General features: G+C 62.3%; 54 protein-coding genes and 1 tRNA gene (1 of these 55 only partly in view). 24 read left to right on the top strand and 31 right to left on the bottom strand.

The window, feature by feature from the left end:
* The 9 genes from phnK to ACEQX1_RS01255 form a co-directional block, all read left to right on the top strand.
* On the top strand, positions 1-625 hold the 3' portion of the coding sequence (gene phnK, locus ACEQX1_RS01295; protein WP_370196440.1) for a phosphonate C-P lyase system protein PhnK. The gene continues 155 nt to the left of window position 1, outside the view; only the last 625 of its 780 coding nucleotides appear in the window; the start codon falls outside the window, past its left edge; its stop codon occupies positions 623-625.
* 3 nt (positions 626-628) lie between these two features.
* Positions 629-1351: a phosphonate C-P lyase system protein PhnL gene (gene phnL / locus ACEQX1_RS01290; RefSeq protein WP_370195834.1), complete on the top strand. Its 723-nt coding sequence runs from the start codon at positions 629-631 to the stop codon at positions 1349-1351.
* Positions 1352-1966, top strand: a complete 615-nt coding sequence (locus ACEQX1_RS01285) for a DapH/DapD/GlmU-related protein (RefSeq protein ID WP_370195833.1) — start codon at positions 1352-1354, stop codon at positions 1964-1966.
* Positions 1967-2082: 116 nt separating this feature from the next.
* Positions 2083-2940 carry a phosphonate ABC transporter ATP-binding protein gene (gene phnC / locus ACEQX1_RS01280; RefSeq protein ID WP_024351262.1) on the top strand — a complete coding sequence of 286 codons (858 nt, stop codon included), beginning with the start codon at positions 2083-2085 and terminating at the stop codon, positions 2938-2940.
* A 39-nt stretch (positions 2941-2979) separates the two neighbouring features.
* Positions 2980-3975, top strand: a complete 996-nt coding sequence (phnD, locus tag ACEQX1_RS01275; RefSeq protein ID WP_370195832.1) for a phosphonate ABC transporter substrate-binding protein — start codon at positions 2980-2982, stop codon at positions 3973-3975.
* Positions 3976-4078: 103 nt separating this feature from the next.
* Entirely contained in the window at positions 4079-4900 is an 822-nt protein-coding gene (gene phnE, locus ACEQX1_RS01270; RefSeq protein ID WP_024351264.1) for a phosphonate ABC transporter, permease protein PhnE, read from the top strand.
* Between the two features lie 81 nt (positions 4901-4981).
* On the top strand, positions 4982-6121 hold the full coding sequence (locus ACEQX1_RS01265) for an alpha-D-ribose 1-methylphosphonate 5-triphosphate diphosphatase (protein WP_370196436.1): 1140 nt from the start codon (positions 4982-4984) through the stop codon (positions 6119-6121).
* Positions 6122-6355: 234 nt separating this feature from the next.
* Complete coding sequence (locus ACEQX1_RS01260) at positions 6356-7063, top strand: class I SAM-dependent methyltransferase (protein WP_370195830.1); 708 nt, start codon at positions 6356-6358, stop codon at positions 7061-7063.
* Positions 7064-7389: 326 nt separating this feature from the next.
* Positions 7390-8679: a sorbosone dehydrogenase family protein gene (locus ACEQX1_RS01255; protein ID WP_370195829.1), complete on the top strand. Its 1290-nt coding sequence runs from the start codon at positions 7390-7392 to the stop codon at positions 8677-8679.
* A 136-nt stretch (positions 8680-8815) separates the two neighbouring features.
* On the opposite strand, the gene ACEQX1_RS01250 is transcribed toward ACEQX1_RS01255, so the two are convergent.
* Positions 8816-11425: an ATP-binding protein gene (locus ACEQX1_RS01250; RefSeq protein WP_370196435.1), complete on the bottom strand. Its 2610-nt coding sequence runs from the start codon at positions 11423-11425 to the stop codon at positions 8816-8818.
* 22 nt (positions 11426-11447) lie between these two features.
* The gene (locus ACEQX1_RS01245; RefSeq protein ID WP_370195827.1) at positions 11448-11897 is read right to left on the bottom strand and encodes a molybdopterin-dependent oxidoreductase; all 450 of its coding nucleotides are present in this window, start codon (positions 11895-11897) and stop codon (positions 11448-11450) included.
* Positions 11898-12427: 530 nt separating this feature from the next.
* On the opposite strand from ACEQX1_RS01245, the gene ACEQX1_RS01240 reads away from it, so the two are divergent.
* The 4 genes from ACEQX1_RS01240 (at position 12428) to ACEQX1_RS01225 (ending at position 15495) form a co-directional block, all read left to right on the top strand.
* Entirely contained in the window at positions 12428-13354 is a 927-nt protein-coding gene (locus ACEQX1_RS01240; protein ID WP_188077236.1) for a CsgG/HfaB family protein, read from the top strand.
* Positions 13344-14105 carry a hypothetical protein gene (locus ACEQX1_RS01235; RefSeq protein WP_230785062.1) on the top strand — a complete coding sequence of 254 codons (762 nt, stop codon included), beginning with the start codon at positions 13344-13346 and terminating at the stop codon, positions 14103-14105. The genes ACEQX1_RS01240 and ACEQX1_RS01235 overlap by 11 nt, the downstream gene beginning before the upstream one ends.
* A 103-nt stretch (positions 14106-14208) precedes the next feature.
* Positions 14209-14640 (top strand): hypothetical protein, encoded by a 432-nt coding sequence (locus ACEQX1_RS01230; protein ID WP_370195826.1) that lies wholly within the window; start codon positions 14209-14211, stop codon positions 14638-14640.
* Positions 14641-14874: 234 nt separating this feature from the next.
* Positions 14875-15495 (top strand): response regulator transcription factor, encoded by a 621-nt coding sequence (locus ACEQX1_RS01225; protein WP_370195825.1) that lies wholly within the window; start codon positions 14875-14877, stop codon positions 15493-15495.
* Between the two features lie 101 nt (positions 15496-15596).
* On the opposite strand, the gene ACEQX1_RS01220 is transcribed toward ACEQX1_RS01225, so the two are convergent.
* Positions 15597-16502, bottom strand: a complete 906-nt coding sequence (locus ACEQX1_RS01220; RefSeq protein ID WP_370195824.1) for an AraC family transcriptional regulator — start codon at positions 16500-16502, stop codon at positions 15597-15599.
* A gap of 98 nt (positions 16503-16600) precedes the next feature.
* Between ACEQX1_RS01220 and ACEQX1_RS01215 the strand changes: the two genes are divergently transcribed.
* From ACEQX1_RS01215 to ACEQX1_RS01205, 3 genes are all read left to right on the top strand, one after another.
* Positions 16601-17356, top strand: coding sequence for an SDR family oxidoreductase (locus ACEQX1_RS01215; RefSeq protein WP_370195823.1), 756 nt, complete (start codon positions 16601-16603; stop codon positions 17354-17356).
* Between the two features lie 735 nt (positions 17357-18091).
* Complete coding sequence (locus ACEQX1_RS01210; RefSeq protein WP_370195845.1) at positions 18092-18880, top strand: alpha/beta fold hydrolase; 789 nt, start codon at positions 18092-18094, stop codon at positions 18878-18880.
* A gap of 10 nt (positions 18881-18890) precedes the next feature.
* Positions 18891-20546, top strand: a complete 1656-nt coding sequence (locus tag ACEQX1_RS01205; RefSeq protein WP_370195822.1) for an ATP-binding protein — start codon at positions 18891-18893, stop codon at positions 20544-20546.
* A gap of 184 nt (positions 20547-20730) precedes the next feature.
* On the opposite strand, the gene ACEQX1_RS01200 is transcribed toward ACEQX1_RS01205, so the two are convergent.
* On the bottom strand, positions 20731-20892 hold the full coding sequence (locus ACEQX1_RS01200) for an exopolysaccharide biosynthesis protein (protein WP_370195844.1): 162 nt from the start codon (positions 20890-20892) through the stop codon (positions 20731-20733).
* Positions 20893-21202: 310 nt separating this feature from the next.
* Between ACEQX1_RS01200 and ACEQX1_RS01195 the strand changes: the two genes are divergently transcribed.
* The 3 genes from ACEQX1_RS01195 (at position 21203) to ACEQX1_RS01185 (ending at position 24263) form a co-directional block, all read left to right on the top strand.
* The gene (locus tag ACEQX1_RS01195) at positions 21203-22312 is read left to right on the top strand and encodes a glycosyltransferase family 4 protein (protein ID WP_370195821.1); all 1110 of its coding nucleotides are present in this window, start codon (positions 21203-21205) and stop codon (positions 22310-22312) included.
* 257 nt (positions 22313-22569) lie between these two features.
* Positions 22570-23121 carry an NUDIX hydrolase gene (locus ACEQX1_RS01190; RefSeq protein ID WP_370195820.1) on the top strand — a complete coding sequence of 184 codons (552 nt, stop codon included), beginning with the start codon at positions 22570-22572 and terminating at the stop codon, positions 23119-23121.
* 839 nt (positions 23122-23960) lie between these two features.
* Positions 23961-24263 carry a hypothetical protein gene (locus tag ACEQX1_RS01185; protein ID WP_370195818.1) on the top strand — a complete coding sequence of 101 codons (303 nt, stop codon included), beginning with the start codon at positions 23961-23963 and terminating at the stop codon, positions 24261-24263.
* 16 nt (positions 24264-24279) lie between these two features.
* Here the strand turns inward: ACEQX1_RS01185 and rfbA are convergent, their stop codons facing one another.
* The 20 genes from rfbA to ACEQX1_RS01085 form a co-directional block, all read right to left on the bottom strand.
* A complete protein-coding gene (gene rfbA, locus ACEQX1_RS01180; protein ID WP_370195817.1) occupies positions 24280-25152 on the bottom strand; it encodes a glucose-1-phosphate thymidylyltransferase RfbA in 873 nt (290 codons plus the stop codon).
* A complete protein-coding gene (gene rfbD / locus ACEQX1_RS01175; protein ID WP_370195816.1) occupies positions 25149-26006 on the bottom strand; it encodes a dTDP-4-dehydrorhamnose reductase in 858 nt (285 codons plus the stop codon). Before rfbD ends, rfbA begins: the two co-directional genes overlap by 4 nt.
* Positions 26003-27046 carry a dTDP-glucose 4,6-dehydratase gene (gene rfbB / locus ACEQX1_RS01170; protein WP_370195815.1) on the bottom strand — a complete coding sequence of 348 codons (1044 nt, stop codon included), beginning with the start codon at positions 27044-27046 and terminating at the stop codon, positions 26003-26005. The genes rfbD and rfbB overlap by 4 nt, the downstream gene beginning before the upstream one ends.
* Positions 27043-27615, bottom strand: coding sequence for a dTDP-4-dehydrorhamnose 3,5-epimerase (gene rfbC, locus ACEQX1_RS01165; protein WP_370195814.1), 573 nt, complete (start codon positions 27613-27615; stop codon positions 27043-27045). Before rfbC ends, rfbB begins: the two co-directional genes overlap by 4 nt.
* Before the next feature lie 9 nt (positions 27616-27624).
* Entirely contained in the window at positions 27625-28719 is a 1095-nt protein-coding gene (locus ACEQX1_RS01160) for an EpsG family protein (RefSeq protein ID WP_370196434.1), read from the bottom strand.
* Complete coding sequence (locus tag ACEQX1_RS01155) at positions 28692-29777, bottom strand: glycosyltransferase family 4 protein (protein ID WP_370195812.1); 1086 nt, start codon at positions 29775-29777, stop codon at positions 28692-28694. Before ACEQX1_RS01155 ends, ACEQX1_RS01160 begins: the two co-directional genes overlap by 28 nt.
* On the bottom strand, positions 29774-30142 hold the full coding sequence (locus ACEQX1_RS01150) for a hypothetical protein (RefSeq protein WP_370195811.1): 369 nt from the start codon (positions 30140-30142) through the stop codon (positions 29774-29776). Before ACEQX1_RS01150 ends, ACEQX1_RS01155 begins: the two co-directional genes overlap by 4 nt.
* A complete protein-coding gene (locus ACEQX1_RS01145; protein WP_370196433.1) occupies positions 30130-31359 on the bottom strand; it encodes a glycosyltransferase in 1230 nt (409 codons plus the stop codon). Before ACEQX1_RS01145 ends, ACEQX1_RS01150 begins: the two co-directional genes overlap by 13 nt.
* On the bottom strand, positions 31356-32210 hold the full coding sequence (locus tag ACEQX1_RS01140; RefSeq protein WP_370195809.1) for an ATP-grasp fold amidoligase family protein: 855 nt from the start codon (positions 32208-32210) through the stop codon (positions 31356-31358). The genes ACEQX1_RS01145 and ACEQX1_RS01140 overlap by 4 nt, the downstream gene beginning before the upstream one ends.
* A complete protein-coding gene (locus tag ACEQX1_RS01135) occupies positions 32197-32862 on the bottom strand; it encodes a DapH/DapD/GlmU-related protein (RefSeq protein WP_370195808.1) in 666 nt (221 codons plus the stop codon). Before ACEQX1_RS01135 ends, ACEQX1_RS01140 begins: the two co-directional genes overlap by 14 nt.
* Positions 32859-33905, bottom strand: a complete 1047-nt coding sequence (locus tag ACEQX1_RS01130) for a glycosyltransferase family 2 protein (protein WP_370195807.1) — start codon at positions 33903-33905, stop codon at positions 32859-32861. Before ACEQX1_RS01130 ends, ACEQX1_RS01135 begins: the two co-directional genes overlap by 4 nt.
* Positions 33902-35419, bottom strand: a complete 1518-nt coding sequence (locus tag ACEQX1_RS01125) for an O-antigen translocase (protein ID WP_370195806.1) — start codon at positions 35417-35419, stop codon at positions 33902-33904. The genes ACEQX1_RS01130 and ACEQX1_RS01125 overlap by 4 nt, the downstream gene beginning before the upstream one ends.
* A complete protein-coding gene (locus ACEQX1_RS01120; protein ID WP_370195805.1) occupies positions 35416-36513 on the bottom strand; it encodes a DegT/DnrJ/EryC1/StrS family aminotransferase in 1098 nt (365 codons plus the stop codon). The genes ACEQX1_RS01125 and ACEQX1_RS01120 overlap by 4 nt, the downstream gene beginning before the upstream one ends.
* Complete coding sequence (locus ACEQX1_RS01115; protein ID WP_370195804.1) at positions 36510-37079, bottom strand: FdtA/QdtA family cupin domain-containing protein; 570 nt, start codon at positions 37077-37079, stop codon at positions 36510-36512. Before ACEQX1_RS01115 ends, ACEQX1_RS01120 begins: the two co-directional genes overlap by 4 nt.
* Positions 37030-38187 carry a formyltransferase family protein gene (locus ACEQX1_RS01110; protein ID WP_372521413.1) on the bottom strand — a complete coding sequence of 386 codons (1158 nt, stop codon included), beginning with the start codon at positions 38185-38187 and terminating at the stop codon, positions 37030-37032. The genes ACEQX1_RS01115 and ACEQX1_RS01110 overlap by 50 nt, the downstream gene beginning before the upstream one ends.
* Before the next feature lie 2 nt (positions 38188-38189).
* Entirely contained in the window at positions 38190-39464 is a 1275-nt protein-coding gene (gene tviB, locus ACEQX1_RS01105) for a Vi polysaccharide biosynthesis UDP-N-acetylglucosamine C-6 dehydrogenase TviB (protein WP_370195802.1), read from the bottom strand.
* A complete protein-coding gene (locus tag ACEQX1_RS01100; protein ID WP_370195801.1) occupies positions 39461-40471 on the bottom strand; it encodes an NAD-dependent epimerase/dehydratase family protein in 1011 nt (336 codons plus the stop codon). Before ACEQX1_RS01100 ends, tviB begins: the two co-directional genes overlap by 4 nt.
* Before the next feature lie 352 nt (positions 40472-40823).
* Positions 40824-41816 carry an N-acetyltransferase family protein gene (locus tag ACEQX1_RS01095; RefSeq protein WP_370195800.1) on the bottom strand — a complete coding sequence of 331 codons (993 nt, stop codon included), beginning with the start codon at positions 41814-41816 and terminating at the stop codon, positions 40824-40826.
* Entirely contained in the window at positions 41813-42760 is a 948-nt protein-coding gene (locus ACEQX1_RS01090; RefSeq protein WP_370195799.1) for a polysaccharide deacetylase family protein, read from the bottom strand. Before ACEQX1_RS01090 ends, ACEQX1_RS01095 begins: the two co-directional genes overlap by 4 nt.
* Before the next feature lie 467 nt (positions 42761-43227).
* Complete coding sequence (locus tag ACEQX1_RS01085; RefSeq protein ID WP_370195798.1) at positions 43228-43623, bottom strand: hypothetical protein; 396 nt, start codon at positions 43621-43623, stop codon at positions 43228-43230.
* Between the two features lie 956 nt (positions 43624-44579).
* Here ACEQX1_RS01085 and ACEQX1_RS01080 point away from each other — a divergent pair.
* Entirely contained in the window at positions 44580-45173 is a 594-nt protein-coding gene (locus ACEQX1_RS01080) for a transglutaminase-like cysteine peptidase (RefSeq protein WP_370196432.1), read from the top strand.
* 150 nt (positions 45174-45323) lie between these two features.
* Here the strand turns inward: ACEQX1_RS01080 and ACEQX1_RS01075 are convergent, their stop codons facing one another.
* Both ACEQX1_RS01075 and ACEQX1_RS01070 read right to left on the bottom strand, forming a co-directional pair.
* Positions 45324-46682: a UDP-glucose/GDP-mannose dehydrogenase family protein gene (locus tag ACEQX1_RS01075; RefSeq protein WP_370196431.1), complete on the bottom strand. Its 1359-nt coding sequence runs from the start codon at positions 46680-46682 to the stop codon at positions 45324-45326.
* Positions 46683-47470: 788 nt separating this feature from the next.
* Positions 47471-47629, bottom strand: a complete 159-nt coding sequence (locus ACEQX1_RS01070; protein WP_370194005.1) for a hypothetical protein — start codon at positions 47627-47629, stop codon at positions 47471-47473.
* A gap of 3 nt (positions 47630-47632) precedes the next feature.
* Between ACEQX1_RS01070 and ACEQX1_RS01065 the strand changes: the two genes are divergently transcribed.
* Positions 47633-48418 (top strand): DUF3800 domain-containing protein, encoded by a 786-nt coding sequence (locus tag ACEQX1_RS01065; protein ID WP_370194003.1) that lies wholly within the window; start codon positions 47633-47635, stop codon positions 48416-48418.
* Between the two features lie 125 nt (positions 48419-48543).
* Here the strand turns inward: ACEQX1_RS01065 and ACEQX1_RS01060 are convergent, their stop codons facing one another.
* Entirely contained in the window at positions 48544-49488 is a 945-nt protein-coding gene (locus tag ACEQX1_RS01060) for an IS1595 family transposase (protein WP_370194002.1), read from the bottom strand.
* 471 nt (positions 49489-49959) lie between these two features.
* On the opposite strand from ACEQX1_RS01060, the gene ACEQX1_RS01055 reads away from it, so the two are divergent.
* Together ACEQX1_RS01055 and ACEQX1_RS01050 are read left to right on the top strand one after the other, a co-directional pair.
* Complete coding sequence (locus ACEQX1_RS01055) at positions 49960-50475, top strand: FecR domain-containing protein (RefSeq protein WP_370194001.1); 516 nt, start codon at positions 49960-49962, stop codon at positions 50473-50475.
* Between the two features lie 85 nt (positions 50476-50560).
* Positions 50561-52342, top strand: coding sequence for a CHASE2 domain-containing protein (locus ACEQX1_RS01050; protein ID WP_370194000.1), 1782 nt, complete (start codon positions 50561-50563; stop codon positions 52340-52342).
* A 132-nt stretch (positions 52343-52474) separates the two neighbouring features.
* On the opposite strand, the gene ACEQX1_RS01045 is transcribed toward ACEQX1_RS01050, so the two are convergent.
* The 3 genes from ACEQX1_RS01045 to ACEQX1_RS01035 are packed head-to-tail and all read right to left on the bottom strand — an operon-like array spanning position 52475 to position 54611.
* Positions 52475-53311: a DUF2182 domain-containing protein gene (locus ACEQX1_RS01045; RefSeq protein WP_370193999.1), complete on the bottom strand. Its 837-nt coding sequence runs from the start codon at positions 53309-53311 to the stop codon at positions 52475-52477.
* A gap of 1 nt (position 53312) precedes the next feature.
* Complete coding sequence (locus tag ACEQX1_RS01040; RefSeq protein ID WP_370193998.1) at positions 53313-53945, bottom strand: DUF1326 domain-containing protein; 633 nt, start codon at positions 53943-53945, stop codon at positions 53313-53315.
* Positions 53946-53975: 30 nt separating this feature from the next.
* Positions 53976-54611 carry a DUF1326 domain-containing protein gene (locus ACEQX1_RS01035; RefSeq protein WP_370193997.1) on the bottom strand — a complete coding sequence of 212 codons (636 nt, stop codon included), beginning with the start codon at positions 54609-54611 and terminating at the stop codon, positions 53976-53978.
* Between the two features lie 347 nt (positions 54612-54958).
* Between ACEQX1_RS01035 and ACEQX1_RS01030 the strand changes: the two genes are divergently transcribed.
* Positions 54959-55525, top strand: a complete 567-nt coding sequence (locus ACEQX1_RS01030; protein ID WP_370193996.1) for a DUF1993 family protein — start codon at positions 54959-54961, stop codon at positions 55523-55525.
* Positions 55526-55687: 162 nt separating this feature from the next.
* Here the strand turns inward: ACEQX1_RS01030 and ACEQX1_RS01025 are convergent.
* Positions 55688-55764, bottom strand: a tRNA-Ile gene (locus ACEQX1_RS01025).
* Between the last annotated feature and the right edge of the window lie 105 nt (positions 55765-55869).

Here is a 55869-nt window from a genome sequence, read left to right as displayed (position 1 = left end):
CATCGCAGCCCGCATGGCCCCGACGTCGGGCAGCGTTTCCTACGCCATGCGCGACGGCACGTTGCGCGATCTCGCCAGCCTCGGCGAGGCCGAACGGCGCCTCCTGATGCGCACCGACTGGGGCTTCGTCCACCAGCATGCGGCCGACGGCCTGCGGATGCGGGTGTCGGCCGGCGCCAATGTCGGCGAACGGCTGATGGCGGTGGGCGAGCGCCATTATGGTGGCATTCGCGAGAGCGCCACCGACTGGCTGGGACGCGTCGAGATCGCCGAGGACCGCATCGACGACCGCCCGGACGCCTTCTCCGGCGGCATGCGCCAGCGCCTGCAGATCGCCCGCAATCTCGTCACCCGGCCGCGCCTCGTCTTCATGGACGAGCCGACCGGCGGGCTCGACGTCTCGGTCCAGGCGCGGCTTCTCGACCTGATCCGCTCGCTGGTCGCCGAGATGGGCCTGTCGGTGGTGATCGTCACCCACGACCTCGCGGTGGCGCGGCTTCTGTCGCAGCGCATGATCGTCATGAAGGCCGGTCGCGTGATCGAACAGGGCCTGACCGACCGGGTCCTCGACGACCCGCACCATGCCTACACCCAGCTCCTTGTTGCCTCGATCCCGGAAAGCTGAGCCATGTCCGTGCCTTCCCAGCCGATCCTCACGGCCCGCGACGTCGCCAAGTCCTTCACCATGCATCTGCGCGGCGGCATTCGCCTGCCGGTCGTCGAGGCGGCCTCCTTCACCGTCGCGCCCGGCGAATGCGTCGTGCTGGGCGGCCCATCGGGGGTCGGCAAATCGTCGATCCTGCGCATGGTCTATGGAAACTACGCCGTCGATGCCGGGGAAATCCTGATCCGCGACGGGGCCACTGGCAACGAGATGGACCTCGCCACCGGCGACCCGCGCCGGATCATCGCCCTTCGCCGCGACGCGATCGGCTATGTCAGCCAGTTCCTGCGCGCCATCCCGCGCGTGCCGGCGCTCGACGTCGTCGCTGAGCCGCTCGTCGCCCGCGGCATCGCGCCCGAGGCGGCGCGCGAACGGGCTCGCGTTCTGCTGGCCCGCCTCAATCTGCCCGAGCCGCTGTTCGAGCTGCCGCCCGCCACCTTCTCCGGCGGCGAGAAGCAGCGGGTGAACATCGCCCGCGGCTTCATCACCGACCACCCGCTGCTGCTGCTCGACGAACCGACCGCCTCGCTCGACGCGCAGAACCGCGACGTGGTCTGCGAGATGATCGAGGCCAAGACCGTGGCGGGCACCGCCGTGCTCGGCATCTTCCACGATGCGGCGGTGCGCGAGCGGATCGCGACGCGGATCATCGACGTCTCCGCCTTCTCCGCCCGCAAGGCGGCCTGAATGCCGAAGCTCTCCCTATCGCCGCTGGTTCACCCCAGCGCCGAGATCGAGGATTGCGCTCTCGGGCGCTACACCGAGATCGCCGAACGCTGCCGCCTGACCGAGACCGTCCTCGGCGACTATTCCCACGTGATGGAAGACGGCAGCATCTGGTGCACGGCGATCGGCAAGTTCGTGAACATCGCCGCTTGCGTCCGCATCAACGCCACCAACCACCCGACATGGCGCGCCACCCAGCACCATTTCACCTACCGGGCCGGTGATTATTTCGATGGTGAAGAGAACGAAGCGTGCTTCTTCGCCTGGCGCCGCGCGCACCGGGTCGCCATCGGCCACGATGTCTGGATCGGCCATGGCGCGACGATCCTGCCCGGTGTCACCATCGGCAACGGCGCCGTGATCGGCGCGGGCGCGGTCGTCTCGAAGGACGTGCCGGCTTACACGATCGTCGGCGGCGTTCCCGCCCGGCCGATCCGGCCGCGTTTTGCCGCCGAGATCGGCGCTCGCATGGATGCGCTGGCGTGGTGGGACTGGCCGCACGAGACGCTGCGCACCGCCCTCGCCGACTTCCAGAGCCTTGATGCACAGGCGTTTCTCGACCGGCACGGCGGATAATCCGCCGCGCTTCGATGCTGCCGAGCGGCTGTCATCGAACGTTTAGAAAGTCGTCATCGCACCCACATGGAGCGCTCCTAAGAGTCACCCGTCGAGACGCTGGACGGGGGACCCGCATGAGCGCCATAGCGATCAAAGACCTGTCCAAGCGCTTCGCTCTGAAGCAGGCGCTCGACAAGGTCAGCCTGACCATTGCCGAAGGCGAAATGGTCGCGCTGATCGGCGCGTCCGGTTCCGGCAAGTCGACGCTGATCCGCCATATCGCCGGCCTCGAACGCGCCGACCGCGGCACCGGATCGAGCATCGCGCTGTTCGGCGCGCCGATCCAGTCCGACGGCCGGCTCGGCGCCGGCGCGCGCGCCATGCGCCGCGAGATCGGCGTCATCTTCCAGCAGTTCAATCTCGTCTCGCGGCTGCCGGTCATCACCAATGTCCTCCTCGGCAATCTCGGCCGCATTCCGCGCTGGCGCGGCACGCTCGGCTGGTTCTCGCGCGATGAGAAGCTTGCGGCGCGTGCCGCGCTCGGCCGCGTCGGCATTCCGGAAGTCGCCTGGCAGCGCGCCTCCACCCTGTCCGGCGGCCAGCAGCAGCGCGCGGCCATCGCCCGCTGCCTTGTGCAGAAATCACGCGTCATCCTTGCCGACGAGCCGATCGCCTCGCTCGATCCTGCGTCGGCCCGCCGCGTCATGGACGTGATCGCCGAGATCAACCGCACCGACGGGATCACCGCCGTCGTGTCGCTGCATCAGGTCGAATATGCCCGCCGCTACTGCCCCCGCACCATCGCGCTGCGCGGCGGCGAGGTCGTCTATGACGGCCCCTCCCACGCACTGACCAACGCCTTTCTGACCGAGCTCTACGGCGCGGATTCGGAAGAGCTCGTCCTTCCGGACGCACTGCCGGTCGACGCCGACAGGCGCGTCCGGGCGACGAAGCAGGCGCCGGTGACCGCACCGGCGCTGGTACCGGCCTGAAGTCATCACGACAACCAAACGCAACAGGGGAACAACGCCATGAACATGGTTCTTCGCACACTCGCCGCCGCCACGATGGTCGCCGGCATCTCGACCACGGCCCTTGCCCAGAACGAGCTCGCCTTCGGCATCATCTCCACCGAGAGCCAGCAGAACCTGCGGCCAAAATGGGAGCCGTTCCTCGCCGACATGGAAGAGAAGACCGGCCTCGCCGTGAAGCCCTTCTTCGCGTCCGACTATGCCGGCGTCATTGAGGGCATGCGTTTCGACAAGGTGCAGCTCGCCTGGTACGGCAACAAGTCCGCCATGGAAGCCGTCGATCGCGCCAATGGCGAGATCTTCGCCCAGACCGTCGATATCTCCGGCAATCCCGGCTACTGGTCGCTGGTGCTCGCACCGAAGGACTCGCCGCTCGAGAAGGTCGAGGATCTCCTGAAATGCGACCAGTCGCTGAATTTCGGCCTCGGTGACCCGAACTCGACCTCCGGCTATCTCGTCCCGATGACCTTCGTCTTCGCCGCCAACGGCGTCGACCCGAAGGAGTGCTTCAAGAACGTCACCAACGCCAACCACGAGACCAACGCCATGGCCGTCGCCAACGGCCAGGTCGATGCGGCGGCGAACAATACCGAGAGCCTTGCCCTCATCGAGAAGAACAATCCGGACGCCTTCGCCAAGATCAAGGTGATCTGGAAGTCGCCGCTGATCCCGGCCGATCCGATCGTGTGGAACACCAACCTGCCGCAGGAGAGCAAGGACAAGATCAAGAAGTTCTTCGTGACCTACGGCACGGACCAGTCGACCGGTGACGTGGCACACGAGAAGGAAGTCCTTGCCGGCCTCGAATGGGCGCCATTCGTCGCATCCACCAATGACCAGCTCCTGCCGATCCGCGTGATGGAACTGTCGAAGACGATCGCCCAGATCGAGGCCGACGACTCCAGGAGCGCCGAGGAGAAGACAGCCGAGATCGAGAAGCTCGAAGCCGAAAAGGCCGGCTACGAGAAGAAGATCAAGAGCGCTCCGCAGAGCTGACGCGTCACGCGGCGGCGGGCCTGCCCGCCGCACGCTTCGCCACATCCCTCCGGCCGGCACCGTATCCAGGCGCCGGCCGGTTTCGCCGATCACAGGATGCCCGATGACCGACGACGCGGTTTCTCTCTCGCGCCCCGCTGCCCCCGACCTGAATGCCGGCCGCGACTGGTCTCGCAGTGCCTGGAACGCGGTGATCTGGGGCGGGCTTGCGGCCGCCCTTCTGTGGAGCTGGGCACCGGCCGAGATGGGACGCTGGACCTATCTCTTCACCGATGCCGACAACATGGCGCAATACGCCGCCGGCTTCGCCAATCCCGACTTCACCGACTGGCGCTACTACGCCGAGGAGATGGTCGTCACGGTGCAGATCGCCCTGTGGGGCACCGTCCTGTCCGTGCTGCTCGCCATCCCCTTCGGCATCCTGTCGGCGCACAACATGGTGCCCTGGTACATCCTGCAGCCCTGTCGCCGGCTGATGGACTTCTTCCGCGCCATCCACGAGATCGTCTGGGCCGTGCTGTTCGTCGTCGCCGTCGGGCTCGGACCGTTTGCCGGCGTCATGGCGCTGTTCATCCACACGACGGGTATTCTCGCCAAGCTGTTCTCCGAGGCCGTCGAGGCGATCGACCCGCGTCCGGTGGAGGGTATTCGCGCCACCGGCGCATCGAAGCTGCAGGAAATCGTCTTCGGGGTGATCCCGCAGGTCCTGCCGCTGTGGATTTCCTATGCGCTCTACCGCTTCGAATCCAATGTGCGGGCCGCGACGGTCCTGGGGGTCATCGGGGCCGGCGGCATCGGTCAGGTCCTGTTCGAGTCGGTCCGCGGTTTCTACTATCCGCAATCCGCCGCCATCCTGATCATCATCGTCCTGTCGGTGGTGCTGACCGACCTCCTGTCGCAGCAGCTCCGGCGTTTCGTCACCTGAGGGTCGACGCTGCGCGCGCCGAAAAGGCAGCGGCCGGCGCCATTCTCACCCCGCAAGCCCTCAGCCCAGAAACCTTTTGACATGCCGCACGAAACAGTTCTGACCAACGCCCGCATCGTCACCGCCGATACGGTCCTCCACGGGCACCTGGCCCTGCACGGCGAACTGATCGCGGAGATCGGCGAGGGCCCGGCAAGGACTGGGCAGGACATGGATGGCGACACACTCATCCCCGGTCTCGTCGAGCTGCATACCGACCATATCGAGGGGCATTTCATGCCGCGGCCGAAGGTGCTGTGGAACAAGATGGCCGCCATCCAGGCGCACGATACCCAGATCGCCGGCTCGGGCATCACCACGGTCTTCGACGCGCTGCGGGTCGGTACCGACGAAAACGCCACGCTCACCGCCGACGAAATGGCCGAGATGGGAGAGACGATCGGCAGGGCCGTCAACGAAGAACGGGTGCGCGCCGACCACTACATCCATCTGCGCTGCGAAGTTTCTGCCGCGGATGTGCTGACCGGCTTTGCCGGATTGGCGGGCAATCCCCTCCTGAAGCTCGTCTCGCTGATGGACCATGCACCCGGCCAGCGGCAATTCGCCGATCTCGGGGCGTACCGGACCTATTACCAGAAGAAGCTCGGCCTCTCGGACACCGCGTTCGAGAGCTTCAGCAGCAAGCGGCTGGCCGAGTCGACGGAATTCGCCGACCGACACCGCCGCGATATCGCAGAGATATGCCGGGAGCGCGGCATCGCACTGGCTTCCCATGACGATGCGACAGTCGCCCATGTCGACGAGGCCCTGGCGCTGGGCATGAGCATTGCCGAATTCCCGACGACCCTGGAAGCGGCGTCCGCTTCGCGCGTCGCTGGTCTACATGTCCTGATGGGCGCGCCGAATATCGTGCGCGGCGGTTCGCACTCGGGCAACATCTCGGCGATCGAACTGCTTCGGCTCGGCCTCCTCGACATCTTGTCCTCGGACTACGTCCCGTTTTCCATGCTGCAGGCAGCCTTCCATCTTGTCGACATTGGTGCGACGGGCTTGCCGGAGGCGATCAGACTGGTGACGCTGAACCCGGCGGACGCGGTCGGCCTGACAGACCGCGGCACCATCGCCGTCGGCCGGCGCGCCGATCTGGTGCGGGTGCGCAACCATCCCGGCGAGCCGCCGGTGGTCCGCTCCGTCTGGCGCCAAGGCAACCGTGTCGCCTGAGGGTGCGCGGGCAACCCGCTCCGGCCCGGACAGACCAACTGGCCCCACGCGGCCTGTGCGGAGTCCGCATTCGCGCAACTGCAGGCAATTGCAATCGCTTGAGTAGAAGATGGTGGGTCCGGCAGGACTCGATCCATGCCAATTTTTCATCAGCAATCGCAGTAACTTGTCGGCATGTGCCAAGTCCATGTTATGCAGGCGATGCCTCTGCACCCGGAGACCTGAAGGTGCCACTTGTCGTTGTTCTCTGATCCCGCCTCGGTTGCCCGATATGCCGAAGGCCCGGTGCGAATGGTGCCGGGCTTTCACCATTTGCAACGCATGGCGGCGCTGCTTCTTGCGGAGCGCGTGGATACGGACGGTCGTGTGCTCGTTCTGGGGGCCGGTGGCGGGCTTGAACTGAAGGCATTTGCCGAGTTCCAGCCCGGCTGGCGGTTCGACGGCGTCGATCCCTCGGCGGAGATGCTGCATCTGGCGAAGAGGACGCTAGGCCCCCTCGCCTCGCGCGTTCGGCTGCATGAAGGCACCATCGATGTCGCGCCGGACGGGCCCTTCGACGGCGCCACCTGCCTCCTGACCCTGCACTTTCTGCCCCGGGAGGAGCGCCTGCGGACGCTGATCGCCCTCCGCAGGCGGCTCAGGACCGGTGCGCCCTTCGCCGTTGCGCATCACAGCTTTCCGCAGGACCCGGAGCGCAAAGCACTCTGGCTGGAACGCTTCGCCGCCTTTGCGGTCATGTCGGGCGTGCCCGCGGCGCAGATGCCGGGCGCGATCGCGGCGATCGGCGACCGTCTGCCGGCCTTGTCGCCGGAAGACGACGAGGCCTTGCTTCGGGAGGCCGGCTTCGAGGACGTCGCGTTGTTCTACGCCGGGTTCACGTTCAGGGGCTGGATCGCCTACGCCCCTGACCCGGTGCCGAAGGTGGCGGGAAGGACGCTGTGAATGCCCAAGCCTGCAACATCGCCGGTACCGCCGGAGGACCAACTCTGCTTCTCGCCGTTCCGCGCCGACCCGTTACAGTCGTTTCCCGGCCAACCCCATATCGTTGAAAGCGGTCATGTCCCGGCTCGCGCACTCGAAGACGGTCTATGAACCGCCCTGCCAAACGAGCTTCGGCCCGGTCGCGCGATGTCGGATGGCCGGGCCCGATGCGGCAGCCCGAGACGCCTTGACGTCGGCGCATGTGATAGTGAAAACCGCATATCAGGGCCAATGCGCCACAGCTGTTGGTCCCCTCCATACATGCTCCTCGGACAAGGCGGTCGACTATGGGAATTCTCGCGAAGGCGACTGAAGTCGTGGGCGGGGCTGTCGCGCTTGTCAGGCGCCTTGGTTCTCCGTCGCATCAGGCCGTCGGGCAGACACCCCGGATTCCGGAAGCGCGAAAGCAGGGAATCATGACCTTGAAACTTCCCGCCGCAGAGGGCTGGAAGGAAGGGCGCCTGCCCACCTGCGCGCCGGGGCTTCAGGTCAACGCCTTTGCCTCGAACCTCGATCATCCCCGCTGGATCGAGGTCCTGCCCAACGGCGACGTCCTCGTGGCGGAGTCGAAGGAACAGCCGGAGCGGCCGCGCACCCTCATGGACCACGCTCAGCAGGCCACGATGCGCCGCGTCAAGGCGGTCGGCCGCAGCGCCAATCGCGTGACCCTCTGGCGTGACGCGGATGGGGACGGCGTCGCCGAGCGCCGCGAGGTCTTCGTGGAAAACCAGAACCAGCCCTTCGGCATGGCGCTGGTCGGCGACCGGTTCTATCTCGGCAACACGGACGGCATTCGGTGCTTCGACTACCGGCCAGGCGATACGAGCCTCACCGGCGGTGATGAAAAGCTCGTCGACTTCAAGCCGCACGGGCACTGGACCCGCAGCCTGATCGTCTCGCCGGATCGGACGAAGATCTACGCCGGCGTCGGATCGCTGTCCAACATCGGCGACAAGGGGATGGCGGCGGAAGAGGGTCGCGCGGCGATCTGGGAACTGGACGTGGCCACCGGACAGGCGCGGATTTTTGCCTCCGGGCTGCGAAACCCGGTCGGCATGGCCTTCGAGCCGGTCACGGGAAAGCTATGGACCGTCGTCAACGAGCGCGACGGGCTGGGGGACGAAACGCCGCCCGACTACCTGACGTCCGTCGAAGAGGGCGGATTCTACGGCTGGCCCTATTGCTACTGGGGCAGGACCGTGGACGATCGTGTCACGCAGGCTCCGGACCTCGTCGCCCGTGCCATCCAGCCGGATTATGCGCTCGGCGGCCACACGGCATCGCTCGGCCTCTGCTGGATGCCGAGCGGCACCTTGCCGGGGTTCGGCGAGGGCATGGTGATCGGCCAGCACGGATCGTGGAATCGCTCGACGCTCAGCGGCTACAAGCTGATCTTCGTCCCCTTCGCCAACGGCGCGCCGAACGGACCGGCTCGCGACATTCTGTCCGGCTTCCTGTCCGAGGACGAGAAACTTGCCTATGGACGTCCCGTCGGCGTGGCGATCGGCCCGGACGGCAAATCGCTGCTGATGGCGGACGATGTAGGAGACGTCATCTGGCGCGTGACCGCCGCCTGACGCAGCCGGTCGCCCCCCAGCGGTGATCGCGGAGGCAACTCGAACGGAAAAGCATAGTCGGCCACCATCGACGCGCATGGCCGGGCTGTCGCTGATGTGAGCGGCATGCATTCGCAGGTCACCGAACTGCGCCGGGTCAGCTTGTGCCTTCTGCCAGTTCGCGAAGGACTGTTCGTGTGTCCCCTGCGATCGTCCAAGCTGTTCGCGCGGCCTCTTCGGCACTGGCCGGATCTCCGGTTCGGCAGGCCGCTTCGAGGGAGGCGAGAGCGGCATGCAGCGCCTGGGCGCCGACGAGGGCGGCGCTGCCGGCCAGACGATGCGCCTCATGTGCCGCCGCCTCGTTCTCGCCGTTCCGCATGGCCACCTGAAGCGCCGCGATTCCCTGGTCGAGATCCGTCGAAACACGGTGCAGAAGCTCCGTGAAACGCGCCGGCGCCAACATCGCGGCCAGTTCGTCCAGCGTGTCGGTGTCGAGGATCGGGTGGGCGCACTCCCGCCTGTCGGCGGCCGCGTCCTTCGCGCCGGGGCTCGCGTTTCCCGCAACCGCCTTTTGCACGTCTGCGATCATTCTGGTCAGGCGCTCCATCCGGATCGGCTTGGTCAGGCAGGCCTGCATGCCCGCCTCGGCAAAGCGCGCCTGTTCCTCGGGCCTGGCATGGGCGGTCAGGCCGAAGATGGGCGCGTTACAGGACGGCCCCTGCGAGGCGCGGATGGCGACCGTCGCCTCGATGCCGGTCATGCCGGGCATGCTGATGTCCATGAGGATGAGATCGTAGGCGCGGTGCCCTGCCATGGTCACGCCTTCGAGCCCGTCGCAGGCTTCGTCCACCCGATGCCCGGCCTCGGTGATCATCTCGCGCACCACGAAACGGTTGATCGCATTGTCCTCCACCACGAGCACGTTGAGCGGTCGAGACTGCGCCGCGGCATCGGCCAACGGAGACGGCGATGCCCCCTCCCCGGTCTCGCCGGCCGCGGCGTTCGGCAAGGTGATCTCCATGGTGAAGCAACTGCCGCGGCCAGGTTCGCTGCAGACCGAGATGGTGCCGTCGAGGGCGTCGACGATGCGGCGGCAGATGGCGAGCCCCAGCCCCGAACCGGCCGCCTCGCGCGCATAGGAGGCGTCTAGGGTGACGAAATCCTCGAAAATCCGCTTCTGGTCGGCGGCGGCGATGCCGATGCCGGTATCGGTCACCGTCAGACGCAAACGGGTAAAGCCGGCGGCGGCCGAAAGCGTCTGCAAGGCGACGCGGATCTCGCCGGAACGGGTGAATTTCACCGCATTGCCGATGAGATTCATGGCGATCTGCTGAATCCGGTGGACATCGCCGAGGAGGTGATCCACCGGTCCGATATCGACATGGATCGGCACACCGCTCGCCGCGGCGAGGGGACGGTTGACATCGGCAACGCGGCGGATCGTGCCGGCAAGGTCGAACGGCCTGACGTCGAAGGTCAGTTTGCCCGATTCCATCCGCGCGATGTCGAGCACGTCGTTGACGTTGCGCAGCAGGATTTCGCCCGACGTGGTGGCGACCTGGAGATATTCGGCCTGCTCCTCTGCAAGTCTGGTCCGCCCGAGAAGGTCGAGGACGCCGAGCAGGCCATTCAGCGGCGTCCGCATCTCGTGGCTCATCACGACGATGAACTCCGACTTCGCCCGGTCCGCCGCCATGGCCTGGTCGCGGGCATCGGTCAGCGCCCGCTCGGCCCGTAGCCGTTCGGAGATGTCGCGGATGAAGGCGATGAAGATCGGCCCGGACTGTCCGGTGGCCGAGCCGATCGACAGTTCGACCGGGAATTCGCTGCCGTCGGCATGCAGCGCGTCGAGATTGACACGACCCTGGTCGACCACCCGCTTCTCGCCCGTGGCGCGCAGACGTGCCATCCCCGCCCGGTGCGCTTCGCGGTAGCGGGGCGGGATGATCATCTCCGCCATGTCGCGGCCAACGGCATCCGCGCGGCTGTATCCGAAGACCTCCTCCGCCGCCCGGTTCATCTCGATCAGCCGTCCGTTCTCGTCGCTGACGATGATCGCGTCGAGCGCCGAATTGATCGTCGCGGCCAGCCGTTCGCGATTGCGCTGCAACTCCTGCAGACGCTGGATCGAGATCCGGTACTGGCGGGTCAGCACCGCACTGGCGACGGCCAGGATGACAATCAGCGCAGCGGCAACCAGCGACGCGGTGAGCAACAGCGCCTCGAAGGCGATGCGCTGGCTGTCGGACAACTTGGCGAACAGGCGCACGCCTTCCAGCGACAGGCGGCGAACCGGGTCGCGCAGCGCCTCGATGTCGGCACGAACCCGGTCGCCGACGGCCCGCAACATCCGGTCGTCGCCGTCCACCAGCGGCGCGGTCTCGGCGAGGAAGCCGTTGATGCGGGCAAGGATTGTCCCGATGCTGTCGATATCGCGCAGTTCGGCGAAGACCGCGCCCGACGACACCGTGTTCATCCGGCTGTAGAAGATGTCGAAGCGCCGCCGGAACTCGTCGAGGCCCTGTTCGGGATGGTCGAAGACGTCGGCGGCATTGGTCAGTTGCAGGAGATCGACCTCGATCTGGGCGAGCGACCATTGCAGATTGTCGTGCGGCGCGGAGCGCAGGGCCGAGACACCGTCGAACAGGCGCAGCCCGACGACGCCCAGCGCGATGACCACCAGCCCCGCGGCCAGGCCGAGGCCGTATCGACGGGCCCATTGCCAGACGCGCCGGCGCGCCGGCCGTGGATCGGCGGTCGCGGTCATGCCGGGTCTTCCGTCGCGACCGTCACGGACGGATGTCGATCCGGTCGAGCTGCCAGATGCTGCGCGAATAGATCACCTCGCTGCGATATTCGCGCACGTCGTCATAGGGATAGACCACCCAGAGCGGTCCCTTGTCCCGGACCGACATGGTCTCGCCATCCATGCGATAGGCGACGATCGGGCCCCCTTCGACCGCGTCGGAGACCGGGATCTCGACGCTGTAATCGTTGATCGCCGTGGCGTTCAGGATGGTCCCCTCGGCCCCGACCGCGTCGAGCAGCGCTTCCAGCGTCACGCCGGTGAAGCGGTGCTCGCCCTGCGTCCAGATCGTCGCGGTGGTGAACTCCACCTGCGGCAAGGTTTCCAGGAGGCCGAGATCGAAGATGGCCGTATCGCCCTGATTGGTGACGGTGACGGCGCCGGTGACCGTCAGGAGGATGTCGCCTGTCGGCGCGTCGAGGTCCGCTGCCATGCCTGGAGCGAGCATTGTGCCAAGGGCAAGGAAAGCAACGAAGGCGGGGGCAGCGAGGCGAGCGGTCGGCATGAGATCGGCTCCGGTCCGGCGGATGGGACTGAACGGGCGCGGGCGCCCCGCGTGGCATGGTTCCTCCCCGATCGTAGCCTGACCGCACGGACAATGCGCCGGAGCATCGGAGAGCCGGCCTATCCTTTCGTATAGGTCGCGCGTCGCCGGAGTGCCCTGGGGCACCGCCTGCCGCGATCGAAGCCCTTGTTCGGCACCTCTGTGCTGGCGGGATCGCGCCCTGTGCACCGGCGTCCGGTCGCCGGCCAACCTCGGCTTCCCTCGCCTTTCGTATAGTTCGACTATCCGCCTGGCTGGCCAAGCATATCTGTTCGAGACCGGACTATTCTTCCGTCTCCGTTTCTAACCTGTTGCGCGCTGTTATTGCGTTCTTCGGCAGTCTTTACTCAGGACATCGAGACAGATCGGACGGCACTTCTTCAGCCGCGGCTCTCGAAAAGGGTTCGGAGGGGAACGTCATGCGGTCGAGATCGAAACTCGCCAGAAATACGACGGTAATCTGCAACGGCAACTCCGGTCATACGGGCACCGGCCGGCGCAAGCTGGCGATCAAGCTGGCCTTCGTCGCCGGCCTCGCCCCGGCCTTCGCCGGCTGCCAGACGGCGGCCTACACCGCCGCCAGCCATGTCGCCCCGGCCTATGGTGCGCCGGTCCAGAGCAACGAGACGCCTTATACGGCCTGTCTCACCGCCATGGCCGATGTGAAGACGAAGCGGCGTCCCTCGCTCACGGTCGGGCAGATCAGCGACAAGACCGGCCAGAAGACCTACGCGAAATATACCGACAGCGCCGAGCTGACCCAGGGCGTCTCCGAGATGGTGATCAGCGCCTTCTTCAAGACCCGTCAGGTGGCGCTGACCGAGCGCCTCGACGTCCGGGTGCCGCTGGCCGAGCAGCAGCTCATCGAGAAGAAGGCGATCCGCCGGAAGGTGCGCACGCTCGATGTGATCCCGTCCGACTTCGTCGTGCTCGGGGCGCTGACCGAACTCAACTACAACATCGTGAGCGGGGGCGCGCGGCTGTTCGTCGGCGGCATCGGCGGCGGCATTCGAAAGGCCGTCATCAATGTCGGCCTGGACCTTCGGCTGGTCGACGTCCGGACCTTCCGCACCGTCTACGTCACAAGTCTCCAGAAGCAGGTCGTCGGCTACGAGGTCGAATCCGGCGTGTACCGCTTCTTCGGAGCACAACTTCTCGAATTCGACGCCGGGGCTGTGAAAAACGAGCCGCTGCAGCTCGGCGTGCGATCGGTGGTGGAGCTGGCATCCTACCAGATCCTCACCGAAGGACTCGGCTTCCCAACAGTCAAGAACAAGCACTGTGAGCCGGGAATGGACACCAAGAAACCTGCGGCAAACCCCAAGGAGAAGAAACATGACGCGTAACCGACAGAAGCAGCTGATGGCCGGAGCCGCCGTTCTCGCAATGCTGGCAGGCGCCGTTCCGGCCCATGCCTTCGACGAGGTGAACTGGATCTGGGATGCCAACGTCACCACCACGATCGACACCACCACCACGGCGATCACGGAACTCGCGCCCACCGGCCTGAACCAGGCCGAGAACGAGCAGGACCTGCTCGGCGACATCGCCGCGACCAGCAATATCAGCGCCTTCACCAATGCGCCGGCCGGAGCGCTTCTCGATCCGCTTGCTCCGGTGCTCGACATCGTCGGCATCGACACGAGCTCGGTCTCCGACCTGGCGGCGCTCGAGAACAACGCGCAGGCCCTGGGCAACAGCGCCGCGATCTCGTCCGACGTGCAGATCAACTACGACTCGGTGCAGAATTTCGGCGGGCTCGATCCGGCCGAGGCCGGCTCGGTGAGTGCCGATGCGACGTCGGACACGATCTACAACGCAAGCCTCGACAATTCCGCGACGGCCGTCGTCAACAGCCTGACCGTCGATCTGGAATACACCGACCCGCAGAATGGCCTCGGCATCGGCAACAACGTGCAGACGGCGATGGCCGATGTGTCGGCGAACTCCTCGGCTGACATGATGACGATTGCCGGCTTCACCGGTGTCGGCGGCCTGGACGGCCCTGCGCTCGGCTCCTCGGCCACGGCGGTCGGCAACAATTTCAGCGTCAATGTCGGTCCGGCCGAGCCGGTCGTCGCGGTGACGCTGCCGTAACAGGCCCCCCGGAGCGGTTCGGTCGAACCGCTCCGATCCGGCGGCGGGGCGTTTGCCCTCCCAACGCCCCGCCGTTCCTCTTTCACCTGCAAGGAAACCGATCATGCGCCGGACACATCACGACACGCATGCCCGCTGGTTCTGGGTCTCGGCCATCGCCGCCCTGATCCTGGGCGAACTCGCCGTTGCCGCCATGGCCGGCGGACGGGAACCGCTTGTCGGCCCGCATCCCTGGGACTTCCCCGAGCGCAACCGGGAGACCGCCTTTGCCTACCAGTACGCCCGGGACAATCGTGGCAGTGCTGCAGGCGCGGCCGGCGTCGCCGGTGCCTTCGGATCGCCGGTCATCATCAATTCCACCTCCACCGCCGTCGGCAACTGGCAGCAGATCGAGATGACGCTGGGCGATGGCGCCGAAGGTCTGATCATGACGGAGAACCATCAGAACAATGATGGCGACGCCCAGGCAACCTCCAGCGTCATGGACGAGGGCGAGCAGAACCTGGCCAACGGCAACAGCTGGATCGGCGAATAGATGCGGCGTCGGCCATGGAACCGCGCAAATACAATCCGCAACGCACGGGGCCGCGGCCGAATGCAGCGGTCCCATGCGCCTGTTTAATCCATTGGAAAGCCTGAGCCCTCACGCTGACCGTGCGAGACGGACCACTGCGAGACGACGCTGGCCCTCTCCTGCCGGGCGGGGCACAATGAGAGCCGCGGTCCTGACGGGAGAAGCCCGAATTCCGCGATCGGAAGGAGACGGTCCTTGAAGATTCTCGTCGCAGACGATCACGACCTGGTTCGCGATACCATCGCGCTGTTTCTGCAGAACGAGGGCGGGATCGACGTGACGGTGGCAGCAACCCTCGACGAGGCGCTGGTTCGCATCGACGAGGTGGGCTCCTTCGATCTGGTGCTCCTCGATTACGGCATGCCCGGAATGGACGGTCTTGCCGGCCTCAAGCGGGCCATCGCGGCCAATCAGGACAAGCCGGTGGCGCTGATGTCGGGCGTGGCATCGCGCACCGTCGCCGAAGACGCGCTGGCGGCCGGCGCAGCGGGCTTCGTGCCGAAGACGCTGGGCGCGAAATCCATGGTCAACGCCCTGCGTTTCATGGCGTCGGGCGAACAATACGCGCCGGTCAAATGGATGACCGAGATGGAGGCGGAAGCCTCCCATCCGCTGGCCGACAAGCTGTCGGCACGGGAAATGCAGGTCCTGGAAGGGCTGTGCGACGGCAAGGCCAACAAGGAGATCGCCCGCGATCTCGACCTGCAGGAGGTCACCGTCAAGCTGCACGTCAAGACGCTGTCCCGCAAGCTCGACGCCCGCAACCGCACCCACGCCGCCATGATCGCCCGCGACGCCAAGCTCTTCGAGCAATAGGCGACAGGCGGCCATCGACGGTGTTCTTGCCCGGCGCTGTCCTTCGACGCCCGGTTTCCGTGCCTGTAGCGCCTCAAGAGCGGCCGCAGGCGGGGGCAGCCCTAGCCCGCCTCGGAGCCGGCCTGACGAGCAAACTGCATCGGCGGGACACCGACAAACCGGGTGAACGCGACGCTGAAGGAGCTGGCGGATCCATAGCCCACCGCCTCGGCGACCGCCTTTACGCCGCCCTCCCCGCGCCTCAGCATATTCCGCGCGAGCGCCATTCTCCAGGACAGCAGGTACTCCATCGGCGGCACACCAACCTCCCTTCGAAACCTGTCGAAAAAGACGGAGCGCGACATGGACGCCTCCCTGGCCAATCGCTCCACCGTCCAGCCATGACGCGGATCGGCGTGGATGCAGCGTATGGCGCTTCCCAGCCGGGCATCGGCCAGTCCGCGGAGCAATCCCGGCGGCGCGGTATTGCCCGACGCCGCCCGCAACGCCTCGATGAGCATTACGTCGAGCAGGCGTGCCAGGACCATCTCCCGGGCGGGCCGGTCGTCCTGTGCTTCGTCCCTAACGAGTTGCACGAGGGTCGCGATCCGCTTCAGCCCCCGCACATGGATGACTTCCGGAAGCAGGGACAGGAGCAGCCCGGCATCCGGCGAGCCGAAGGCAAGGCGGCCAGCCAGCATGCGGACGTCCGTCGGCTTCGACGGATCGCCGTGCCTCATCTCGCCGTCGAGCATCGTATGGACCGAATGCCCCTTGGGCGGACCTCCATCGACGCTGCACATCGTGAAGTCGCGGGCCGCGGGGACAAGAACGAAGTCATTCTCCTTCAGTTCGAGCCTCGGCTGCCCATCCAGGGTCATGAGCACGGCTCCCTCCAGGATCACGCAGAACAGCGGATCCTCCGTCACCGACGCGTCGATCCGCCACGACCCTGCGCCGCTCGCCTGCTTGGAGAAGGGCAGACTCGGCCGCAGCAAAGCCACCACCTCGGCGAAGGGATCGATCAATTCAGGACCCTCGCGAATGCTTACAGGACTTCCTGCGATAGCTGGTCCGTCCTGCGACGTCCACATGTCTCCCGTGCACAGGCACCAAAGGAGACATCATGAACACCGTCCTCATCACAGGCTGCTCGTCCGGCTTCGGGCTCGACATCGCCAGGCACTTCCTCGGCCAGAGCTGGAAGGTCGTCGCCACCATGCGCACCCCGGACGAGAGCGTCCTCCCCGCCTCGGAACATCTGCGTATCCTTCCCCTCGACGTCCGGAGCGACGAGAGCGTCCGGCGTGCGGTCGAGGCGGCAGGTCCGATCGACGTCCTCGTCAACAATGCCGGGGTCGGCTGGCTCAATGCGCTGGAAGGCACGCCAATGGACATCGCCCGGGACATCTTCGAGACCAACACGATCGGGACCATGCGGACCATGCAGGCTGTCCTGCCGCAGTTCCGCGAGCGTCGGTCTGGCACGATCGTCAACGTGACCTCGACCGTCACGGTGAAGCCGCTGCCACTGCTGTCCGTTTACACGGCCAGCAAGGCCGCAGTGAACGCCTTCACCGAATCCGTCGCGCTGGAGTTGGAACCCTTCGGCGTCACGGTCCGCATCGTGCTGCCGGGTCTCGCCCCCGAGACGAGTTTCGGCAAGAATGCTTTTGGACGTATCGAAGAGGCTGGAGGGTTCCCCGAGCCCTATGCGGACTACACGAACGCGGCCGTTGCGCAGATGCGGCAGCACTCCGGCCCCGTCACCAGGTCGATAGATGTGGCAGAAGCCGTATGGCGCGCCGCCACCGATCCGGCCTGCCCGATGAAGCTTCCGGCCGGTGCCGATGCTGTGGCCGCGGCCGACTGGGACGCCTGAATCCACATTGGTATCGTCTGCCGGCATGATGATGTCTGGCCCCGATAGGGACCAGACATCTCTACCGAACCGAGCCGCAGGAGACGCCAACAGCATTGCCCCGGCGGGTGCGGAAAGTCTTGCGCAGCCACCCCCAAGCTATCAGGACATAGTCCTCCACCGCCGTCAGGCCCCCGCCATAGCCGTGTTCGTTGCGCAGACGCTTGGAGATCCGCTCGGCGGTCTGCCGCTGCTTGACCGGCGCCGTGCCGTCCGCCTTCCAGAATAGCAGTGACTGGAGGCATTCGCCGAGTATCGGCCCGATTGGCGGTTGCCACTTGGAAGATCTCGTCACCACCCGCGCGGAGCGGCTTGGGAGTCCAGACGTCGAAGGCCTTTCTCTGCTGCCGCGGCCCGCCTTTCTCACGCATGTCGATGATGCAAGGCAATCGGAACTCCCTGACCCGCAGGCCTCAAAACCAGTTCCATCCGAGGCGGCCCGAACGTCTCCTGGATCGTCAGCGGCGATTGACGCCCGCGAAGCGAACGAATAGCGATGCGATAGTCGGTGCCGCGCGACACGTATCGTTTCTTTTCCGAGGATACGCCGAAAACACGAAGCGTCGACGTTGCGGCAGCAAGCTGATCGTCCCTGGGAGGACCTCCGTCTTGGCAGGGCTCGCAAACGCAAGAGCCGATGAGAGCCTTCGGGGGAAGGCCATTCGATCATGACGATGCAGTTGGAGGGAGATGGCTTTGACGGCATTTCAGCGGCACAATGTGACCTTGGCCGGCAGCGGGGCAACGTCGATGGTGTTCGCGCACGGCTTCGGCTGTGACCAGAACATGTGGCGGTTCGTGGCTCCTGCTTTCGAAGACCAGTATCGGACCGTCCTGTTCGATCATGTCGGCGCCGGGAGATCTGATCTGACGGCCTACGACCCGGAGAAATATGCCTCCCTCGACGGATATGCCGACGACCTCATCACGCTCTGTCGGGAAGCCGGCGTCGAGCACGGTGTCTTCGTCGGCCACTCGGTCAGCGCGATGATCGGCGTTCTTGCCGTCAACAAGGCGCCCGACCTGTTCGATCGATTGATCATGATCGGCCCGTCACCGCGATATATCAACGATGGCGACTATGTCGGTGGCTTCACCGAGCCGCAGATTGCCGAGTTGCTGGACTTCCTCGACAGCAATCATCTGGGATGGTCGCAAGCCATGGCCCCGATCATCATGGGGAATCCCGACCGGCCAGAGCTGGGTGAAGAACTCACGAACAGCTTCTGCCGCACGGATCCGGATATCGCCAAGCGCTTTGCCCGCGTCACCTTTCTCTCCGACAACCGGGCGGATCTCTCGCAGATCGAGGTCCCGGTACTGATTCTCCAGTGCTCCGACGATGTCATCGCGCCGACCAGCGTGGGCGAGTACGTTCACAGCAACATTCCGAACAGCAAACTCGTGACCCTGGACGCCGTCGGACACTGCCCGAACCTCAGCGCCCCCAACGAAACGATAGCGGCCATGAGAGCTTTCCTCTGAGGGTGCGAGGGTGAGCCGGGCCAACAACTTCGAAGAGGATGATCTGGAAGATCTGGAGGACCTTTTTGAGAGTGCGCCGTGCGGCTATGTGTCGGCGGATGCGAAAGGCCGGATTACCAAGGTCAACCAGACCCTGCTCGCATGGCTGGGGCATGAGCGCGCGCAACTTCACGGGCAACGGTTCCAGGACTTTCTGAACATCGCGGGGAAGATCTATTACGAGACGCACTTCGCCCCGCTGTTGAGAATGCAGGGCTTCTTCAATGAGGTTGCGCTCGACCTTGTGCGCGCGGACGGCACCGCCTTCCCCGTCCTGGTCAACGCTGTCGAGCGACGCGACGACACCGGAGACGTGCGGTTCATCCGCATGACGGTGTTCAATGCATCCGACCGCCGTCGGTACGAGCGGGAGTTGCTTGAGGCGCGCAACGCCGCAGAACAGGCGAGTGCAGAACTGCGCGATCTCAACCTGACACTGGAGCAGCGGATTAACGATGCCGTCCAGGAGCGTCTCAGGGCCGAGGACCAGATCCGACAGATGCAGAAGATGGAGGCCGTGGGCCAACTCACCGGCGGCATCGCACACGACTTCAACAACATGCTGGCAATCGTCATCGGTGGATTGAACCTTGTTCAGCGCAGGCTCGCCAAGGGCGACACGGATGTCGGCCAGTTCATCTCGGGCGCGATGGAGGGAGCCAACAGGGCCGCGACCCTGACGCAGCGCCTTCTCGCCTTCTCGCGCCAGCAGCCCCTGTCGCCGCAGGCTCTGAAGGCGAACGACATGGTCTCGGACATGTCCGAGCTCCTGCGTCGGACGTTGGGCGAGACGATCCAGATGGAGACGGTGCTGGCAGGCGGGCTCTGGCAAACCTATGCTGATGCCGGTCAGCTCGAAAATGTCGTGTTGAACCTCGCGGTCAACGCACGCGACGCCATGCCGGATGGCGGGCGGTTGACGATCGAAACCGCGAACTGCCACCTCGACAACGCCTATGCCGCCGAGCACGGCGTAGCAGAAGGACAATACGTTCTGGTCGCAGTGACGGATAATGGCAGCGGCATGCCGCCCGAGGTTGCCGCCAAGGCGTTCGACCCCTTCTTCACGACCAAGGGCGTCGGCAAGGGCACCGGCCTGGGGCTGAGCCAGGTCTTCGGCTTCGTGAAGCAGTCCGGCGGGCACGTGAAGATCTATTCCGAGCCGGACCATGGCACGTCTGTGAAGATCTATCTTCCCCGGTACTACGGCAACGCCGAGGCTCCTGTGCGCACCTCGGCTCGTGGCGTCCCATACGGGAAATCGTCCGAAGTCATCCTTGTCGTGGAAGATGACCTGAGGGTCAGAGAACTGGCGGTCCAGATGCTTCGGGATCTCGGCTACGGCGTTCTCGAAGCCGAAGACGGTGCCTGCGGGCTACAGATGCTTGACCGGCATCCGGAGGTGTGCCTGCTCTTCACCGACGTCGTCATGCCGGGCATGAGCGGGCGCCTGTTCGCCGATGAGGCGAGGCGGCGAAAGCCCGAACTTCGGGTTCTGTTCACCACAGGCTATTCGCGCAATGCGATCGTGCACAATGGAGTGCTGGACCCGGGTGTGCATCTCTTGCCCAAGCCGGCCTCGCTTGAGCAATTGGCTCTGAAGGTCCGCGAAGTCCTGGATGAGTAGGTCGTATCGACGTTCGGGTTCATGCGAGCGTGGACGCGGATACTTGCTATAGAAGGACAGGGGCGAAGCCGGACTGGCAGCCTGTGGGACGAGGTTTCGGAAAGCGGCCATTTCTTTCGACCGCTCCAGATCAATCAGATGACCGAGGCGACGCGAACGTCGACCATAGTCCCCTTTGATGCGATCAGTTCGAGGAGCCGCCCAGACCAACAAACCCCCAAAGCCCGCCGGCAACTGCAATTGCTGCGCCGACGAATCCCAAAAGCATCAGGAGCCCGTCGCGGTAGAGCAGACCCAGCCCGAAAATCGAAATGACGATCATCGGCCCCGTCGTCGCGAATGGCACGAGTTCGAGCTGACGCGCTACCTCGAAAGCGCCGAACACAATGTCTGGCCTCGGCTGTGAGTTTCCGCTGTTGGCGGAGCTGAAATGACCGGCTACCTCGCCATGGGCTGCGTGGACACCACGATCGTCGCTGCGCCAAGCAACGCAACATCGAGGACGAGAAGGCCGCGAAGGCCGCGAAGGCCGGCAATCTACCCGAGGCCTTGGAAGGACAAGCCGACCAGGCTTTGCAAAAGGATTGCGACTCCCGCTGACGGCGTAGTACAGGGCAGATCATGATGTTTTATGCTGAGGCACCTGTATGCACATAATGTTTACAGTGAATGCCGCCTGGAACATCTGGAATTTCCGGCGGCCGTTAGTCGATTCTTTGTGTGCTGATGGACATCGGATCACAGTGCTGGCACCGCCGGATGACTCTGTTCCTAAACTGGAAGGGATCGGCTGTCGCTTCCGGGCGCTCCCCATGAATGTGAAAGGCTTGAACCCGGTTGACGATCTCAAGCTTCAGCGCCGGTTGAAAAGGATTTTTGCAGAAGAGCGACCCGACGCCGTCCTCAGCTACACGATCAAGAACAATATTTTCGGCGCCCGCGCGGCGCTGGCTACCGGCGTACCATTCGTCCCGAATGTCACAGGGCTCGGGACAGCCTTCCTGTCGGGTGGACTCTTGCAAATCGTCGCCGAGCAGCTCTATCGACGCGCGTTTGGCAGGCTGCAAACCGTCTTTTTCCAGAATGAAGACGACCGGGACCTGTTTCTCGACAGGAAACTCGTACGAGTGGAGCAGGCACGCTTGTTGCCCGGATCAGGCATCGATCTGGCGCGCTTTGCCCCGGCAGACATGCCATCGGCGCAGGAGCCGACCGTCTTCCTGATGATTGCCCGGCTCTTGCGCGACAAGGGCGTTGTAGAATTCGTCGAGGCCGCCAGGCAGATCAAGGCGCGCCATCCAAGCGCGCGCTTCCAGATTCTGGGTGCAACTGGTTCGGAGAACCGCACCGCCATCGACAGCGCGACCCTTCAAGCTTGGGTCGCGGAGGGCGTACTGGAATATCTCGGGACCACCGATGACGTGCGCCCGGCTATCGCCGCAGCCTCCTGCGTCGTGCTCCCTTCCTACCGTGAGGGTGCACCGCGCACGCTGATCGAGGCGGCAGCCATGGCGCGGCCTCTCATTGCCACCGACGTGCCCGGATGTCGCTCTGTGGTCGACCGCGACGCCTCAGGCTTTCTCTGTAACGCGCGGAGCATTGACAGTCTTGCCGAGGCGATGGGACGCTTTCTCGCGCTCTCGTCCAATGCCCGCAGTGCCATGGGACATGCCGGCCGCACAAAGATGGAGCGTGAATTTGATCAAGTCCTGGTTGTCGACGCCTATCGGAAGGCACTTTCAGATCTCACCGCCAACCGACAATGAAACCATCGATCTCAACGCCGTTCTGCACGATTTCCGGCTCAGACCAGATCGAGAACACGCCGCCGTCGGCGATGAACTTGAGCGCGTCGTCGAGAGGCGTAACGGGCCTATGTCACCGACTTTCTCTTATTGCGACGCTGTGACCGAAAAAGGGCAGCAGGCCAAACGTACAATCTGGGGACCCATTACGCATTTGCACTGTATAGGTCCTTCGAGGCCGGCAGAAGTCACCGCCTACTTCTCGCGCAGGAGACTACATGACCGTGAACAGAGAAGTTCTGCTGACGACGCCACGATTTGACGTGCTGCAGATCCAGGCGACAGATCCTCGATACCAATCGGACTTTTATATTGAAAAGTTCGATGGCGTATCGGTGGCAGCCATCTCTGGCTTCTCTGTGATCATGCTCGAAATTGAACGGCGCGGCCAGAGCCGCTCCTCACTGGAATTCCCGGGCGGCAGAATTGAACGCGAGGAAGATGCGCTCATGGCAGCACGCCGGGAGCTTCACGAGGAAGTCGAGTTGGTCTGTGACGATCTCGAATATGTCGGCTGGATAGCGCCGCTGCCAGGCCTCGTCAGCGAGCGGGTTCATTTACTTATTGCGCACGTTCTCCCCGAAGAGGCAGCTTGCGCGAATGTGCAAATTGGACACGAGGGCATCCAGAGACAGTGCATGGTCAGAATTTCGGATCTTCCGAGATTTTGCGCCGACGGCCGGATCAGTTCTGCGGTGGACGCATATTTCGCGCTACGCCTCGCTTGCGAGAACGTGACTGGGGATCCGGTTCCGCTGGGAGATGAATGATCACCCGCATCACGCTTCAAATAGCTTCTGCGGCGATGAAGCGCCTCAGCCAACGGTCGAAGTGGCCGCCATTTATTTCACCGAAGGCGAACTCAAGTTGATCGTGCTGGCCTACCTCCTCGGGCGGTTCCCCTTCCGTCATCGTGGAGGCCACGCTTGACCGTTTGTCAGCAAGGTCCACAGATCTAGGCTCGCGATGCGAATGATGCCGCTGCGGCTATAATGGACGGCCATAAGATAGTGTGGGTTATGTCCAGCACACTCTCTTCGAGATTGATCGCTCCCGTCCACCTTACCCAGTCGACGGCGTCGAGGGCTTCGTTGCCTACTGCGACACTGACAAGGGCGGGCCAAGCCAAGAGCCATCGGCGTCGCAGTTTCCAGAATACTGCCAAGGCAGTCAGGAAGAGCGCCATCCCCACATGGATGTGGATGGCTTCCCGGGAGAACCCCGCCGCATCGACAATGGGTTCTTTGATATCGTGCCATCGCATCCAAGGTGCCTATCCCAACGTGAGTTCGTCGATCTGGAAACGGCGGAGGACGGCTCAGACGACACTACTCCGGCTAAGCAGGATCTGCGTCGAACCAAGATCGCGGTTCTTCGGTGACACCGACGATCGGATCAGGGCGCCGGCGCTCCCGCTTCTTTACTTGTTGGTTTGGCCTTTGCCGTCGGGAACCTCTCCCCGATCGCCAAGCCGTTCGCAGCCCTCCCACGAAAACGTCGGTTGGAACCGGGGAGCGAGGCCGATCCTCGCTGCCTCCACAAAACGGGCACCGCGATTGCAGCGACAATCTGACCCGCTCGAGCATGTGTTGAAGCCGAGACCGTTCCGATGCTGACCGCACCGCCGCATCTGCGATCGGTCGCGATCTATGAGGCGATGCTGCGGCGCCATCTGGGATCTGGTCGGCGGAATTCGCGAATTCGCAGCGCGATCAAACAGCGCGCCAGACAATGGCGGGCGGTCCACGTTCCGGTGAAAGAAGTGATCTTCTATCAGATCCACGAACCGGGCCGGCGCGGCCTGTCGGATTTCACCGGCAACCGACAGAGACACCATCGATCTCGGCCGTCGAGATCAATGAACGAGCTATACGAGCTTAGCCTCGCGTTCGAAAAAAGGACCGCTCGCTAACCGACGCAATCTCCCCTCAGTTAAGAAGGGTCCTGAGGTAAGCTCCGTAGTCGTTCTTTTCGAATTGCCCGGCCCGGTCGGCGAGGGCGGCACGGTCGATCCAGCCTTGGGCAAAGGCAATTTCGTCAGGGCTGCCGGTCTGCAGGCCCTGCCGGGTCTGCAGGGTGCGCACGAAATTGCCCGCGTCCAGAAGGCTCGCATGAGTGCCGGTGTCGAGCCAGGCATAACCGCGGCCCATAGTTTCGACCGTCAGCGTGCCCTCGTCCAGGTACATCTCGAGTAACGAGGTAATCTCTAATTCGCCGCGCGCCGACGCCGTTATCCGCGAAGCTTTTACGGGCGCGGTGCCATCAAGGCAGTAAAGTCCGGTGACGGCGTAATGCGAAGGCGGAGTTTCAGGCTTCTCAATGATTCCACGGACGGTGCCATCCATGTCGAAATCGACCACGCCATAGCGTTCCGGATCAGCCACCCGGTAGCCGAACACGGTACCGCCGGTGTCCCGCGCACCCGCGCTGGCCAAGAGCTCGGGCAGACCGTGACCGAAGAAGATGTTGTCGCCCAGAACCATGAGCGACGGCGCGCAGTCGAGAAACTTCTCGGTTAGCGTGTATGCTTGCGCCAGCCCGTCAGGCGAATGTTGAATGATGTAGGTCAGCGTGATGCCCCATTGGCTGCCGTCGCCCAGAACCCTCCGAAACTGGTCGGAATCCTGCGGCGTCGTGATCACGGCAATTTCGCGAATTCCGGCCAGCATCAGCACTGACAGCGGATAATAGATCATTGGTTTGTCATAGATCGGCAAGAGCTGTTTCGACACGCCCATGGTGACAGGGTAAAGCCTCGTGCCGGAGCCTCCAGCGAGGATGATGCCCTTGCGGTCGGTCATTCGGAGATCTCTCCAAGTTCTGTCAACACGTTGTGGAGCCCGCTGCGCCAGTCGGGCCGGACGAGGCCGAAAACCGCCTGTGTCGTCGCGCAATCAAGCCGCGAGTTGAGCGGCCTTTGGGCCGGGGTGGGGTAATCAGCAGTGGGGATGCCGGTGACAGCCACGCCTCGTCCCGCCAAGGCGAAGATCTCTTGCGCGAAACCTTTCCAGCTGACATCGGGCGCGCCGGAATAGTGGTAGAGGCCGGTCTTGCCGGGGTCGGCGCGCAGCTGCTCAGTCACCGCTAGGCAGGCGGCAGCGATAGCGGCGGCGGGCGTGGGTCCGCCGATCTGGTCGTCCACGATGCTCAACGCGTCGCGGGCCTCAGACAGTCGCAGCATGGTGCGCACGAAATTGCCCCCGTGCGCCGAAAACACCCAGGAGGTGCGCAAGATGGCGTGCGGGCCGCCGGCCTGCGCGACAGCGCGTTCGCCGGCGAGTTTGGACCGTCCATAGACGCCGAGCGGCGCCGGGCTGTCATCCGGGTGCCAGGGAGCCTCGCGGCTACCGTCGAAGACGTAATCTGTCGAGACATGCACCAGCGGAATGCCGAGCGCAGCACATTCGCGCGCCATGGCGTCCGGCGCGGCACCGTTTACGGCGTTGGCGAGCGCCTCCTCTCCCTCGGCCCGGTCGACAGCCGTATAGGCGGCTGCGTTGATCACGGCAGCAGGGGCATGAGCACGGATCGCTTCTGCGCATTCGTCGGGGTCGCTCAGATCGGCAGCGTCGCGCCCGAGAAACACCGCTTGGGGCGCGCGGCGCGCCAATTCTGTGGCGACCTGCCCTGTCCGCCCAAAAACAAGCAGGCTCATTCGGTAACGCCCAGCCGTTCGCCGACGCCTTGGCGGCTCTGCAACGCGCGCCACCAGCCCTCGTTAGCGAGATACCAGTCGACGGTGCGTGCCAACCCCTCCTCGACCGTGACTTTAGGCCGCCAGCCCAACTCGTTGCGGATGCGTGCAGGATCGATGGCGTAGCGTGCGTCGTGGCCAGGACGGTCGGTAACAAAAGTGATCAGATCGGCGTAGGATCCTTCCGGACGCGGGTACCTTTCATCGAGTATGGCGCAGATCGTGCGCACCAGATCGAAGTTGCTGCGCTCGTTTTCACCGCCGATGTTGTAACTGCGCCCGACCGCGCCCTTCTGCAGGACCAACAACAGCGCGTCGGCGTGATCCTCCACATAAAGCCAGTCGCGCACGTTGGACCCATCTCCGTAAATCGGCAGCGGCTTGCCCGCCAGCGCGTTAAGGATGACGACCGGGATCAACTTCTCGGGAAAATGGTAAGGTCCGTAATTGTTGGAACAGTTGCTCAGCACGATCGGCAAGCCGTAGGTTTCTCCCCAAGCGCGCACCAGGTGATCGCTGGCCGCCTTTGAGGCAGAATAGGGGCTGTGCGGGTCGTAGGGTGTGTCTTCAGTGAATTGTCCTTCGGGCCCAAGAGAGCCGAAGACCTCATCAGTGGACACGTGATGGAAGCGAAACTCCTCGGGCCTGCCGCGCCGCACCCAATGAGCGCGGGCGGCCTCCAGCAGTTGGTAAGTGCCGGTGATGTTGGTCTCGATAAAGGTGCCGGGTCCATCGATCGAGCGATCGACATGGCTTTCCGCGGCTAGATGCATGATTCCATCTGGTCGGTGTGTGTCGAGAAGACGGTCCATCGCCGCTCGATCGCAGATGTCAGCCTGCTCGAAGGTGTATTGAGGCAAGGCTTCCACGCTTGCCAGGTTGTCGAGACAGGCGGCATAGGTCAGCTTGTCGACGTTTACAACCGCATGGCCGCGAACCACCGCGAGACGCACGACGGCCGACCCGATGAAACCAGCACCGCCTGTGACCAGCAGCTTCATATGCAGTTCTCCTCGAAGACGAATGGCGATTGAAACTCTTCGAACGGAATGGCGGAAGCATCTTTGACAGAAAGAAGAGGCGTATCTCTCAGTTTCCAGTCAATCCCCACGCTGTCCCACCGCACAGCTCTGTCGCACTCCGGCGCATAATAGTCAGTGCATTTGTATTGCACCTCTGTGTCAGGTTCTCGCGTCGCAAAGCCATGCAGAAAACCTTTGGGGACCATGAGTTGTCGTCCGTTTTTCGCCGTCAGATCGATCCCGACCCAATTGCCGTAGGTCGGTGATCCTACGCGGATGTCTACGGCGACATCGAATATTGCCCCGCGCGTGCAGCGTACTAGTTTATCTTGGGCGCGCGGCGGGGACTGAAAATGCAACCCCCTGACCGTACCGGCATCTCGGCTGAGCGAGTGGTTGTCCTGCACAAATTCGAAGTCCAACCCGACCTCATCCATCGACTGACGATTCCATGTTTCAGCGAAATATCCCCGGTCATCCTGGAAATAACGCGGTGTCAGCACCAAAAGACCGGCAATTGCTGTCTTTTCAACGATCACAAACGGCATGGATATCTCTCAGTAGATATACGCACTGGAAGCCGGAAATCCAGAAACCCAGGAATTATAGGGAACGTAGCATTGCGTAAAATGTCGAGACAACGATGTCCAGATGACGAAAACCAGCCCAAGGCCAATATAGGGGGCCGCCGAATAGAATGATCGCAACCGTCTGATTGGTAAATACGGGATGCGTGCGAAAATCATCGTCTGGTGAACCAGATAATAGCCCAGTCGATCGCCGATAACGCTCGATAATGGGACAAGCAGGATCAAGGCGCACATGATAAGCGCGCCGACGCTTGCGAGTTTGTAGTCCCGCGGAAAGCTGTGCTTCCACTTTTTCTGGAATACCAGAAAATACGCCGCCCCTGCGACAAGCAAGAGCCCGACCCGAAACGCCGCACCGGCCGCGTCGACATCCGTATCGATGTAACGTCGGGTTGCTTCCTCGGCAGCATCACCGCTCAACAGGACGAGCAGGCCGGGGACGGCACAGAGCGCCGCAAAAAACAGGCGCTTCTTCGAATATGCTCCCCCGACCAAGGGGACGAGCAACAGGAACACGATTGCACTGGTGTGAAACACGCTGGCCAGCAATGTCCAGGCCGCAAACCAGACTACCCTCTTGTCGATGAAGGCGGCGAATGCAATGCACATCAACCCGATGGCCGCACCTTGACGGATGCCCGACATCGGCATGTTGATGATCAGGATCGGAAACAGCAGGACCAGGAAGCCCAACGGATCCGGCTGCCGCCGCGCCAGCACGTGGATGCCGGCGAAGAATATCACTGAGGAGACGACATTCAGCCACGGATAGGAAAGCCCGAGGTCTTGGAGACCTTGCATCAGGGACCACCAAGCCGGATCGGACCGTGAAAACGCGTCTTGATAATTCGAATATTCCTGGACGTTCCACTGGTTCAGATAGCCGGACCAGTCACACCCGACTTCGAACCGGAAGGCTGAGAATACGAACAACATCCCGAGAACGATCGGGTAGAGTTTTTCTCTCAGCCGACCAAGCCCCTTCAGGGCGTATCGAAACAGGATCAGAAGGTTGGCGATCGATACATAGACAATCATCGCTTGCTCGAACGTCCCGCGCACGCCACGTCCATCAACAATTCAGCCACTCTGGGGCCGTAGACCTGCAAGGAATAATCTTGCTCCACCTTCTTCCGCCCAGCCGCTCCCATGCGGCGACGCAGATCGGCATCGCCCAATAACGCATCAAGGGCTGCAGCCCATTGGGCATCCGTCTCCGCCAAAAACCCATTCACGCCGTGTTCGACGATCTGGCTGTTCACACCGACGGGCGACGCAACGACCGGCAGGCCACAGGCCAAGTACTGGATCAGTTTGTAGCCGCATTTTCCACGCGACCACGGACTGTCATCAAGCGGCATAACGCCAATATCCATCCCCTGAATTGATTGTATCTCGGTGTCCTCGGACCAAGGGAGCAACTCCAGCGTTTCACTTGATTTTGCCGTACGGGACGCACCCACAGCTCGGACCATCGCGCCGTGTTTCCGTGCTGATGCGCTCAGAACCGGCAGCAGGGGCTCGCAATATTCCGACCAGGTGCTGGGAGAGCCTATCCAGCCAATCCGCGACCGTCCGTCTGCGGCCGGCATTCGGGCAACGGAATAAGCATCTGTATCAACTACCGTGGGAATGATCTCAATGCTCTTGGCCCCGGCAGTTCGGGCTCTGTCCGCCAGATATTGGTTTCCGGCCAGAACCAAGTCAGACGCCGCCATGACACAATCAATCTTGCGACCTAGCATCGTTCGTACAAACGTCGATCGGTGCAAATCATATCGATGATACACTGCATCATCATAATCTGACACAAGAGGAACGCCTTCCGGCAGAATAGCCCTCTCGATCATCCAGGGCAGCCATGGGAAAACCTCTTTCTCTATCCAGATCGCATCCGGCTTGCTCGCCCGCAACACTCGGCGCGAACGCATGACGGTATGTTTCAGTGCTGCCATGCCCGTCTGATCGCCTGCGTAGAGATTTCTCAGATAGGCTTCGTCGAAGAATGGGGCGCATTCGATCTGAAAACCCGATGCCGATAGTGCATCCATATACTGATACGTGCGTAACCGGCTTGACGCTCCGAGCCGAGAATAACGTGGGAGCACCAGTAATTTCATGTGTTTGTTCCCGATTTTCTCACCATCCGGTTCAACAGACCCGTCATCATCGGCCACTGGATATCTTCAGCGCGGAGTTTGTACGCTGCCGGGACGTGTTCTGGTCGCTCATGTACCAGCAGCCGCCCTTCGGTAGACATAGCGACTTCGATCTTGTTTCCGCCCGTCAGCATCGGCTGGGCGCCCGCCGGGCTCAAATTCAGGATCGACAAGCTGCGATGGCCAAGCGCAACGCCCTGCCCCAGCCAGATCCCGTCGCCATCCGGCCCGCGGTGGCGAAGGCTCTCGATCATGGGCCGAATGCGATCACGCGGGTTGCCCGGGCTATGCCCGGCTGCATCGAGGAAACCGGTCATGCCGCACATGTGGCAGCTTTCTGTGACTGGCCGAGCACGGAAGCGTAGAGGGCGGCGTAGGCCTCGGTCCCGGCCTTTAACGAAAAGACCTCTTCCGCAGCCATGCGGCAGCGTATCGGCAGATCGGGATCGGCCATGAGGGCGTCCAGCGCGGCCAGGGCCGAAGCCATCTGCCCCGGTGCGGGACCGGCAACCAGAACTCCAACACGGTATTTCTCGATGATGCGTTCCACGTCCCCGACGCCATCATTCGCCACGACGGGCAGGCCCGTGCCGAGGATTTCGGCCATGCGCGTCGGCGACCTTCCCAGTTCGGACATCTGGCCTCCGGCATAGAACATCACCGAAAGATCATGCCCCCGCACGGTATCGGGCATGTCCTGGGGCTTGCGCGGGCCGATGGTCAGGCGTTCGGCCAGGGCCCCGCCGGCATCCAGCGCCTCGCGCACCTTGGCCGGATCATCCCGCGTGACGATGTCGAAGCGCGCCTGCGGATCGCGTGCGGCTGCTGCTGCCAGCCACGCCGCGAGCCAGTCGGTCCGAAACCAGCCGCTGAGCACGGTTCCAATGCAGCTGTGGACCCTTGCCCCCGTCTTGCGGACTGCCGGAGGCCGGAAGCGGTCGAGATCGGCGCAGGTCGGGATCACCACGAGCCGCTGTTCCGCCAGTTCCCTCGGATACACAGAATTCAGATGCGCCACCGCCGCATGGGTCAGCGAGACCACCCCGGATGATCCAGCCAGGCATGCCCGCTCGGTCTTCGTAATGGCCCGGTGCATCGTCGACCCGCGCCGCAGCAGGCCGGCGGTGATCAACTCTTCCGGCCACAGCGCGCGCATGTCGAACAGGAACGGCACGCCGGTCATCCGACTGACGGCCAGTGCGACGGCCGCGGGGATGTAGGACCGTGCATGGATCAATCGGATACCGCCCCGACGCACCTCGCGCCGGACCAACCAGATCATGCGAGCCATGCTGAGCGCGGGAGCGATGATCTTTGGGCTGGGGCGGAACTGTTGCGGCAGCCACCGGATGCCATGGGCTTCGCAGTCGGCGCGGGCCCGCGCCATCGCCGCAGCGTCGGCCCAATCTTCGGGCTTTTCATAGGTGATCAAGGTAATGGCGTAGTCCCGCGACAGACCGCGCAGATAGGCCATCACCTGGCTTTGCCCGAGCGGCTCCAGCAGACCGTTGCGGGTGAGATAGACGGTGGCGACCCGGATCATGTCGCGAAGAGCGCCTCAGAGGCTCGCTTCTCGGCGGACGGAGGAATGAACCGCTGCGATGCAGAAGCATGGGCATGGGTCAACTCGCCGAGAAAGAACTCTGTTCCATTAGTATAGAAATCCACTCTCACAAAATATAAATCGCGCGACATTTTGCCTGCGACATCAAGCATTTCTTCAAGGCATTTGGGCTTCTCTATGTGGCCTTCGTGCATCCGGTATCCGAGGGTGTAATCTTGTTTCCTCCATTCTGGATCAAAGAATGCACGTCTATATTGTGTGTATTTCCCTGTGTCGACACAGATCAGACGAGGCTTTCCCTTGTAGCAAAAAATCCGGTAGTCGGAAACATCATTCTGGTCGAATATTAACGGCTCGACGATGACCTTGGGGGTCAGATATCTGTAATTCCTCTCTCGCGAGGTGAGATAGTGATTCATGTGAAGCCAGTTTTTCATCTGGTCGCGGTCGGGCGCGCCCCCCCGGACGATAGCGACCTCACCGGACATATGGGTAGGCTTGGCGCAGAAACTGTCAGGGAAGTCGAACGCATCAATCTCGGATTCGTCATGGAAGACGGTCAGAGTAGGTACCGCAAATTGGGGTCCCACCTCCGCCGTCACTAGCCGCTTGAAGAATTCCTTGTCGGTACTGTAGCAGCGCAACGGGTTTAGGATCTCTGGCGCCAGTTTGGAATTATACACCTGATCGTTGAACAGAAGCCTATTGCGCGACGGTATGCGCCTGTGGACCCGGACAAACTTCGTCCACGAAAATAGGAGGTCGCCGAATTCGGTTTCTGGGAAAATTCGGGACATGCGGGCCCAGAAATCCCTGTTACTGCTGCCCATCTTTCGCCCCTCTGTACTTAACAATCTTAGCAGGCACACCTGCGGCCAATGCATTTTCAGGAACGTCCGCTGCAACTACTGCACCCGCTGCAATGACCGCGCCATCGCCGATCGTGACACCATCAAGGACTATACACCCGGCGCCAATCCATACATCGTCTCCAATCTTGACGCCCTTTCTGGTTTCGCCCTGGGTCTGTATCGGGCTATTCACGTCCGCATAGACATGATTGGCGGAGAATATCTTTACGCCTGCAGCGATCAAGGTGCTGTCACCAATAGAGATGTTGCCGTTACCTTGGAGAATGCAGTATGGGTTGATCGCGGATTTCTTACCAATCACGATATTCCCGCCATAAGTTTGCAGGATTGCGCCTTCACGGATCAACGTCTCTGCACCGACACTAATCTTCCCGGCGGGCTCAAGATAGGGGGGCATGCCAGCGCAGATCAGCCGCACTCCGGCCATTATCAGAACGTTTTCTGCGAGATGAATATCTCCCGAAAAGACAAGAGTTGCTTCATCACTGATGAATCCACCACGCGGAACTGGAAATTTCGACGGACGGTGTTCTTTCTGACCGCCTAGGAGCCACGCAAAGCGTAGGGCCGCGTGATAGACCTTCTTGAGAGCGTTGCGCGCGTTGTTCATTGGTGTCTTCGCACGCCGCCAATTAAGCCGCGCATCCGGTCCTTAAGCCGAAGGTGGAAATTGAAACCAAAGAATCCAAGCGCATATTCGACTCGCAACCGAAATGATCGCGCTACGGCAGGCGCAGTGACGATCCTGAATGCAAGCTGCAGGCGGGCTAGTGGGCCAATCGGTCTTGTCTCGGGGAGCAGTAGGCCCGATGTGGAGCCTAGCACGTTGAGAATGCGCCGCTCGATCCGACGCGACGTTTTTGGGTCGAGTTCGCCATTAATATGCGCGAGGTCTATTTGCATATTGCGGAACGCAATCACCTTGCTTTGAATGAAGCGATTCCAGCGAGCAGGCGCGTGAATAACGTAGCCGGTTCCGGTGTTGGCGTCGTGCATCCTCTGGCGCACTAGAGGTTGGTCGCAGGCGATAAAACTTCCGATTAGAGCGGCGCGCAGTTGCAGCGGGGCATCTTCAATTATGCTACCGCCGATCAACGGACCAAAACGGTCAAACACGCCTTTCGTATAGGCGCACGTAGGGGCGGCAGCGGGCAGCCAGTAGGCGCAGGCGTATCCATCTAGCAGGCGATCAGAGTAATTGTGTCGCTTTGCTGGTTCTATCGCAACGGCCTGACCGTTGCGGAAGCTTTCCCGCCCGGAATGCAGGGCGCCCTCGGGGCTCCCAGCTGCTATCCATGCGTTCGCAAGAACTTCAACACGGTTGCATGTCGAAATATCGTCGCCAGCGGCCACGACCATCAAGGCCCCGGACATAATATTTGCCGTCGCCTGAACGTGTTGGGCCGTTCCAAAATTCCATTCATTCCGCCGAACGACAAGTGTATGTGGCCCCTCATACTCTGCGGCCATCTCCTGCATGATCTCGAACGTCCGGTCGCTCGAACAATCGTCGGACAGAATGATTTCCAGCGGCTCGTAGGTCTGGGCAAAGGCGCCCTCGACCGCTTCGCGGATGTATTCCTCCTGGTTGTAGGCGAACAGGGCGAAGGTGACGAACGGGCGGTCCTGTGACGGATCGAGGTTTTCGGTCATGGAATGCTCCGGATAGGCCAGCCGATCGCTGCATAGATGCCGGCAAAGCGCGCGGCGATGCGGCCCTCGGGGCCCATCTTGATCAGCACCACCCGCAAGCCGAACAGCCCTGTCCCGGCCGCCAGGCAGACCGACGCGATCGCGGCGGCAGGGGGCGCGATCCGAGCCAGCGCCAACAGCCCCAGTGCCAAGGAGAGATGCAGGGCCAGGAGCTTCAGGGACAGCGACTGCCAGCGAAAGCGCTGAAGCGTGTGGGCGAGGATGGCGACCGTTGCGAAATACACGGCATACCCGACGAGGAAGGCGATGGCCGTCACCGTCAATCCGAGGACAGGCAGCAGGAACCAGATCGTCGCCAGGAAGACGATGTTGAAGCTGAGTTCCATCAGGAAGAACGTCCTAGACCGCGCCGCCGCTACGATCGAAAATGCCAGCGGCCAGCTGGCGAGCTTGAACACGTTGCCCACCGTCTGCCATTGCAGCAGCTCGGCGGCGGGGGCGAACTGCGCCGAATAGAGCAGCCGCACCACCCAGGGCGCCAGCCCGATCAGCAGCAACAGGACCGGGCCGCCGATGGCCAGCCCCAGCTGCGCCTGGTCGTTCATCAGCCGGGTCGCGGCGGTCTGGTCGCCGATCACCTCGGTCAGCCGGGGATAGTAGTCCGCCGCCATCGCCCCGAGCAGAAATCCGACATAGGTCATGGTGATGCCCCAGGCGGCGGCGAACTGCCCGGCGGCCTCCAGCCCCAGTTCCTGGGAGATGTGGCTCCGCACCAGGAGCAGCGTCGCGGTCGTGGCAAGTCCGCCCAGCATGAACGCCGCGCCCAGCCGGGCCATCGGCTTCCACACGTCCCAAATCTGCGCCGCGCTCGGACGTGCTGCCGTTGGTCTGGGCAGGCGACCAGTATAGCGCATAGCGATCACGATGGTCGCCAGCGGCTGCACCACCACGAACCAGATCAGCCCCGCCTCGCCATATATCCACACGGCGGCCAGGCCCGCAAGCGTGCCGACTAGGGCGCTGAGGACCGTCACGCGCCCCAGATCCCCGATCCGGCGCATGCCCTGCAGCAGGGCTGTCTGGGCGGTGCCGAGCAGGCCCAGCCATATGGCGAGGCCGACCAACCCCACCTCGGTCGCGTAGTCGCGGTTGCCGAACAGCCATTCGGAAACCGGTGCGCGCAGCAGCCAGAGGACCAGCATGGCCAGTGCGCCCTGCACCAGATGCGCAGCCAACAGCACGCGCCGCACCCGGCTCAGTTCCTGCTCCTCGCCCTTGACGCTGGCGATCTGCCGCACGCCGCTGGACCCCATACCAAGGCCCGCAGCATTCGAGACCATTCCCTGCAGGCTGTTGTAGATGCTGAGCAGGCCGATGCCGGTCGGACCAAGCAGAATCGCCAGCACCTTCATCCGCAGGATGGAGATCAAGATATTGACGGCTTGTGCGCTGCCGATGACCGCCATGGACCTGATCAGCCCGCGCGAATTGTCAGACATGGTGGTCTGGCTCACCGCACACCACGAACGGCACTGCAGACTTGCGCAGCATGCGGCGCGGGCATCTGCGGCCCGATCGGCAGGCTCAGCACCTCGCCTGCCAGATCGCGCGCGTGGGGCAAAGCGTCAGGCGCCAGATCCAGTTTCGCATAGGCGTCCTGCATGTGCGGGGGGATCGGATAGTGGATCAGCGTGCCAATGCCTGCCGTGCCGAGACGGTCCTGCAGCGCATCCCGTGCGACGCTGCGAACGACGTAGAGGTGCCAGGCAGGGGCGGCCCAGTCGGGAACATGCGGCAGGATCAGGCCACTGTCCGCGAGTTCCCTGGTATAGAGATCCGCGATCGTCCGGCGACGGTCCGTCCAGTCGTCGAGACAGGCCAGCTTGACACGCAGCACCGCCGCCTGGATCGGATCGAGGCGGGAGTTCACCCCCTTGACCTCGTTCACGTATTTGACCCGGCTGCCATAGTTGCGCAGCACCGCCACCCTGTCGGCCAGATCGGCGCGGTTCGTTGTGACGGCTCCTCCATCGCCCAGGGCCCCGAGGTTTTTGCCGGGATAGAAGCTCCAGCAGACGACGTCGCCATGGGCGCCGATGCGACGTCCCTTGTAGCGAGCGCCGTGGGCCTGCGCCGCATCCTCCACCACCGCAAGGCCATGTTGCCGCGCGAGCGCGAGGATCGGATCCATGTCGGCTGGCTGTCCGTAAAGGTGCACCGGCAAGAGGACCCTGGTCCGCGGGGTAATCGCCGCAGCGATCCGCGCGGGGTCGATGTTGTGCGTCGCCGGATCGGGTTCGACGGGGACCGGTATGGCGCCGACTGCGGACACCGCAAGCCAGGTTGCAATATAGGTGTTGGACGGGACGATCACCTCATCGCCCTGCCCCACGTCCAGCACACGCAGCGCAAGGATCAGCGCATCCAGCCCGTTGGCGAGTCCCACGGCGTGGTCGGCCTCGCAATACGCCGCCCATTCCGCCTCGAAGGCCTCCACTTCAGCGCCGAGAATGTACCAGCCGCTGTCCAGAACCCGCGCGACGGCGGCGTCGATGTTGGGCTTCAGTTCTCGATAGGATGCGCCAAGGTCGAGGAAGGGGATTTTCATTGTGCGCCCTTGTTCACCGCCGCAATGAAATCGTCGTAGCTGCGGAAGTAATCGGCCTCGTCATAGGGATGTGAAGCGAGGACCATGCAAACGGCACCTTGGCTGAAGCTGTCCATTTCTCGCCAGATCAAGCGGTTGATGTAGAGACCCTTGCGGGGATCCCGCAGCCAGTATTCCGACTGGGTCCTGCCGTCGTCTATCCGCATTCTGAAGCTGCCTGACAAGGCAAACACAACCTGCTCCAAGTCACGATGGGCATGGCCGCCGCGTTCGGCATCGACCGGAACGTTGTACAGATAATAGACACGGCGGATGGGAAACGGGACATGCCGCTCGCCTTCGATAAAGGTTAGATCTCCACGCGGATCCGTAACAACAGGCAGGTCAATTAGACGCACATGACTGGATATGCCGGGGCACAGGCCAGAAGTTAAACTGAATTCAACCCCCGCGGGATCAACAAGATTACGGCCAACCGTGCTCAAATCGCGGCTATCACTGCAAGGGTGCGTGCTGTTAATGTTTCCCATAGTCACGCAGGCTTTTTCCGAATCTGTCACGTGCATCAGAATTTGCTCCGTAGCGCAGGATATGTTTCGCAGCTGTACGCCCTTTGATGTGATCTAGCCCTGACAGAGCATACATAAGCGGTGTTGTTCCATTCAGGTTGGGTAAATTGGGATCCGCGCCGCGCTCGAGCAGAATACGGACCCGTTCAACATCGCCCACGTAGGCGGCGCGGATCAGGGGCGTCCAACCTTGTGCATCGCGCCTGTCGACCAAATTAGGGTCGAGTTCAATTGGATCGTGGCATTCCGGGTCGGCAAGCCACTCGAACCATTCCCATCCGCGATCACGCCAAAATTGTAGATCATAGTCGATTGTTGAAAGATTGAATGTATCAGGCGCAATTTCATCAACATACCCGGGAGGCTCTACACTGCGCCTGGATGTTATGTTCCAGCGACCAACCGGAATACCCCTAATATTGGGAATCTGGTATTCTCGAAAGCTGAAGGCGCGAAGTTGACACGCCACGCCTTCCGCAGTTTCCAGAAGATTCATTGATATGTTGGTGTAATCTATAGATTTTTTCGAAAAATAGCTTGACCCCCTCGCTGATTGGGGATGGGCCTCTGGACGCACGCAATCAACTAGCGTCTCGAAATTTTCCTGGAAAAGCCGCTGACCATAATGCAAGTACATAAAATATAGCTCGCGGGCCGTACAGTTTTTTGATATTTTGAATATTCTTTGTTCTATTATTCTCCCCGTATCAATCCCATGATCGATTTCGTGCAAAGTTACCCCACTGTATTCAGCGCGCGCTAGAATCGGGAGAGCCGATGTGTACATTCCCTTAAAAGCCGGGAGCGCAGAGAAGTGAATATTATAAATTCGATCCGTTGAAAATTTCTTTGTATTGACTAACCTATCAAATTCCAGAGAAATGAATATCAAATCGGCAATCGTGTATATTTCTTCGAGCGGCAGGATCGGAATGCCAAACTCGCGCGCAAAGCGTACGAGCGAGGGTTGCCAATGCGATTTCCCGGTATCAGTTCGGTTCGGACAAACAACAATTTGACCTCGCCACCCCTGTTCGATCAGAAATATGAGTGCGCCTACGGCTATTTCATTCTTTCCTGCAATACATATCATTGGCTTTAGCATCGTTACAGCCTCAGATCGCTTTCCTGCACGTCAAGGACGTTCTTCAGATCATACAGTACGTGATCGGCCTTGCCGAAACAGCGCATCGCGCCTGCACCCATCGCCTTGAACTGCTCATGGGCCACGGCGAGAACGATCCCGTCATAGACGCCGTCCTGCGGGATCTGAACAAGGTCCAGCCCGTATTCGTGGCGCGCCTCGTCCGCATCCGTCCAAGGATCGTGCGTATCAACCTGAACGCCGTAATCCTGCAGCTCGCGCACCACGTCGACGACGCGGGTGTTGCGCAGGTCCGGGCAGTTCTCCTTGAACGTCAGGCCCAGCACCAGCACGCGCGAGCCATCCACCTGGATCCGGCGTTTCAGCATGGCTTTGACCAATTGTCCGGCAACATAGGCGCCCATGCCGTCATTGATCCGCCGCCCTGCGAGGATCACCTGGGGATGATACCCGATCGCTTCGGCCTTGTGGGTCAGGTAGTAGGGGTCCACCCCGATGCAGTGGCCACCGACGAGACCCGGACGGAAGGGCAGGAAATTCCACTTGGTGCCGGCCGCTTTCAGTACCGCCTCGGTGTCGATGCCCATCTTGTTGAAGATTATCGCCAGTTCGTTGATCAGCGCGATGTTCAGGTCGCGCTGGGTGTTCTCGATCACCTTGGCGGCTTCGGCCACACGAATGCTCTCGGCTTTGTAGGTACCTGCCGTGACGATGCTGGCATAGAGCGTATCGACTGTGTCCGCGATATCCGGAGTGGAGCCGGACGTGACCTTGCGAATATCGGTCAGGCGGTGCGTCTTGTCGCCGGGGTTGACCCGTTCTGGAGAGTAACCAACGAAGAAATCTTTGTTGAAGGCCAACCCCGATACACGCTCCAGCACCGGCACGCAGTCATCTTCCGTAGCACCGGGGTAGACGGTGGATTCGTAGATCACGATATCGCCAGGCTTCAGAACCATGCCCAACGTTTCGGATGCCCTGAGCAACGGCGTCAGATCCGGGCGCTTGTGCGCGTCGATCGGCGTCGGAACGGTGACGATGTAAATGGTCGCGGCAGCGAGATCGGCAGAATTGGTCGTGAACGACAAATGTACAGCGTTTCGGAGTTCGTCCTCCGAGACCTCCAGCGTGCTGTCCCGCCCCTTGCGGAGCGCGTCGATGCGCTCCGCATTGACGTCAAAGCCGATCACAGGCCGGGTCTTGCCGAATTCCACGGCCAGCGGAAGGCCAACGTAGCCAAGCCCTATTACGGCGATACTCTGATTATCTGACTTCATTTCCCAGAATACTCTCTGTACCAGTCGACAAAGCGCGCTATTCCGATCCGGAAGTCCGTCTGTGGCCGATAGCCGGTCAACTTTTTCAGGAGCTCGGCGTTGGCCCAGGTTGCGGGCACGTCGCCCGTCTGCATGCCCATGTAGTTCCGTGTGGCTTTCTGTCCGAGGCAGTCCTCGATCGCGTCCACGAAATCCAGAAGGCGCACCTTGTCGGAATTGCCGATGTTGACCACGCGGTAGGGCGCCACGGGCGAAAGACTGTCCCCATCGGGCGCGACGCCGTCTGCAGGGCGTACCGGCACCGCGTCCATTAACAGGCGGATGGCACGGACCAGGTCGTCGACATAGGTGAAGTCCCGATACATGTCGCCGTGATTGTAGATGTCGATTGGGCGACCATCGAGGATGGCGTCGACGAACTTGTACAGCGCAAGATCCGGCCTCCCCCATGGACCGTAGACGGTGAAGAACCGGAACATCGTGGTGGGCAGATCATAGAGGTGCGCATAGGCATGCCCCATGCTCTCATTAGCCTTCTTCGTCGCCGCATAGATCGTGAGCTGGGTGTCGGCCTTTTCCGTCTCGATGAACGGCATGTCGATATTCGCGCCATAGACCGACGAGGTCGAGGCCATCAGCAGATGCTGCACCTGCAGCCTGCGAGCCGCCTCCATCACATTGAACGTACCAACGACGTTGCTGTCGAGGTAGGCACGGGGGTTCTCGAGGCTGTAGCGAACGCCGGCCTGGGCGGCGAGGTGGACGATCACATCGGGCGCAAATTCGTCCGCGACGCGGTCGAACAGTACCTGGTCCTCGAGCATGCCTTCGGTTGCTGCAAAGTTCGGATTCTGCAGAAGCATCTGGTGACGCCGTTGCTTTAGCCTCACGTCGTAGTAATCTGTCATCCCGTCGTAGCCGTGAACGACAAAACCTTCAGCAACCAGCAGCTTGGCAAGATGAAAGCCAATAAACCCGGCGGTGCCGGTTATCAGAACGCGTTTCAACGAAAATTACCTCGAACAATTCCGGTTTCATCATGACGTCGGGCAGGAAATGGTTCAGTCGGCACAGCTGACGCCGTGATGGCTGAATATGCTTGGTCGTTCAAGCTCGCCACAGACGCGCTTCGTCCGATGTGGCCGCAAACCGGCGCTTGGTCGGCCAGAATGTTGAAGTGCAACGCCGGCGCAAGTTGTAGGCGACGTTCTTGAGCTCGATCCGGGCGTTGGCGCAGACAAACAGCCGCCGGAAATTCCAGCTGTCCAGACGACCTTCTCCGTCATCAAGATGAGCATGTGCCCGCCTTTCCGGATCGCGTAAGGTGTTCGTCGGCGGGATTGATAGAATACTCCAAGGTCAAACGGTATCGCTGTCGAGATAGCTCAGATACCACTGCCCCTGCTGGTCGGCACGTGCGGCCGAGCCCGTTTTCGGCGTACTGCCGAACCAGATGCGGATGGGGCGCATGCGCTCGGGCAAGGGCACAAAGCCTGCCTTGCGCAAGTTGCGGTAGTTTGGCGACCATGGGAACGACCAGGCCAATGCCACTTCGACACCTCTCGATGCCAAGCGTCCCAGTTCGGACATTACCAGCGGCTGAAGCGCCGCCCCACCCAACGCCTCCATTAAATAGGCGATCCGGCCCCCATGTTTTTCCGCCTCTCGCGTAGCAACAATGGCCGGCGTAATTTGATCAGGAGAAGCCACGACCCGATATTGGCTCGCTTGTGGGCCATCGAAAAGACGATGGTTCAGAAATGCCCGATCACGAACCGCGCCGACACCCACAGCGGGTGCCACAGAGTGCCAGAGGCCATCCGCCCACTCCCCGATCTCGGCAATGGGTGGAAGGTTCTGGTCGCGTGCGCGGGTCAACGGAAAGTCGAGTGGCAAGCCGATCTTGCGGCTTAGAAAACCGGCACGTAGCGGCTTGATCAGGAATGGAACCTGGCCGTGGCTGTGCCATCCAAGCTTGCCGAACCAGGCCGGTGCCGCATTGTCATTCGGGAAACCCCACACGAGGTCTCCTCCTGAGCTTGCAGCATGCGCATCATAGGCGCGGGCCAATCGGCTGAAGATGCCTTTGCCGCGCATGCTCTCGGACACGAAGGAATCTACGGCTTGGAAAGCGACACCGGTCGCAGCTCCGAACTGCATGCGGGATTGAATGTAAGCTGAAATCCCGACGATCTGCCCGTCGCTGCGTGCAACGGCAAAAGGCGCGGCATTGCTTCCAAACGCCCATTCGATCGCAGAGCGTCCAGCCCTGCCTCGTTCCATACCGGACGCAATATATGCATCCATCAACTCGTCGCTGATCGGTTCGATGGAAATGACAGGATCGGTCATGTGAAATCTCCCATGGCAAGTGACTTCATGCCGAAGCGGTCGCGCAGGGTGTTAAAATGACTGATTATCTGACTGAGGCCAGCGAGGTTTGCTTCAAGGTCTTGGCCGAAATTATGCGGATGCCACCAGAGATGATAGCCTTTTCCGTTCCGCGCGGCGGCCGTCATGCCACGCTTGATCGTGGCAACATGCAAAGGATGAAGCATTGCCAGGTGACCAGCGCAGGGTCGCAAGAAACAACTGGCTGGAACGTCCTGTAGTTGAGCCTTCTCGGCCTTGAAGGTTTGTGATCCCAGGACCCCGGAATAGGCGTCAAGCAACCTGATGGCCCGTCGCATGGGGGTTTGCTCGGCCCCCTTTGCGGCGTGGTACACCCAAGGGCTCGGATTTCCCCGATAATGGGTGATGCCGTGCCTGGCGCAGATTTCCAGATGCTCCGCTGCAAACTGATTGCGCGGGAATACGATCGACCGCAACGCGATACCGCGTGCGTCCGCCAGTTTTTTGGCAGCGGCAATATCTGCCTCGAAGGCAGAAAGTGTCTGCCCCTCTTCAAGGCAGTAATAATGCGACAAGGTATGAGTCCCGACCTCCTGGCCCGGTGTCTGGTGGATTGCCGATATCAGTGATGGCGCGAAATAATAGGGGTCGGAACGCTCATCCTTGCCGACTTCGTCGATGTAGGAAAAGTTTGACAGCCGCGGGTTCGAATAGGTTGGTCGTTCACTGGAAAGAGAGGCCAGCAGTTCGTCCTTGCTATCGCAAAACAGAAAGCCAACGGTCGCCCAGGTCGCGCGAATTCCATTCTTCGCGAAGAGCTCCAGGAGCTTTGGCACGGCATCCCGCGCGCCAAGCACGTTTTTGCCGTAGCTGTCCCGATCGGCATGATCGCGAACGCCCCAAAGCAACTCGAAGTCCAGCGAAATAACAAATTGCCCATTCATTCGGATGAGTTTCCGCTCAGATTTCCAACCGCTCGGCGGCAAGAGGACGGCTCAAGCACCGCCCGATAGTCGCGTTCCATACCTGCCAAACTTTCCCCAAAGGCAGCCAGCTCTGCGGTCACTTCGCGTCGATCATCGGATGATCAAACATGTCCCCGCTGATTGCCGCGTGGCCTGGATGGGCCTGCGCCGACAGACTTGCGCGGTTTCGGCCCTGCGCATTCAAGACGGGGCATGCCGCAAATTCACCGCTGAGAGCGTGGCGCTGCGCGTGCAGGTGGCGATGAAGGACGTTGGGCCGGAGGGATGAAGCCGCCTCACACGGTGGTGGCAGCCGCCCCTCGCCAGCGGCGTGCAGAAATCGGATTGCGGCGCGTACGGACAAGAACGCCCGATAACGCCACGTCCCGGCCACCGCGAGCCCCCTCCGCTGACGCACCTCTCCCAGCATACGGCTTGCCATCCTGTCACGGCTGCTCTCTGTCGTGTGCCGTTGGTCCGCGACCCGTTTTGCCGAGCCGCTGCGGGGGCGAGCTGCGAATGACGCCCCTAGCCAATCCCAAGAGGGCGAAGGCGGCGAACAGGCCGAGGCCAATCCCGGCCCCACTTGCCAATGCATCGCCAAAGCTGGCCTCGCGTGTCGGGAGAAGCAATTGGACACATTCCAGCACCAATGCCGCAATACATAAAAGCGCCGCCAGCCTCCTGCCAGGACCGAATAGGACCCCCGCGATGAGGGCGAGCAGTCCGAAGCCCGCCAAGTGGGCCACCTTGTCGCCATCGCCGATTCCGCGCGGCATGGGGAACCGATAGCTGTCAACGAGCCCGAACCAGACGAGCAATCCGACCGTGAAGAGAAGCATGCCCGTGAGAGCGCCGATAACCCATCTGTTCCCTTTCAAAGCAAAAGCTTTCTCGACGCCCCTCAGCGCGCTCCGAGCCGGATCGGCCCGGTAGGTCTACCCCGCCGGCACAGCCGCGGCCGATTGCCGGGCCGGCCGACGGATACGCGCGGCCGGAGTGACGTTCACCGTCCGGCCGGGCGTATCCACATGAGCAACGGTAAGCCGCGCATGGATCTCGTAAGAGAGGAAATCCGGGTATTGCAAATCGTGTGCATCGACATTCTGGATCAGCCGGACCCGGCCCGTCCCGGGATCGACACCGCATTCCACACAGACCCGATGCGCACGCCAGTTCGGACACATCTGCGTCTGGCTAGGACCCAATCTGCCGCGACCGGGAAGTCACTTGGGTTTGCTGCCACGACCCACCGTACAGCCAGTCAGCCTCTCGATAGCTACCGCACTCCCCTGTAAAATCGGGGAGTGCCGAGAGCCGATCGTTCCGTAGCTTCGCCACATAGCGGCGACAACACACGAGCAGGTTCGTCCTGATACGGCGTGTAAGACCTGTCCAGCATGCCTAGAAGTACGCGTCAGACTATAAGTCTAGGTGTGTACCAGCGCCCCGTGTCAGTCAAGGCGCCGAGATCGTCCGAAACGCCTTACGGTTAAGGCTGATCTCGGGCGGCAGCGCGGGGTCAGATTCGCCATCGGGCGATTTCCGAGTAGCACCGGGCGTGGCTGCTCGAGCATTTGGACGGCAACCTGGCTGCTGGTCGCTCCGGTATGAGCCCGTCGAGGACGCCTACCCTCTTCATTCAAGCCCTGGATCCCCGCAAGACCAACAAGAAGAACAACAGCGCGGGACGGCCCTCCCGAGAAATCTGACCGATCGTTCGAATTTGAGGCAATTCCACAACGCGATCACAAACCGTCGCCGGTAGCTTCCAGTCAAGAAACAACTGGAGGCGATCATGTCGACGCTGAAAAACATCGCGAAGTTCTGTGCTGTTGTTGCGCTGTCGGCAACGACTTTGACGGGGGCCCAGGCCGCCGGCATCGGTGGCTTCGCCCGCACGCTGAACAATGTTGAGGCCGTCAAGCGGATCTCGATGCAGCGCACGACGCTGGCCCCCTTCTCCTACGTGCTCTTCTGCAAGAAGAACCCGGGCGACTGCCGTCGCAGCGCCAAGGCGACGATCGCCTGGAACTCCCAGTCGCGGCGGCTCCTGGAGCGGGTCAACCGGCAGGTCAACCGCGCGATCAAGCCGCGCAACGAGCGCTCCGACGTGTGGAACGTCGGCACGGCGAGCGGGGATTGCGAGGATTTCGCATTGACCAAGCGGCGCGCCCTGATCCGCGCCGGCATCCCGGCTTCATCGCTGCTGATGGCCGTGGCGCGCACCCGCTATGGCGAGGGTCACGCGGTTCTTGTCGCACGGACCACCGCAGGTGACTTCGTTCTCGACAATCGCGGCAATGCCCTGCGCGAATGGCACAGAACCGATCTGTCGTGGCTGAAGATCGCTTCGGCCGAAAACCCGCGGATCTGGTACGCCATGAACTGAAGGTTCCGCCGCGGCGCCCCCGCAAGCGTATGACAGATTATCCCCTGTGCGACTCCTCGAGTTCACTTCCGTCCAGCAGCCCGTCGGCCGATGGCCCCGTGACAAGCGGACGATGCGGTCGGATCGCAAGCCTTGCGATCGACGGGAAGATCAGGCGGTCTCCTGCGCGGCATCCGCTGCGGCAGTCTTCGAATTGCTGCTCCCGCGCGGGCGACCGACGCCGGCATAGCTGAAGCCGGCGCGGGTCACCGTCTCCCTGTTGTAGACGTTGCGCAGATCGACCATCACCGGCTTAGTCATCAGCGCTTTCAGCCGCGCCAGGTCGAGCGAGCGGAACTCGTTCCATTCCGTCACGATGGCCAACGCGTCGGCGCCCTCGGCCGCCTGGTAGATCCCTTCGGCGAAGGCGACGTCGTCGAGCACCGCACGGGCCTGCTCCATGCCGACCGGATCATAGGCCACCACCCTGGCGCCCCCATCCTGCAGCGCCTGGATGATCGAGATCGACGGCGCGTCGCGCATGTCGTCGGTGTTCGGCTTGAAGGTCAGGCCCAAGACCGCGATCGTCTTGCCGCGCACCGATCCGCCGCAGGCCTGAACGATCTTGCGCGCCATCGAGCGCTTGCGCTGGTCGTTGATCGACACCGTCGTCTCGATCAGCCGCACCGGGCTTTCGGCGTCCTGGGCGGTCTTGACCAGCGCCAGCGTGTCCTTGGGAAAGCAGGAGCCGCCATCGCCCGGCCCCGCATGCAGGAATTTCGACCCGATCCGCCCGTCCATGCCGATGCCGCGCGCCACGTCCTGGACGTCGGCTTCGAGCTTTTCGCACAGATCGGCGATCTCGTTGATGAAGGTGATCTTCATGGCGAGGAAGGCGTTGGCGGCATATTTCGTCAGCTCGGCGGTGCGGCGCGAGGTGAAATAGACCGGCGCGGCGTTCAACGACAACGGCCGGTAGACCTCCGACATCATGGCTTTCGCCGTCTCGTCCTCGGTGCCGATGACCACGCGGTCGGGCCGCTTGAAATCCTCGATGGCCGAACCTTCGCGCAGGAATTCCGGATTGGAGACGACGGCGAAGTCGGCGTCCGGGTTCACCTCGCGGATGATCCGCTCCACCTCGTCGCCGGTGCCGACCGGCACGGTGGACTTTGTGACGACGATGGTGAAGCCGGAAAGCGCCCGGCCGATCTCGGCCGCCGCGCCATAGACATAGGAGAGGTCGGCATGGCCGTCGCCGCGCCGCGAGGGCGTGCCGACGGCGATGAACACCACGTCCGAGGCCGCGACCGCACCGGCGAGATCGCTGGAAAAGCGCAGCCGTTTCTGCACGGCGTTGCGCGCCACCAGTTCGTCCAGCCCCGGCTCGTAGATCGGCATGCGGCCGAGCTCCAGCAGTTCCAGCTTGGCCGGATCGCGGTCGACGCAGACGACCTCATGGCCGAAATCGGCAAAGCAGGCCCCCGAGACGAGGCCGACATAGCCGGCGCCGATCATCGTGATACGCATGGTTCAGTCCTTTGAACGTAAGGAATTCCGATAGCGACCGAGGTACGGACTGAGGCGTGTCGACTTCCGTGTCCGAATGCGACGTCGCCCTCGAAGACCGATCCGGTCACGCCGATCGCGCCACGACCGCGTGGAAGGGCTCCCGGCAATCCGATCACCGCCGAAGCTGGCGCCCAAGAGGGACGCGCCCCAAATGACGACCAACGTCTGCTTTCCGGGCCAAGCTTGTACCGACAACGACGATCGCTTGCATTCCAGCATGATGGCGAGCGCCCTGCTCTATTGAACTACGGCTACCGCACTCGCGGTCAATCGCTCGACCGTGAGACACACGCAACATCAACGCCGAGGCCCGGAAGCACGTAACGTCATCGTTGCGGCTCGGACCAGACAACACTTACTAAGTTATCAAGACTTCCCCTTGTAAACCATTGGTTAACCGCGTTTACGGTAAACGCTCCCGTCTGCACACAGTCCGATCATCACAGGCCGCGAAGGCGAAGTCTTCGCTGTAGAAACCCATCCGTTCGAGGCTGGGATAGCGTCGCCGCGAAGTGTAAGGCAGCGATAGCTCCGACAGTGGACCTCGTACTAATCCGCGCAATGGATAGTAAGGATGCCCGGATTATCGGGCATGTTGAGGACGAAGATATTTTTACGATGATGCCTTACTTGAAAATTTTGTAACGGATGTCGATGGGGACGCCCAGCGCCCAAGCTATGCGCCGCAGAAGACGTACCCGCCAGCGCGGGGGATGAACTAACAGCATTTCGATCTCCTTCCTGGCTCACTGGCCGGACTTGTCCTTCTTATCCGCCTCGTCTTTCGGCGGCTGCGCCCTCGCAATGCGTCCTAGCGTTGCGTCGAAGCGCTTTTCGTCGTCATCTGTTTCCAGTTCGCGAGCCGCCTCGCGGAATTTGTCGATTTGCTTCTTATCGCCGGACACTGAATGAACCTCGCTGAGAACGGTATTGATGTTTTCTACATCGACGAGTCGCACGACCATAGCCTTTACGTCGTAACTGCGGTGACGATACCCTTCATGCGAAGGGTAAATGGTGTTTGGGCGCTTGTCTGGCAAAAGCACTTCGAGTCGGCGAAGAACTGGCGAAAGCGGGTCCAAACGAATTTCAAGATACCCGCGTCCAAAGAACTCCATGGCGTAAAACTGGCGACGGGGAGAGGCCGTTATAAATACGGCAAACATCAGCTTGGCCCCATCGAAGGCCTTTCAGTCTACAAGGCTCTTTTGTCCGATATAGACTTTGTACCTGCGACCTCGATCATGTCCGTAAGCGGTTTGCGTGGAGAAAAACTCTACGGCTCTGAGCGTCTGGAGCGTGTAATGTACGCGTTGTTCCAGAGAATGCGAATGCAGTGCCGCAATAGATCAACAAACGGGATGGCATTTTTTGACCAAGGCCACCCGGAGTACCGAAGCCTTTTCCGCAAAGCACAGGTCTACCTTCCGACCGGGAAGAAAGGCGGGGGAGGCCAGGAGAACCGTCCTCTCGATATGTTCGTTGAAGACGCAAACGAAAAAGACTCAAAATTCTGCCAGTTCACACAGGTGGCGGATTTGATTGCCTACGCCGCTCTGATGAAAATGCGGGCCGAATACAACCGCACTGAAAAAGTGGGGCCAGAAGAGCTTTACGGGGCACTCCCAACCCAGATCCTTAACACCTTCGTATCCCAAACGGGACCTAGAGATGCTATTGTGCGGCTGGGTTGAAAAAGAGACGGGCCGGATGAACCGGCCCGCTCGGGCGGCTGCTTTGAGCGAAAACGCTTCTCCACGAGCCGCATAAGGATAATGTTATGCGACCTCTGGAACGTCAAGGAATCTTTGACGCACCCTTACGCGTGTGAGACGTCAGGCCCCTTATAGGTCAGCCGACGGCCCTTCGTACCCTTCAGCGTCCGCAACGCGCGCTCGCCATCATCGCAGCCCAGCTTGATACGGTTGCTGTAGCGGAAATCGAACTCCGCGAGATAGCGGTGCAGGTGATGCTCGGCGCAATGCTGGTAGATGCCCTTCATGCCGCGCTTGAAGATCGAATAGTAGCCTTCCACCGTGTTGGTGTGGATCGTCACGCCGGGGGTGTAGCGGACGTATTCCTTCACGGTGTGATGAACGGCACCGTGCGATGCGAACTCCTTGCCGACCGCGACGTACTGGCGGGCTTCGTCGGTCATCAGGGCTGTCTCACGGGCGATGTTCTCGCACACGATCGGCACCACCTTTGCAATGGACGTGTCAGCCACATGGAAGCTACGGGCGCGACCGCCGCGCTCGACCAGCGTCAGGACCACGTTCTTGTGCGCGATGCCGCGAGACACCGGCACGTCCTTAAGGCGACCGATGAACGTCTCGTCCACCTCGACCGCCATGCCGGAACCGCCCATCGGGGTAAAGTCGTCCGAGCGCATGGCCTCGCGAATGCGGTGAGACAGGAACCACGCCGACTTCAGCGTGATCTCCAGAACGCGGTGAAGCTGGTTCGAGCTGATACCCTTCTTGCTGGAGGTCATCAGGTGGATTGCCTGCAACCATTTGTGCAAGGGGATATGCGAGGACTCGAAGATGGTGCCGACGCGAACCGTGAACTGCTTACGGCACTCGGCGCACTTGCGCAGGCCGTGGCGCACCTTGCCCGTTTTGCCCGTCACACCCTTGAGGTCGTAGATCTTGCCGGCATTGCCGCAGTGAGGGCAATTCGGGCCTTCCGGCCACAGCACGCTTTCGACATGAGCGAAGGCGGCGGCTTCATCGTGGAAATAGGGGCGGGACAGAACGGACATTGGGCTAACTCCTTGCCCTGTAAGCTATGCCGTCACGCTGGGTGTGTCAAGTATAATATCGCCTTTCGCACGCCTCACGGCGCCCGAAGCCCTTCACGGCAACAGATCGTTCGCTTCCGGGCCCGTAGACGGCGAAAGCCGCCATTCGGCGGTCAAACCTTTCTGTCTGGAGCCGTCGCGTGAGACCTTCCAAAAGCAGAAGTAAACCTGGGCCAGCGGTCGTCCGTCAGTATTTTCGCCTCTTTGCTGCTTCTGCCGGCCTAAGAAGGCTATCGTCCGGCAGCCAGCAGGACTGATCGATGCGGCGACGTCCCATGGCAACATTGCCGCCGCCGTGCCTCGTGTGAGAAAGCCCGATCTGGAGAAAAGCGACGGTTCCGCCTTGAAGTGAACCGGAAATGGGCAGAAGCAGGAAAAGATGACCTAGAGGAAATCGTCGGGCGGCCAGGCAGCGCTCTTGGGAGACGTCGAATGCAAGTCTCTACATTCCGGACGCGCGTGGCAGTGGCAGCCCTTCTTCTCATCACCTGCGGGGCGGCCGTCGCGCAGCAAGATGGGACCTGCACATCCGTGATCTTGCGTGATCCACCGCGCACCATGATCCGCTGCCCTGGCGGTTTGCTCATCGAGGCCGAGGCGGCCGCAAGACTGCAGATCCTTGCGCCGGCGTCGGACGGACCGCCCCACGCGGTCCGTCTTGATACGAAAGCGGTTCTGGTCGACCTGGAGACCTCGCGGCCTTTCCAGATCAGGACGCCGCACGCGATCGCCTCAGTACGTGGCACCTTGTATGCGGTCGATGTCAGCCCTGGCGCCACCGCGGTTTTCGTTGTCCAAGGACAGGTGCAGGTCGGTCGGCCTACGGGTCCGGGCACCGTCCTCCTGAGACCGGGCGAAGGCGTTGACGTGAGTCCCGGCGCCCCCCTGACAGTTCGCAGATGGCCACAGGAGCGGGTCTCCCGCCTGCTTTCCCGCTTCGGGCGCTAGAGCGTTGCAGCGGCGGGTGCGAGCTCCGCTAACAACTATCGCCCTCGCGGCCCTCGCAGCCATTTGCTGGGCTGGGTGGCTCGGCATGTTGCACGTTTCCGGACAGCGCAGCGTCGTGGATCTCATCGAGGCGCCGCTGGCCGATCTCCGGCTTCTTGCCGCTGGCCCCCGGGAGACGCCGGAGGAAATCATAATTGTCGCGATCGATGACGCGACGGTCGCAGCCGAAGGCGGCTATCCTCTAGATCGCGGCCGCCTCGCCATGCTCATCAGAGAAATTGCCGCTGCAGGCGCAAGAACGCTGGCTCTCGACATCCTGCTGGTCGATCCCGCGGAGGCGGACGCGGATGATGCGCTGGCGGAGGCTCTGGCAACCATTCCCAGCGTAATTGCAGCCGCCGGCCAGTTCCGCCAGGGTGACGCACAGGCGGTGGCGGCGCCCATGCCCGACAACGATCTGTGGCCCTTGCCGAAATTCGGTCGCGTTGCGGCAGTGGGCTTCGCCAACGTCGCTGCGGACGCAGGCGGAACGCCGCGCCACCTGCCCCTGCTGTTCCAGTCACCGCGCGGCCTTGTGCAGGGGTTCGCTCTGAAGGCCGCAGCGCTCCACCGGAACGCGGAGGCCGTCTTGACCGCCGATAGCGTTACCATTGGCAATGATCCGATTCCATTGGACTCGCGCTGGCACTTATCGCTGCGGTTCTTCGGACCGGCTGGGGCGATCCGGACAATCAGCGCGGAAGATGTTCTTTCAGGCCGGAGCCCGTCCTTGACTGCCCATCTCGCAATGATCGGGGTTACCGCGACTGGTGTCGGCGACAGCTTCGCGACACCGTTCGATCCCGTCACGCCCGGGGTCGAGATTCAAGCGACTGGCGTCGCGCAATTGCTGAGCGGTCAAACCCCTACCCGCAATGCTATGACACGCCGGGTTGACGCTTCCGTTGCACTAATGCTCGCCTTGGGCGGCGTTCTGCTCGTCCTGTCCCTACCGCTGACACGAAGCCTGCCGCTGGTCGGATTGGCCCTTTTGGCGGTTCTGGCCGGCACTTTCATCCTGTTCGCTGGCGACATCTGGACGAGCGCCGCTTTGCCAATTGTCGCCGCGGTTCCCCCAATAGCCATAGCTGGATTCGCCCGCCAGTTGCACGAGCGTAAGGAGGCGCGGACGGTTGTTGCCGCCGAGGCGGCCCTGCGACGCTTCCACCCCGCCCTGCTCTCCGAGCGTATCGCAGCGGATCCGGACTATTTGAGACAACCGCTGGAGCAAGCGGCCGCCGTCCTCTTCCTGGACCTCTCGGGCTTCACTCGGCGAAGCGAGGAACTCGGTCCTGCCCGCACCCAGACCTTCCTCAAGCAATTCCACACCCTTGTTGTCGACACCGTCGCCAAGCATGAGGGGGTGGTAATGAACTTTATGGGAGACGGCGCGATGATCGTCTTCGGCATCGTCGAAGACGTGGGCGACCCGTGCGGTCGCGCCTTCGCGGCAGGCGTCGCGCTAGCCGACAACACGCGCGATTGGGTCGCGTCGCAGCCGCAGGCCGAGCCTGGCGGCCTCGGGTTGCGGCTCGGCCTTCACTACGGTCCGGTCGTCCTTGCCCGCCTAGGCCATGACGCCCACCAGCAAATCAGTGTCAGCGGCGACACGGTCAATCTGGCGAGCCGTCTGATGGAAGTCGCCAAGGTCGAGGGTGCGCAATTCGCAGTATCCGCCGCTGCGATCGAGGCGATCAAAGACGGCGGCCAGAACGTCACGCCGCCCGACGGGCTCCGTACGGAGAGCATTCGCGGTCACCGTGCGACGATCGAGGTCGCCCTGTGGACGCATCCGCGCCTCCGGACGAAAAGGAACGGCATAAGCTAACGCTCGTCCGTTGAACGATCAGGAAAGGTCGAAGACGAGCTTTGCGAGATTCAGGCAGGATCAGCGTGAGTTCGAAGAACAAGGAAGGCTTGGACAATCAATGGCTTCGCATTCGGTCGAGGTCGCAACTGATCAGATTGCCCCAATCGCGATCCAAGCCCCGGCGAGAACGAACGTTGAGCCTAGCACTCGCGCCAACCTGTCGCCTCGGGGCATGATTTTCTCGAGGAGGACAATGATAGCCAGACCGGCAATCCAGTAGATATTCATGATGCCGCCTACGAACAGCAACGCCATCAAGGTCCAGCAGCAGCCGAGGCAGTATGCGCCGTGTTCGACGCCCATGCGAAAGGCGCCGGCGCGGCCCTTGCGCCAGTGCCGAGACAGGAACTCGGCGGGCGCGCGGCAATGCTCAAGGCACACCCGCTTGAATGGAGATATCTGGTAGAGGCCGGCGGCGACGAGCAAGGCCGCCGTCATCCAGACATTCACCGACCACATCATCGGCTGAGACAGAACACCGAGCTGTTCGCAGGCGAATTGAAGAATGGTGGCGAACAGCGAAAAGGCAAGCCAGACCAGGAGATAACCGCCGAGAAAGACGCCGGATGGAATCGCGCCGGCGGCAATCTGTCCCTTACTCTGGGCGTGGCGACTGACCCGGGCGTGGAGCAGAACCATCGGCGTGACGCTTGGGATCATCATGGCGATCATCATGATCCACCACATGCCGGCAACGATGATCCAGGTCGCGACCGACCACGAAGCCGCCGGCATCGCCGATCCCGCCTCATTACCGGGAAAGATCGCGGGACGGCTCATCACCCAGATGTTCATGCCGGTGCCGGCCCCGACCAGCAGCCACGCCCACGCCAGAATGAGGAGCGCGACAAGGCCGGTCAGCATGACCAGGCGGTCCCGCCGGATCAATATCTCCACTGCCGATATCCGCGGGACAGCGTCGGCCATGTCAGACCCCGATCGGCCCCTGCCCGCTCAAATGCAGCCGGGCGAACTGGCCGTAGGAGTTTGCGAGATCGAAAGCGATTGGGCCCTGCGTCTTCGAGGAGGCGCTGCCGACTTCCGCCAAGGTGTACTCGAACCCGTCGGGCAGATCGATCCGCGCCCGATGCTCCCGTCCTGTCACGACATTGCGGATGGGCTCGCCGGTAATGTCGATGAAGCCATCGACGTGGATGTGCCCGCGCCGCGCATCGACGTCGACGTCCATGTCGATCTTGCGGAAGGCGGGCTCGAAGAACTCGCTCACAGTCGACGCAAAGACGTTGAACATCGTCCTGCCGGGCTCGGAGTCCTTCCCGGACATGATCGTCAGAAGCGCCTGACGCTGGTTCTCGTCGGCGCGCTCGTCGACGATCGGCTGGCACTTGCCGCCACCTTCGTGGATGGCGCCAGGCCACTGGAAGATGAACGCGATACGCATCCCGTCGAGACTGACCTTCCCATGGTGTCCTCGCCGGATGTCGATCGCACCGTTCGCCTGGCAGTGTCCGTGCGTCGGCAGAGCATTGAACTGGCAGGGGCAGCCATAGGCGCAGTTGCAGTTGACCAGTTCCACCCCTTCGATTTCCCAAGGCGTCATAACATTGTCCCTTCGCGTTCAGCGAGGCCGTTATGCGTCGATGATGCCGTACGGCCCGTACGCGGCATTCCAGAGCGCGCCGTAGCGGCTCTGCCTGTGCATGCGGATCTCGCCATCGCTGGTGAACGTACCGCTTGCGACCTCCGCTTCGCGGAATTCGAAGCCCTCAGGCAACACGATGCGGGCGCGATGCGCCAAGCCTGTCACAGGATTGCGAATGGGCTCCAGCTCGAGAGCGAGCTGATCCTCGATACGGAACCAGCCGGTTCGCGCTTCGATGTCGCTACCGAAGTCGATCGAAGCGAAGACCGGTGGCAATTCCTCGGCGATCGTCGAGCCATAGATGTTGAAGACGGTGGTCGGCTCCTGTTCGCCACCCCCGAGGATGATGCTCAGCGCCTCGACCTGGGTGGGTGTGGCGTCGCAGTCGATGAAGCCTTGAACGACGCCGCCGCCTTCGTGCACGGGGCCGGGCCAGCGATAGGCTGCGGCAACCTTAAGGCCGTCCAGCCGCAGATCGCCGAACCAGCCCTCATCGATCCGCATGCATTCGAGCCCTTCGCAGAGCCCTTCCGTCGGCTTTCCGTTGAATTCGCAAGGACAACCGTAGTCGCAACTGCACGCTGCGACCTTCGGTCCCTTCATTGCCCAGTCGACGTAGGGCATCGCAATTCTCCAAGCGGAACCGAATACTAACAGCCTCAAACGCGGAGGGAAAGCCACGGACATGCGGCCCAGGGCCGGAAGCGGACTGGCAGGTTCTGAGCTTTGGCCGTCGGAAAGGAGCCTTCGGGTTTCGACCCCTCCACGACACGCGCGTCGGCATGGCAAGGCGTTCGTAGCTGCCGTTGATACGTCAGGCATTGATGATGTCTTTGGCCCGCTGGGTGCCTGCGCGGCAGCGCAAACGGGCGGCCGAGCTTGGGGGTACGTGGCACCGACGCTGACCTGAGATAAACAAGCGGCGAGCGCTCGACGTGTCCTCGAGCCTAGATCTCATAAGCGAGAACCCGATGCCCCTCCATGACCTCCTGATACCAACCTACGTGCAGATGCTGACGGCGCTTTCTGCTTGGCTCGGTAAAGCGGAGACACAGAGGCTAGGGGGCGCGGCCGAGCTCTTGCTAGCCGCGCGTCTCGCTCCAGACATGTTCCCGTTGTCCACGCAGATCCGCTTCGCCTGCGTGCAGGCGCAGGAGGGTTTGTTCCGGCTCCGAGGGGAGACCTTCCCTGTCTCCGTGGGAGTCCTTCTGGACGAGGGGCGGAACGCAGCCGAGCATCCTGGTACCATCGCGGACGCGCGTGCGCGCATCGCCGAGACCATCGCCGTGGTAGAGGCCGCCATGACAGACATCCACCCTGTAGATCCTTCCACCCAGATCGCTCATGCGCTGCCTCAGGGCATGGTCTTTGATCTCACTGCCGAGCAGTATGCCCGTGACTGGGCGCTGCCGCAGTTCTTTTTTCATGTAATGACCGCCTATTCGATCCTGCGTAGCCAAGGCGTCGAACTGGGCAAGGCCGACTATGTCGCTCACATGTTCGCCTACCTGCGTCCCGGCACTTTGCCGTCGCAGTAGGGAGCGAGGAGCGTACAGCGGCTCGGGTCAAGCGCGCTGGCTGTCGCGAGGTGATGCAACTCGGCAAGAGCACCGGATCATCTTGCACGTTATGCAGTTCGGGCTCTGTCGAGTCCGAATTCGCGCAAACTGGCAAGCGATTGCAATCACTTGGGTAGATTTTGGTGGGCCCGGCAGGACTCGAACCTGCAACCAAGCGGTTATGAGCCGCCGGCTCTGACCAATTGAGCTACAGGCCCGCCGGGGATGGGCGTAGCGCAAAGGCTGGCGCCACTCAAGCGGGAGCGCGGCGCGCGGGCGGCGTCACGCAGGTTCTGCGGGCACCCGCGCATGATTTCGTGTTG

Origin of the sequence: Aurantimonas sp. (genome assembly GCF_964217435.1) — a bacterium.
Classification (GTDB): Bacteria; Pseudomonadota; Alphaproteobacteria; order Rhizobiales; family Rhizobiaceae; genus Aurantimonas; species Aurantimonas coralicida.
Note: the sequence above shows the minus strand (reverse complement) of the source record. Positions and strands in the feature narration are given on the sequence as shown.

Excerpts from the sequence above, each read along its gene's own strand:
- phnL (WP_370195834.1), top strand. The coding sequence starts at position 629 with ATGTCCGTGCCTTCCCAGCCGATCCTCACGGCCCGCGACGTCGCCAAG.
- ACEQX1_RS01285 (WP_370195833.1), top strand. The coding sequence starts at position 1,352 with ATGCCGAAGCTCTCCCTATCGCCGCTGGTTCACCCCAGCGCCGAGATC.
- phnC (WP_024351262.1), top strand. The coding sequence starts at position 2,083 with ATGAGCGCCATAGCGATCAAAGACCTGTCCAAGCGCTTCGCTCTGAAG.
- phnD (WP_370195832.1), top strand. The coding sequence starts at position 2,980 with ATGAACATGGTTCTTCGCACACTCGCCGCCGCCACGATGGTCGCCGGC.
- phnE (WP_024351264.1), top strand. The coding sequence starts at position 4,079 with ATGACCGACGACGCGGTTTCTCTCTCGCGCCCCGCTGCCCCCGACCTG.
- ACEQX1_RS01265 (WP_370196436.1), top strand. The coding sequence starts at position 4,982 with ATGCCGCACGAAACAGTTCTGACCAACGCCCGCATCGTCACCGCCGAT.
- ACEQX1_RS01255 (WP_370195829.1), top strand. The coding sequence starts at position 7,390 with ATGGGAATTCTCGCGAAGGCGACTGAAGTCGTGGGCGGGGCTGTCGCG.
- ACEQX1_RS01250 (WP_370196435.1), bottom strand. The coding sequence starts at position 11,425 with ATGACCGCGACCGCCGATCCACGGCCGGCGCGCCGGCGCGTCTGGCAA.
- ACEQX1_RS01245 (WP_370195827.1), bottom strand. The coding sequence starts at position 11,897 with ATGGCAGCGGACCTCGACGCGCCGACAGGCGACATCCTCCTGACGGTC.
- ACEQX1_RS01240 (WP_188077236.1), top strand. The coding sequence starts at position 12,428 with ATGCGGTCGAGATCGAAACTCGCCAGAAATACGACGGTAATCTGCAAC.
- ACEQX1_RS01235 (WP_230785062.1), top strand. The coding sequence starts at position 13,344 with ATGACGCGTAACCGACAGAAGCAGCTGATGGCCGGAGCCGCCGTTCTC.
- ACEQX1_RS01230 (WP_370195826.1), top strand. The coding sequence starts at position 14,209 with ATGCGCCGGACACATCACGACACGCATGCCCGCTGGTTCTGGGTCTCG.
- ACEQX1_RS01215 (WP_370195823.1), top strand. The coding sequence starts at position 16,601 with ATGAACACCGTCCTCATCACAGGCTGCTCGTCCGGCTTCGGGCTCGAC.
- ACEQX1_RS01195 (WP_370195821.1), top strand. The coding sequence starts at position 21,203 with ATGTTTACAGTGAATGCCGCCTGGAACATCTGGAATTTCCGGCGGCCG.
- ACEQX1_RS01190 (WP_370195820.1), top strand. The coding sequence starts at position 22,570 with ATGACCGTGAACAGAGAAGTTCTGCTGACGACGCCACGATTTGACGTG.
- ACEQX1_RS01185 (WP_370195818.1), top strand. The coding sequence starts at position 23,961 with ATGCTGACCGCACCGCCGCATCTGCGATCGGTCGCGATCTATGAGGCG.
- rfbA (WP_370195817.1), bottom strand. The coding sequence starts at position 25,152 with ATGACCGACCGCAAGGGCATCATCCTCGCTGGAGGCTCCGGCACGAGG.
- rfbD (WP_370195816.1), bottom strand. The coding sequence starts at position 26,006 with ATGAGCCTGCTTGTTTTTGGGCGGACAGGGCAGGTCGCCACAGAATTG.
- rfbB (WP_370195815.1), bottom strand. The coding sequence starts at position 27,046 with ATGAAGCTGCTGGTCACAGGCGGTGCTGGTTTCATCGGGTCGGCCGTC.
- rfbC (WP_370195814.1), bottom strand. The coding sequence starts at position 27,615 with ATGCCGTTTGTGATCGTTGAAAAGACAGCAATTGCCGGTCTTTTGGTG.
- ACEQX1_RS01155 (WP_370195812.1), bottom strand. The coding sequence starts at position 29,777 with ATGAAATTACTGGTGCTCCCACGTTATTCTCGGCTCGGAGCGTCAAGC.
- ACEQX1_RS01150 (WP_370195811.1), bottom strand. The coding sequence starts at position 30,142 with ATGTGCGGCATGACCGGTTTCCTCGATGCAGCCGGGCATAGCCCGGGC.
- ACEQX1_RS01145 (WP_370196433.1), bottom strand. The coding sequence starts at position 31,359 with ATGATCCGGGTCGCCACCGTCTATCTCACCCGCAACGGTCTGCTGGAG.
- ACEQX1_RS01140 (WP_370195809.1), bottom strand. The coding sequence starts at position 32,210 with ATGGGCAGCAGTAACAGGGATTTCTGGGCCCGCATGTCCCGAATTTTC.
- ACEQX1_RS01135 (WP_370195808.1), bottom strand. The coding sequence starts at position 32,862 with ATGAACAACGCGCGCAACGCTCTCAAGAAGGTCTATCACGCGGCCCTA.
- ACEQX1_RS01130 (WP_370195807.1), bottom strand. The coding sequence starts at position 33,905 with ATGACCGAAAACCTCGATCCGTCACAGGACCGCCCGTTCGTCACCTTC.
- ACEQX1_RS01120 (WP_370195805.1), bottom strand. The coding sequence starts at position 36,513 with ATGAAAATCCCCTTCCTCGACCTTGGCGCATCCTATCGAGAACTGAAG.
- ACEQX1_RS01115 (WP_370195804.1), bottom strand. The coding sequence starts at position 37,079 with ATGCACGTGACAGATTCGGAAAAAGCCTGCGTGACTATGGGAAACATT.
- ACEQX1_RS01110 (WP_372521413.1), bottom strand. The coding sequence starts at position 38,187 with ATGCTAAAGCCAATGATATGTATTGCAGGAAAGAATGAAATAGCCGTA.
- tviB (WP_370195802.1), bottom strand. The coding sequence starts at position 39,464 with ATGAAGTCAGATAATCAGAGTATCGCCGTAATAGGGCTTGGCTACGTT.
- ACEQX1_RS01095 (WP_370195800.1), bottom strand. The coding sequence starts at position 41,816 with ATGACCGATCCTGTCATTTCCATCGAACCGATCAGCGACGAGTTGATG.
- ACEQX1_RS01090 (WP_370195799.1), bottom strand. The coding sequence starts at position 42,760 with ATGAATGGGCAATTTGTTATTTCGCTGGACTTCGAGTTGCTTTGGGGC.
- ACEQX1_RS01085 (WP_370195798.1), bottom strand. The coding sequence starts at position 43,623 with ATGCTTCTCTTCACGGTCGGATTGCTCGTCTGGTTCGGGCTCGTTGAC.
- ACEQX1_RS01080 (WP_370196432.1), top strand. The coding sequence starts at position 44,580 with ATGTCGACGCTGAAAAACATCGCGAAGTTCTGTGCTGTTGTTGCGCTG.
- ACEQX1_RS01075 (WP_370196431.1), bottom strand. The coding sequence starts at position 46,682 with ATGCGTATCACGATGATCGGCGCCGGCTATGTCGGCCTCGTCTCGGGG.
- ACEQX1_RS01065 (WP_370194003.1), top strand. The coding sequence starts at position 47,633 with ATGAACCTCGCTGAGAACGGTATTGATGTTTTCTACATCGACGAGTCG.
- ACEQX1_RS01060 (WP_370194002.1), bottom strand. The coding sequence starts at position 49,488 with ATGTCCGTTCTGTCCCGCCCCTATTTCCACGATGAAGCCGCCGCCTTC.
- ACEQX1_RS01055 (WP_370194001.1), top strand. The coding sequence starts at position 49,960 with ATGCAAGTCTCTACATTCCGGACGCGCGTGGCAGTGGCAGCCCTTCTT.
- ACEQX1_RS01050 (WP_370194000.1), top strand. The coding sequence starts at position 50,561 with ATGTTGCACGTTTCCGGACAGCGCAGCGTCGTGGATCTCATCGAGGCG.
- ACEQX1_RS01045 (WP_370193999.1), bottom strand. The coding sequence starts at position 53,311 with ATGGCCGACGCTGTCCCGCGGATATCGGCAGTGGAGATATTGATCCGG.
- ACEQX1_RS01040 (WP_370193998.1), bottom strand. The coding sequence starts at position 53,945 with ATGACGCCTTGGGAAATCGAAGGGGTGGAACTGGTCAACTGCAACTGC.
- ACEQX1_RS01035 (WP_370193997.1), bottom strand. The coding sequence starts at position 54,611 with ATGCCCTACGTCGACTGGGCAATGAAGGGACCGAAGGTCGCAGCGTGC.
- ACEQX1_RS01030 (WP_370193996.1), top strand. The coding sequence starts at position 54,959 with ATGCCCCTCCATGACCTCCTGATACCAACCTACGTGCAGATGCTGACG.